The organism is Deinococcus sp. QL22 (assembly GCF_023370075.1).
Lineage (GTDB): Bacteria > Deinococcota > Deinococci > Deinococcales > Deinococcaceae > Deinococcus.
Genome location: NZ_CP097157.1, coordinates 1 through 56,940, shown reverse-complemented (window position 1 = coordinate 56,940; position 56,940 = coordinate 1). Strand labels below are relative to the sequence as shown.

The window sequence follows — 56,940 nt, the reverse complement described above, 5'->3', positions numbered from 1 at the left end:
GGCAACGAGCACGAGATTGATCAGGCGGCCACTCAGGCCATGCGAGATGCTTTAAATACGCTTGATATCGAGGGGACGGTTGTCATAGGTGAAGGAGAGATGGATGAGGCACCTATGTTGTACATAGGGGAAAAGATGGGGAGCGGTGCACGGCACGTCATCATTGATATTGCCGTTGATCCTGTTGAAGGCACGACCGTTGCAGCCAAAGGGTTGCCCAATGGCATTGCAGTAATCGCTATTGCGGAGAGTGGCGGCCTTCTTCATGCGCCTGATATCTATATGGATAAACTTGTCGTCCCCCCTCCTGCTGCAGGCCGCGTTCATCTCGACTGGCCGATCGAAAAAAACCTCGTGGCGCTCGCTGCAAGCCTTGAACGAAGCATCGAAGACCTGACAATTGTGATTCTTGACCGGGAGCGCCACAAAGCGTTAATCGAAGCCGTTCGTGATGCTGGCGCAAGGGTCAAGCTCATTGCGCAAGGCGACGTAATCGCCTCTCTTGCAGCGGCGATGCGGGGTACAGGTGTTCACGCAGTCATGGGTTGGGGCGGCGCGCCGGAAGGTGTGATCACCGCCGCCGCCCTCAAATGCCTCGGCGGCGAAATCCAGGGCCGTTTTATGCCTGAATCGGATGAGCAGCGCCAACGGCTCAGAGGCATGGGATTAGATGAAACGCAGGTTTACAGCACTGCTGACCTGGCGCCTGGTCAGCAGTTGGTGTTTTCTGCAACTGGTTTGACAGATGGGGAATTATTGCAGGGTGTGCGCCGTTTTGGTGGAGGGGCACGAACACATTCGGTTGTGATGGGCTATGCGAGCCGGGTTGTCCGCTTCATTGACTCCGTGCACTTGGAAGAGGACGGCGCACGTGTGACTGTGCGAGCTTGATTTAAATCTCAATGCAGCTCGTCGTAGCCATGCTCGCTCAGCACCGAAGACCAGTGGTGATGATTTTCGCTCTGAACATAACTGCATGCGACAGGTTCTGGCAGGTTAACCGGTATGGTGGTAGCCAGTGACTGACCGTCAGCCCTACCGCCACCGCTTCCCGATCAGCATCATCCAGCACGCGATTTGGCTGTACCATCGCTTTCGGCTCAGTTACCGAGATGTGCAGGAACTGCTTCAGGGGCGTGGTATTGAGGTCAGCCACGACACGCTTCGCGAGTGGAACATCAACTTCTCGCCGCTCATCGCTGAAGAGCTGCGTCACCGGGAACAGGGGCGGGGTTCCCGGTGGCACATGGACGAAGTCTGTACCACCGTTGCCGGTGTCCGCCACTGGCTGTGGAGAGCCGTGGATGAGCACGGGGTCGTGCTCGACGTCTTGCTGCAACGCCACCGAGATACCGAAGCGGCAAGAACGTTCTTGGCTCGCCTGCTCGGCGAATTCCACGTCCCAGAGACGATCTGCACCGACAAGCTGGCCAGTTACGGGGCCGCCATCCGAGAACTTCCGGCGCTTCAGGAGGTCGACCATCAGCAGGTGATCAGGGCGGCCCGCTGCAATAATCTCGTCGAGCAGTCGCACCGTCCCACACGACAACAAGAGCGGAGCCAGCTCGGTTTCAGGAAACTCAAGCGAACCCAGGAATTCTTGAATCTCCACGCCCGGATGACCAACCTTCAGCGCCATGCTCGAACGACGGTTCCCGCCCACCTCAGAAGAAGCAACCAATACCGGGCATGTCAGGTGTGGCGCGAGGTCGGCGCAGGGGTGGCCTGAAGTTCAGGGCACCCTGCGCTCCGTCTATCAGCAACACGATTAACCTGACAGAACCCCTCCGGTTGCAGGCCCGCCTTGGCCTGGCATTCGCCCTCAAACACCCCCCGGAGCGCTACACGCTCCAGCCAGCACGGCTGCTCCCCGAACCCACCGCAGGCATCAGCGGCCCAGACCTGCTCCAGGCCTTGGTGATGGGTGAGCCGTTGCCACTGGACACCGTGTTCTGCCTGGGCCAGACCGCTGTACCCGTGACCCTCTCGCCGGATCAATGGCGTCTGTTGCGTTGGGTGAACGGACGGCGCACCCTGGCCCGTGCCATGGAAACCTCCGGGCTGGAACCGGATAACGCCCAGCAGATGGCACGTCAGCTCATGACTTCCGGTCTGGTGCACCCGAGCGCGGTGGTGGGCCTGCGCTTGATCGTGGTGCGGCTTAAGCCTGCCTCTAGTCTGTATCAGCCCCCGTCCAGCATTCGGGCCAATCTCTTTTTGCGGCACTTGGACGGCGTTCGGGACGTGTGGACCATTGCCGAAACGCTCAAATTCCCCACCGAAGAGGCCGCGACTCTTTTGGTAGCCTTGCACCGCGATAACGTGGTGGAAGTGGTGCGTGGGACTCAAGAACTCGCTCGTCTGGACGAGGAATTTTAAGCGGTGGCAACAGAACATCGACGTTTGAATCGCGCAGGTGCTTCGACATCTGGAAGCAGTGGGCGGAGCCGAGCTCTACAGTGCGGCATGATCACCTTGACCTTCCAACGCCGCCAAGGCAACAGCGCGCTGTTCCTGGGACCTCAGGGACAGTATTACCTCGCGGAAGTTCGGGCCTTGGAGCCCGAGAAGGTGGCCGTGTTGATGGGTGCGGATTTTGGAGCTGCGGTGCTGATGCCGCATCCACAAACATGGTGGTTTCAGGTGGATCCCCGGATGATGACGCGGTCTCGGCCGCACGAGACCTTGGCGTTGTATCCGCGCCCAGAAACAGCGATCGCCAATCTATTCTTGCGGTTGGAGCAGCATTCCCAGGTGCAGTACAGCGGTTTACTCAGTGACTTGACGCCCTCCCGGGGGTGAACCTGGGTGTGGGAGCTGCCGTGAAATTGCTGGCGTCGGTGCAGGCATTAGCCGCACGATCGTCGGGTCAAACGGCTGGCAATCGTGCTCAAGTGGTTCAGGAATGACCTGCTGGTTATCCACTCCCTGGCGGGCATCCATCTCATGACTCAACAGACGATCAATGTTCAGCGTGCCCTGTCCTGTTGTTTCCCAGCTGACGCGAGGTCTTCAGTCGAGCTTTCCTGGGTAGACTTTGATGGATGCCCGCCTCACCCCCTGAACACCGCAAACGTATCAGGCGTGGGCTCTGGGAACCCTACCGTACCCAGCTCAGACTTCAGCCAAGTACAGCATGCTTCCATGCCCATCTGTCAACCAGTGAACCCCTCCCAGACCGGTGCCTGTGAGCACTGACATGGTGCCTTTCGACTGGGAACGCATGTTTCTGGGCGATGTGCCCCCACTGTTTCTTCTTGAAATCGTCTTTCGCACCGCCCTGATGTTCGGGTGGCTGATGCTGCTGCTCCGCATCACCGGCAAGCGGGGACTGGCGCAGCTCAGCCCGCTGGAGCTCGCTATCGTGATCGGCCTGGGGTCGGCGGCGGGCGATCCCATGTTTTATCCCGAAGTGCCTTTACTGCACGCCATGTTGGCGTTGGGTATGGTGGTTGGATTGCAGCGACTCCTCACCTGGCTGGTCATTCGCAGTGAACGCGTCGAAACTTTTATTGAAGGTGTGCCCGTCGAACTTGTGCGGGACGGCGTGATGGTGCCCAACGCACTGAGGCAGGCCAATCTCAGCCGGGAAGACCTGTTTGAGCGATTGAGAGGCCAAGGGGTGCGGCAACTGGGTGAAGTCCAGCGGGCCTATTTTGAGCAAGACGGAAGCCTGACGGTGTTCACCCATCAAGGCAGCCCCCCTCCTGGCCTGCCGGTCGTACCGCCGTGGGATGTGCAGTGGCCTCTGATCCTAGATGTCGGAGCGACACACCGTGGTGTGGTGGCCTGCTTAGGATGCGGACAGACGCAGGAGGTGGCTGGTTTGTTGCGGGTTTGCTCAGCCTGCGGGCCTGAGGAAGATCAGGGGGGGAGTCATCAAGAGCGGGTGCAGAGCACAGGCTGGACACTGGCCACGACCGATCCTTTGATACGAGGGGGAGACGACGGTTTAGGTGGGCAGGCCATTGACGGCGGGGAGCGCAAAGCTCAACTTGGGGGGCGGAATTGAGGGACGCAGCCTTGTCGTTGAGACTGGAAGGCAAGTCAGCGGCGGGGTTGTGTTGCCTTCATTCGGGGCCGGGTATGGGGAGGGCAGGGGTGGCCTGAGATTCAGGCGACCCCTGCCGCGACCGATGACCCGGTCTGGAACGCTTACCGATGACCCGGTCTGGAACGCTTGTCTCTGATTCTTTCGTCTGGGCTGGGCGGAAACGCTGGTGCGGGAATGAGGGTGGAGGTTTAGAGGGTCGTGCGTGCAGGCTCAGCAATTCCTACGCGCGTCTCCTCCGTCTGAACCCCTGCTGACTCCGTTCTTGACGTCGTGTGGGGCGGTGAGATTGCAGGGCCAGATTGTTGCAGCGTGCCCTGGAGACCACCTGCTGGTGGTCGACGTGGACCAGGCTCGGGATTTCTCGGATCGCGGCACCGGAGCTCCGCAGTTGATCGGTGCAGATGACCTCTGGAACGTCATATTCACCCAGAAGCTTGGTCAGAAAGGTTTTCGCAGCCTCGGTGTCGCGATGCCGCTGAAGGAGGATGTCGAGGACGAAACCGGACTCGTCTACCGCTCTCCACAACCCGTGTCGAACGCCATCCACAGTCGTACAAACCTCGTCGAGATGCCACCGTGAACCCCAGCGGGGTTCACGGTGCCGTAAGGAGTCAGCGAAGAGAGCACCGAATTTAAGGCACCATTCGCGCAGGGTCTCATGGCTGACCTCAATACCGCGTTGATGGAGGAGTTCTTGGACATCACGCTAGCGGAGAGGAAAGCGGTGGTATAGCCAAACGGCGTGCTGGATGATGGTTAGTGGGAAACGGTGACGGTAGGGTTTCGGGTCGGTCACGGCGGGTCAGCCGACTCCAATCCGATTAAGGCAACACAACCCTTGCGAGGGGGGTTAGAACTCTTCCGCAGCAGCCAGAAGCTCTGCCAACCGGCTGGACTCTGCTAGGACAAAAACCGGAACAGTCGCCAAAGGCGCAGGCACTAAAAGGGCGCGTCCTCCCTCAAGCCGCGCTCCACTCATGTGCCTCGCTCGTGATCCACCCGCGAAGGGAGTGTCCCCCAAGTCTGTTCAACCAGCTTCACCGGCAACCTCTGTGTTTGAGTCGTGTTGAGTGAGGTGACTCCAGTGTTCGCTGCGCTCAACTTTCAGCAGCCCACATGTACATCCAACCGATCACACCAGCGTTTTCAATGTCGAGAGGGGTTCGCTTGCGGTAAGCGTCATAGAACATCGCCTGTCGTTCAGGTGGATGGTTGCGAGATGGACGAAACCGATCATCACACACGAGGGCACTAAAGAGGTGGTCCCAGTACAGCTCGTCCTGAACGGCTTCCTCATCTATTTGGGCGATGACGTAGCGAGATCCCCCATCCAGGGGAGAGTCGATGATTTCGTACCAGTAGTGTTGATTGTGCTGCTGCACGAGGCCTGTCAGCGGACCATCGTAGTAGTCCTGGATCGTCACCAGCGTGAACGCCTTGCCATCAAGTTGTGGGAGGGAAGAGAGATCGCGTGTATGTCGCACATCTTTGAGTCGCATGAGGGTCTCCCAAGCCTAGCCTGATCTGAGATCAGGGGAGGTCAAGCAAGGAGATGGGTCATCCGCCATATCGCTTTGTTTCTCCACTCTCCCTAGCATTGAATTAGGGTGTGCAAATACAGCGACCGACTTCGTCACAAGACTCGCAGAAAGGGCAGAGCATTATCCTGAGCAACGATCATGTGCCAGCCTGTCATACATGCATGACTACCGTCTAGATTGCGAAAATCCGTGTTTAAGTAGTGCTAGGCGAACGCTTGCGCCAGCGGCTCAGGGGGCGGCGGACTGAGCAACGTGCAGGCCGTCAGTGAGAAAGCAACGAACGGCGCGACCAGCCGCCGCGCCCTCACGTTTCTACCGCCCACGTTTCCAGACCCGACACGCCGCCGCGATCTTCGCCCAAGATAAAAATGCGCCACACGGCGGGGTTGTCCCGCTCCTGCACGCGGTAGACCTGCATGGCAGAATAAGAGCGGCGGAAAGTATCCCGCAGCAAGCGGAAACGGCGGGCACTTTGGGCGCTGGCGGGGTCGAGTGGATCGGTGGGCGTGGTCAGGCGCTCAAAGAAGGCCTCAAACTCGCGGACTTCAACGGCGGCGGCATCGAGCATGACGAACTGCACCACCGACTCTGCAGGAGGCAAGCGTTGGGCGGGAGACCAAACCGGCGAGAACGGCGCGTCAGTTTCGCTGAGGTAGAGCAGGCCAGTCGAAATGCGGGCCAGAGCTTTGACAGTCATGGGCACGGGGCAGTCTCGCAGGGCTTGGGCGGCCAGATGGGTCAGCGCGGACACTTTGGGGCGGGGCGGGGTCGCGCAGGCGCTCAGGGCCAGCGTAAGGGCCAGCAGGAGCTTAAGCATGGCCCCGCCGTTATCGGTCACGTTGACGCCCGAGCAGCGCCGTGTTGCCCGAAGTACCCTGACGTATGGTTCTCTTCCTGATCGTTTCCCTGCTTGCTGCAAGGCCAGATGTCCAGGTAGCGGTGCCCTTCCCTCCAGGGAAGCAGGTCACCGTGAGATCGGCGCCGAACACTGACAGTTATGCTTGGGAACATACGCAGACGCTCTATTCACCTGATCGGCAGGCCGCCGCCGTGCAGTTCTGCTGGGAAGCGCTCCGGTTCACTGGGTGTGAAGTCAAACTTGCTCGACCTGGACGTGCGGTGCAGACACTCCCCAACAGTTTCGTCAAGCAGTTGTTGTGGACGCGTGACAGTAAGTACCTCTTGGGGGCTGGCTATAACACGCTTCGAATCTGGAACCGAAATGGAGGAGGGCGGTCAGTGGTGATCACTCCATCTTCACGGCACGGAAATCCACCCTTGGCTCTGGCTCTGCTGCCTGACGGCATATGCGTGCGTGCTGTAGAAGGCTCTTGGCGATTGGCTTTGCCCAGTCTCCAACGTTTGCCTGGCAACTGCACCGTGGATTGAACACGGTATCGGTTCGGTTTACTTGTCGCCGTTCACTTATCTCTCCGTGCGCGGCGTTAGTCATCCTAACGGCGGGCAGCACTTCCGCAGTCCGGCGGGTCTGGCTTTGAGGTTGTTTCAACCTGTAACAACCTCAGACACCAGGACAAAGAGCGCGGCTTATGCCTTCGCCGGGGCCACGCTCTGAGGGTGTCAGGGGCAACGCCACGTTGCGGCTCCGGGTCGCCCATTTGGTGCGGAAGAGCCTATCGTTCAGCCGCAAGCAAGAGCATCTCGAACTCCTGATCTGGATGTTCATTCACCGCGACAACGCGTCATGACGTTGACGCCACGACCCGCTGGAGCGTGACAGTATGACTGCGTGATACGGCTTCAGCCTCGGGATTACCCTGCCTTGACGTTCTCTCCTGATGAACCAGTCGTGGTGATGTGCTTGAACCAGGAGATCCGAACCTTCGTCGTGGGCTTGACTGGTGCATATGTTGACCCAGATCTGGTGCTGGAAGGCGTACGCCTTGAGCTCTCGGAGTGGACAGCTCTTTGCATTCAGGAGCATATGGAGGGTGGGACATTGGCTGCAGTCGAACATCTTCCTGCTGAGTTAGCGGATATCTACGAGTTCGAAATGTTGAACGAGTCTGTCCGGCTAGCCGGCTCTCTGAGGCGAGCTCATGGCTGGTATGAGCTCACGTTTTTAAACCCGAAGATGACTGTGGAATACGTAGGTGAACGCAGGGTCGTTCTGCCCTTAAAAGCATGATGCTGTCAGACCTGTCCCGTTGATAATTGTTCTTACCAATCCTCAGTGCTGTTGGCACCGCAAGCAGGAGGGTAACCACCCATTCAAGAAGTCAGGTCACCCGACCAAGCCTGTTGACAGGCCATGAGGCGGGCTGACGGCTGCTTTTACAGGTGCTTCAACGAGCGTTCGAGCACCTTAAGGCATCAATCCATCTCCCATAACAGCTCTTGACCGTCGGTTCGTGAGTTGAAGCGCCAGAAGGCGCCCTCAGTCAACTGCCTTTTAAGGAGAGGCCTAGTACATCGCAGGGGGCACTTTCAAGGTTTTGATCGATGCCCAGATAAACCTCCGTGGTTTGAATACTGGCATGGCCGAGGGAGAGCTGAATCTGGTCGATCGGCGCGCCGCCCTTATGGGCGAGCTTAGCGAACGTGCGGCGTAAATCGTGCGGCGCGAGGGCGACGCCTTCGGGGGTCAGATCTGAGCGGCCTACTTGGGTGCCGTACTTGCGCACGATCAGGGCCACCGCTTCGTGGGAGAGGCAAGCGCGGGCGAGGACTTTCGATCCCCGTGGCGCGGTCGGGCGGAAGATATGCCCGCTGTTCAATTCCGCTTTCGTTGTCCACGCATCCATGGCCGCCTTACACCAAGCTGGCATGGGCACCGTCCGGGTTCGTCCGTGCTTGCCGGTGAGGTCGAGCACCACCCAGCGCCCTTCCCGCTGCTGAACATGCTGGAAGGTCAGGTTCACGAGTTCCGAACGCCGTAGACCACAGCCCAGCAGCACGGCCAGCAGAGCCCGATCCCGCAGACCGCGCAGGGTGGAGACATCCGGGGCGAGCAGCAACTCTTGCGCTTGAACCCGGCTCAGCCACGCTCCGGTGCGTTGCCCTTGTTTTTTGATGCCTTTGACCCGCGCGATGCTTTCCGCCTCGAAGATTCCCAATTGGCCGTTGTCAGCGGCTTCACGCACCAGTTTGCGGATAGCAGAGAGCCGCTGGTTCACACTCGCAGAGGAACGGCCGTCTCCAACCAGAACGGCGACGTAGCGTTGCACCACTGCTTTACTCAGGGGGGGTCTCCCCTGTTCATTCCACCAGCCCAGAAAATCGGTGAGAGCTGTTCGGTAAGCGGCTTTGGTCAGAGGTGAGGTGACGGAGTCCAAGACCAATTGGATCGGGTCGAGGGGGGGAACAGTGGATTGGGGAACCAGGGTCAAGACGTTTCTCCTTATCTGGGTGTAACAGACATTATCGGTAGTATAAAACACACGGCAAAGAGAAGGGAGGTGGCAGAAATGCTAAACTTGCCCTATGACCGCCAAAGAGGCATTTACTCTGGAAGTGAAGGAAAATGGCCGGGTGTTCCTCCCCGTAGCCTTCCGGCAAAGCATGGGCATCCATTCGGGTGACCGTTTGATTGTAAGAGTCGCTGAGAAGGGCAAGGCAGAACTGGTTACCGCCGGACATGCTATTGCCAGCACGCGGGGCATGTTCGCGCATCTAGCAATGAATGGAGAGTCGCTCGCAGACGAGTTGATTGAAGAGCGGCGTCAGGAAGCGGCTCAGGAATGAGCATGGTTCTGGACGCCTCTGCCGTCTTAGCTTGGTTGCAGGGTGAACCCGGGGCCGAGCGGGTGGATGAGGCCTTGCAGCAAGGGGCCACCATCCATACCGTGAACTGGGCGGAAGTGTTGACCAAGTTGGCGAGCAAAGGGGCAGCGGCCACTGATGTCACTCGGCAACTCACGGAGCGGGGCATTTTAGGCCAGCTGTTGCTCGTGGATGCAGGACAGCTTGAAGACGCAGTGACGGTCGCAGATTTGTATGGCGTGACGCGCAGCGCGGGGTTATCTCTGGGTGACCGCTATTGTCTTGCCCTTGGGCAACGTCTGAATCAACCGATCCTTACTGCAGACCGCGCTTGGCATACTCTGGCCCTCAACGTGTCCGTCGAATTGATTCGGTAGCTATAGATAACGGCTGACATCAGAGCAGCACGGTGTCCCAGACGTGGCGCACAGGAACGTACCTTCCTCGAAGTGCTAGGTGCTCAGGGAGGCGGGCAAATGTCAGGTCACTCACGGACGCGGCGGGAGGTCATAGACCGTGACGCTCACACCCTGGCCTGTCAGTTCTTTCTGCACGATGCCCTCAATGACGGTCCAGTCCCCGCCGGCGAGGCCGGCGCCGATGCGGGGCATGTGCACGCTCGCCTGATGTTCCTGGGTGAACGCCCGCACCCGGCCGAGGCCCTCGCGGATCGCGTCGTACCGCACCGGCGGCACGCGGGTGGCGCGGGCCTGACGAGCGATGTCGTGCTGCCCAATCAGGTTCGCCACCCAGAAGGTCGGCTCAACGTCCACGAACTGCACGCGGCCCAGCTCGAACGGCTCCAGTTTGTCATCCTGTCCCTTTGCCCAGGCAATGCCCGCCGCTTTGGAAGCGTCTTTGACGACGTGTAGTATCAGCTGACTCCAATCGACTCACGATTTACCCCTCATCTGGGGCAGCACGTGGTCGTGGGCCTGTACCGCTAGGCCTCCGTTCTGAAGGCTGAAGGTCGTGTGAACAATCGGTGAGAGGAAAAATGCGATTTTTTTGAGGGGTGGAACACTACCGTAGGCCGTATGTACCACACACGCCGCACCACCTTCCCCAGGAACCAGACGGTGGAGGTCCCCCACTACCAGATGAGGGCGTTCGATGGCCGGAGCTTGGTGTTGGTCCAGGAGCCTCGGTGCCTGAAGGTGGATGTTACGGCTCTGGACGCCCGTGCCATTGCCTGTGTGACGGACGTATTGCATGAGGGTGGGGAGATTCGAGGTCTGATCGCTGTGGACGCCATGCTCTTCGCCACCGTGTTTCAACTGGCCATGAACGATGAAAACTCGCCCGGACTGGGTGCCCTGCTGGAAGAGGCGTGGTATCTCCTGGCCCCGATTGAATGGCAACGGCACGTCCCTGTGCGTGCTGGGGAGTCTGTGCTCGTGGGCTTGTACCGCTGACCTTGCCCCTTGAAGACGTGGAGTCCTGTCGGCAAGCACTGTGGGAAAGAGTGAGGTTTGCTTCAGGAGGGGAACACTAGGGTAAATCGCATGTACCGCACCTGCCGCGCGACCTTTCCCATTGGGCAGACGGTTGAGTTGCCCTGCTACCGGATTGAAGCGTTCAATGGCTTGGGTTTGGAGTTGATCCAGGAGCCTTGGGGCATGGTAGTGAACGTTGCTGCCATGAACGCCCACGCTATCGCCTGTGCCCGGGAGATGCGGCCAGAGGGATGGGAACTGCGGGGCCTCATCGCCGTGGACGCCGTCATCTTTGAACAAGCTCTCCAGCACGCGATGACCGCTACGACCTCGCGCCGCTTTGGTGTCGTGCTGGGGGACGACTGGTATCTGCTGACCGCGGTTGAAGAGCACAGTCCTCCCCGGGCGGGACAAGTCGTGCTTGTGGGCCTGTACCGCTGACTCTGTCCCCTGAAGACGGAGCGTCCTGTGGGCAAGCAAAGGGGGGAAGGGCGGGGTTTGCTTAAAAAGGAGGACACTAGGGTAGGCCGCATGTACCGCACCCGCCGCACCTCCTTCCCTCAGGGAATGAAAATTGGGGTGCCTTGTTATCAAATCAATGCCCTCACGGGTCAGAATGTGGACTTGAGGCCCGAAGATCGGTCCATCACCGTGGATTGTGCTGAGTTCGATGCGCCCTCTATGGCGAACGTCAGGCGTGTTCGGCCTGGGGGCACGGAGATTCGTGGCTTGATCACTGTGGATTCGCTTCAGTTTGTGGATGCGTTCAGGCAGGTCGTCGTGAACGGCACGGCCCACACGTTCGGCACGGTGTTGCGAGACGCGTGGTACCAGTGGGTTCCGGTGGAATTGATCTTCGACCCACGTGCGGGGGAGTACTTGGTCATTGGCCTGTATCGTTAGCCCGCTCATGCCCCACACCCCGGCATGCTGAGGAAGTATCGCCCAGCATCTTGCCGCAGTAGCCCTGCAGCGGTGTTTAGTCCGTCCTTGTGCAGAGCCAGCTTGCAGATGCACTTATTCATCTTGCGGCTCTTGGCGTGGCGGTCGATGATGTTGTCCGCCTCAATGGCCGTGACGCTGCGGGTGTGTGGGAGCGGACGGGTGGGGCTCATGTCTGCCGCCCGCCATGTTGGTACTCGCGCTGCACATTGACCGGCAAGGTGCTCTCGACTTCAGCCGTCAGGCCTGTCTTCTGAGCCGCAGGGGCAGGCTGGACATGGAGCCAGCTCAGCACCTAGTCCCCCGAGATGGCGATACCTTGGGGTCATGTACGTGACTGACCGCACGACGTTCTCTCCGGATGTGACCCTCAGCGTGCCCTCTTATAGAATTGAGGCGTTTGACGGGAAACTGCTGCACCTCTCGCCGGAGCCGGAGTCCATTCCGGTAGATTTGAGTGGACTGGACGCCCATGCGGTGGCGCAGGCCACCGCAATTCAACCGGAAGGCTGGGAACTGCGTGGGCTGATCGCGCTGGACTCGGGCCTCTTCACGACGGTCATGAAACAGGCCAGAACGGAGGGCAACGTGCAGCGGTTGGGCACCGTGCTGGAGGACGCCTGGTATTGGCTGTCTCCGATCGACGTGAGATTCGTGGCGCAGCGCAATCAATCTGTGGTTGTCGGCCTGTTCCGTTAGCCATCCAACTTGCCGCGAGTGACAGCTCATTTGCAGTTGAGCGGGTACGGTGCTCATGCCCGCATCGCCGCAGGGATCGCCAGGCAATCAGGCGGTTTCGCATGCCGCGCATGGCTCCTGCTGTCGGCCTGTGCCAATTCCCGAATGAACATCTGCTCGCCCAGTGTGGTGGTTCGATGTTCCAGCCGGAAGGGTAACTGTGCATGACCACCCGGCAGGTTCACGACCAGCACGAGCCGACAATCAAACCCGCGCAGCACTTCGGCTCCGCCGTACACCCGTTCGAACTTACGGGCCTCCTGTTGGGTAAATAGTTCTACGCCCCTGCCTGGCTCCAGCACCAAGTACTGCACCACATCGAAATTGTTCGCTCTTTCTCGAACTATCCCCTAGCGCAGCAACAGCTCTTCCTCTGAGTGATAGGGATACCACCGGCCCCGCAACCCCGGATAATCAGCTGGCCCGGCCCTAAGTTGCGCAGGCTCACGGCCGTGCAGGGCCCATCGAGTTGCCCAGTGGCCACCAACACCGCTTGCTCACTGAACGTCACCACAAAGTGCTCAGTCTCTCGCTGCATCCCTCAACGTACCGCGCTCGCCGACGGCCCTGGGGCGCACATTCGCATCACGAAGCTACTCCACAACCCTCCCCCGGCTTAGGTGTCAAAAGAGAAGCCAGAAACCATGTGATCGCTGTTGCTCATACTTGACTGACGCGCCCTAGCTAACTGGGTGATGGTGTGGGGTAATGTGTGCTGGGTTTAGACATCTGGTCAGTTAGGGGAATAACTCAGTGTGAGGACGCAACGGCAGATGAGTAGTTATCCTCTGATCGTCCCCCTGTCATAGGGTCAGAGCTCGGCAGGGACTCTAGAGTCCACTGCTCTTCCAGACGACTTCTAGTGCCCAATCCAGTTCAGCATTGAGCTGCCGCTCAGGCTCAAGCGTTCAAATCGGTCCCAGTGATACACACTGACATGCACTCCTGAAGCGGAAGCCGGGGCAAAGGCCCAGCGTGGGGAGAGGGCGCGAGAGGGCAATAAAGGAAAGGTGGCAGAGGAAAACCGAGAACAAAAACTTTATTCCAAAGTAATCTGGGCTGACATAGACATTGTGGTTAGATAAGTGAGCTATGCCCCTGACATTCAATGATGCTGTCAACAGTAAACCTGAAGGTACTGGACAACGCTCCGCCTGGCGCGCGCTCCAAGCTTGGCAGTATCTCATTGGCCGCGCGCACAACCGACAAATGGTGCGCTACGGGGAACTCAGTGGGCTGATGGATTATGCGAACAATCAAGCCCTGACATCCGTCTTGAACAACATCATGCAGTACTGTCGCCAGCACGCCCTCCCTCCTCTAACGATCTTGGTCGTCAATCAAGAAGGTGTGCCGGGAGCAGGATTCACGACGGTTAATTCCAAGACTCCTTACCGAGAACAGGAAGAGGTGTTCGCCTACCCTTGGTTCAAGTTGGTTCCACCGACTCCAGAGGACTTCCAGGCCGCCATAGCATGGTCAAAACAGCAAGCTGCATCAGAACCCTCTGACCGCTGACTTGGCCCTGTATCGGAGCTACGGGCCGCTTTCTCTTCCGTGCCGTGCAGGTCGCAGTAAAACCCATTTCAGGCGCCCGCTCAGGCAACTGTGGTGCATGTCCTGTGCATGGACTGTATACCGAGCTAAAGTAAAGAAATCAAAGGCGGCCTTCGGGTCGCCTTTTCTGACTCATCGTCGACAGCGGTCTGCGCTGGGGCTAGAACCCATGAAACCACAATGGATTCCTGAGGGCAATCAGCCCTTCTCCACTCAGGCCATGCTCCTCGGAGGTGACATCGATCCTATGACGCTTGAGTCGTACATGACGGAATTGGAAGAGTGGTTCAGGGCTCAGGGGGTTACCCTGGGCGAGCTGAGGCAGCCGATTGCGCCAGAGCGGCTGTCCTGAGAGCCACATTTCCCCAGCGGCTGCCCGAGGAGTTTCTGGCACTGTATGTGCAACATGACGGTTTCCCACACTGGCCGATCTTGGAAGACACCTGGCATCTGCTGGACAGTGAGACGATCTTGACACTGTACTGGGAAAATCAGGGCTTTTTCGACGACGTCACCGCGGCTGAACCTTGGTGTGCAGAGTGGCTGCCCCTGCTCTGCAATGGTACAGGAGATTATTTGCTGCTCGATCTGAGCACGCTTGAAATCGGCACCTACTTTCATGAGGGCGGAGACTACCAGGTCCCATATCCACGGCTGACCGCTTATTTCGAGCATGTGGTGGACGGATTCCGGGCAGGACGCTATCAGTGGTCAGAAGAGGATGGGCTGGCTTTTGTGTAAGGGCCAGAACCATCTTGTCCAACCAACGGACCGTCCACAGATTGCCTTTGGAGGGGGTGTCCGGGGTAGGGACACGTTCTCCGCATAAACTTAGAATCCTAGATAACTAGAATTCCATTTACCGGGTTTGGGCCATAGTGCACAGAGCGTCCGCTTCGTCGCTGGGAGCATACTCTTGTACTAGAGATATAGTTTTATATACAAATATATTTCTGGTGTCCCCACCGGGAAAGCTCCTCTGGGTCGACGCTACACAGCATTAGCCCTTAAGTTGCTGCAGATCCTGCGGTAGTTGAGGGTTCCGGGCAGCCGTGTCCGCCACCTGCTGAAGCGGATCAGCGAACAACCGCCGCAAGAGTTCTTCTGGAGTTTTTGGATGAGCTGCAACTGCCACCCGAACTCGGGGACTGGTTGGAGAATCCAACATGACGTGGAGCTCCGACTGTGTGAGGAAAGGGGAGTTCAACAGCATCTGCAGGAGTGGCAGCTCTTTTCGATCCATGCTGTAGAACATGAAGCGGGCCGCGTACACCTTGACTAAGCGCCTTATGACGGTTGCGTTCACTTGAGGATGTCTCAGCAACGCCTGATCGTGTGGAGAGGCCACCAGCCGTTCTAGGAAAGATGCTGGGGTTTCTGGGTCAGTCAACAAGTGGGCGATGGGGTCTACCCCTTGGGACACCAGCGAGCGGAACAGTGGAATCAAGTCTACTGCCGGCGTGCGTGCGTTCGTTCTGGGCCATCAACACCAACCGCTCACCCGTGGCGTACAGACTGAGCGCCCCCAGTATTTCTGGGTGCGCGTTGGTCAGCAGCCATGGGCGAACATCCGGCGCCTGGGGATCAGCCATAATGTGGTGAATCAACTTCACAGGTACGTGAAGATTCATGATCACGTCTTGAGCGATCCACCGCTCTTGCGCGAGCTTTTCCAACACATCTGGTGGGGTGGCTGGATTGCGGGCGACGGCCTGACGCACTCCGAATTCCGGATCGCGTGCCAACTCGAGGAGCAGAGCTGAGGATAACCTTCCTTGTTGGGCCACGGCAGTCCGAACAAACTCGCTGGCATCTTGAGCGAGCTGCCTCAACAACGGCAAAGGCAGGGCGGGATTGGAGGCCACCATTTCCCGCGCTCTAACGTTCCCACATTGAACAATCGTCGCCAATTGCTGCTCGCTGAGGTTTTCCTGCCAAGCAACGTAACCGGCCCGCTCCGGATCATGAACCAAGTGATCGAGAATCTCGGGAAGAAGTTGTTGGTCTTGGGCCAAGAGATAATCGTTGTCCCCTCGCCGCCACGAGTTGATGACGTGCCACTGCTGTTCCAGCGTCAACTCCGGTACCGTTTCCCACTCGCTCTCTTCACCGGGTTCAGGCTCACGCTCTGCCAATTGTGCTCGAGCGGCGGCGCGCACTTCCTCATGGGAATCAGCAGCAAGCACAAGTAAGGTAGCCTTGGAGACTTGAGGTTGCCCCGCGATCCGGGCGCGGATCACCGGATCAGGATCGGCCTGCCACCGTTCCAAGAGGGCGCTGGGAAGTTCCGCACTCTCCATCAGCCGGAGTCGAGCGCGCACCAAGGGGATAGCGGCCACCTGATCCAGCACGGCATGCCGCAGCGGTTCCGGGCACGACGGATTGTTCAGCAGCCCCACCTGGATGGGCCACTCGTCGGAGGTCAGTTCACGTAGGGTTGCCGCCGCCGTGCTGGGGTTGCGGGCAACCGCCAGGCGGACTTGGCTATACCTGCTGCCCGAGAGCGTGTGCAGCTCTCTGGGGAGAGTGCGCGGGTGCTGCGCCTGATGCAGTACCCTCAGCAATGGGGCGACTTCATCTAGAGGCAAGTGAGGCTGGGCCGCGGCCCTGACCTCTGGCGCGGTGTCTCCCAGGAGGGGCAGGCGGACGTCAGGAGGGATCAGCGGATGCTGTGCGACGGCCCGGCGCACTTCAGGATCCCACGAGCGTGCCCAAGCCTGAACCACATCTCCCCCGTCTTCGGGCGTCCACTGCTGGATGCGGCGCACCAGCTGGGCGTCCTCGTCGTAGACATAGGCCACTACGCCACTTAGAGAATCACCGAAGAGGTAGTCCAGTCGACCAAAAGGCTCCACCGTGTTGGCCTGAACGTCCCAGCGGTAGGTGCCGTACCCGTCTTGAGCTTGTTCGGCCAATGCTTCTTCGATTTCACGAACCAAGAGGTGCGGCAGGCTGAGCAGGGCACCCGTGGCATCAAGGGCCTGGACGTCGTACTTCATCTCGTCCTCGTGCCAGTGGTAGGCGTACCGCACTTCCGTGACTCCGAGGGCGGCGATCTTGCGCTGGAAGCCAATGGGGGTCACGGCTCGTCCCCGGAGAGCGGCGCGGATCCACGGGTCATCCAGGGACGCAGAGGCAGGTCACCCAACCAGTCCTGCACCGTGGGGATCACGCCGCCCATATCCTCCTTGACGTGTTGCTCTCCAATCAGTCTCACTGGAACCTGCTTGCCGCTGGCCAGGCGCAGGGTGGTGCCGAAGACCTGTTCACACAGGAAAATGCCGAAGCTGGAATGCAGCAGGGCGCGGTGACGCACATCCGGCAGGTGGGCTTTGGTCTGGTCGAACCAGTCGTGGATGGCCTGATACTCCTCGGGCGCGCCGCCAAAGGCTTTGCTGGAACTGACGGCGTGGTGGTACGGATGGGCCATAGCTGGAAGTGTAACGGGGCCGCCCGGCATCAGGCGGTCTCGGTGAGGGCAGTGTTCATCACTGTGTCCACCACTGCTCGCACGCCATTCCGGACTTCCAGAAACTCCGCTTGAACCCCAGCGCGGCGCTGGAAGGTGCGCCATTTGCGGCCATTAGACACCGAGCAGCCCCAACTGTCCCGGGTTCGCAACTCGTCCAGATCGCTCAGGGGCGTCTGACGGCTGGAGAAGGCCAGGACCACCACTTCGGGTAAGACGCTGAAGTCGAGTCGCAGGGAGGTCTGCAGCAAGTGGAGATCGTACAGATCTTTGCCCCGCCACTTTCCGGGGCCGAACTCCACCAGACCGTGCAGCTTCCAGGCCCACAGGGTTTCCGCGGGGCAGGCAAGGACGGGGCCGACTTCGGGCATCAGCAACGTCACTGCAGCCTGCGCCATCGGGTCACCGAAAGAGAAATCGACCTGAAAGTGCTGCTCCTGCCCGTTGTGCTGGCCGACCAAAAAAGCCCGCAGGCCGGGAAAGGACGTCTCGGCCCAGATGGCTTCGGTGCGCGTCAAGGTCAGCCGTGTACCGTAGTCTGAAAGCTGCGCTACTTCAGCAATCACGGCGGCCAACGTGTCCGGCTGATAGGGGCTGGACACCAAATAGTCCACATCGGCGGGCACACGCCCTTGCCCGCACAGGGTGCGGGTGACCAGACTGCCGCGCAGCACCCAGTCCGAGGTCGCCGGGTGTTGTCCTGCCCGCCGCAACCAGCCCCGCAGCAAGGGTTGAAGCTCTGAAGGCCCGCTCACGGCGCTTCCCAGGCCGCGTCGAGGGCGCGGTGGTCGTCGTAGAGGCAGTATTCCATGACGGTGTCTTCCACTGTCCAGCCTGCCTGTTCGAGATAGCGGGTCAGGACGGCGGCTTGTCCCTCTGCTTCCGTCCGCCCCATTCCCCCTACGCGCAAGGTGACGAACCGCTCTTGTTGCCCATCCAAACGCGTTTTCAGTGGATTGCGAGACAGGTGCGCGCCTTGAGCCGCACACAGGAGTTCCAGGATGCCAAGGTTGGCGTCCGCAGCAATCACTAGGCGGGCGTGGAACTCGAAGTAGCGGCCCGCCGGTTCGTGAGCGGCGTCCTCTGCAGAGACCGGCACCCCGGCATTCCACGGGGCCGCCTCGATCTTGATGCGCTGGGTGGGAAAGCCCTGAGTTTCCAGGGCCGCACCCAAGTCTCGGGCGGCTTGCAGTGCAGTCTCCGGGGTCCCCCAAACACGCAGGCAGGTCATCGGCTGCACAGGCACTCCGGGGGCGAGTTCAATCACCAGCGCCTTGACCCCCAGTTCCCGGCAGGCGGCCCGGTATGCCTGAAGTCTGTTTGCGTCCATCGCCGCGGTGGTCACATGTACCTCAAAGGCGTCACCCTCCAGCCGCAGGGAGACGGCACAACGTTGACCGAGGGTGACGAAGCAGGAGACAGACATCTGCCCAGCATAGGGCGCAGCTGGGATGAGTCCAGACGCAAATGGCGTAGGGCGGGTGGCCGCGCCGAGCTGTCATGATCAGCCCCAGCGATGACAGAGCGTCCCCTCGGCATGAAGACCTACGGCCGGATTCCCCACCTGCCGGGCAGCCACCTGACCCCGGCAGACCGCACCATTTCCGAACGGGAAGCGCGTCGGGCCACGAGAGACGCCTTGCCGGGCGATCAGGTCTGGGTGCACGAAAAACTGGACGGCAGCAATCTGGCGGTGGCCCGCATCGGTGACCAAGTGTTGGCGCTCACCCGTGCGGGCTACCGGGCCGAGTCGAGCCGCAGACCTCAGGCCCAGTTGTTCGCCGCCTGGGTGGAACATCACGCTGAGCGCTTTCTGGGTCTCCTTCAGCCCGGCGAACGGGTCATCGGAGAATGGCTGCTGTTCGCCCACGGCACCCAATACCAGCTGGCCCACGAACCCTTTGTGGCTTTCGATTTGATGCAGGGGAAAGACCGAGTGCCGTGGGCGCAACTGACAGGCCGCCTGGGATCTTCACTGGTCACGCCTCAGTTACACGCGGCTCAGGCAGGTGACCCGTCTGCTTTGTTCCAGACGATTGGAACAGGCGGTCATGGAGCCGTGGAAAGACCTGAAGGCTTGGTCTACCGGGTAGAGCGTGGGGGTCAGGTCGATTTCCTGGCCAAGTGGGTGCGTCCGGACTATCAGACAGGCCTGTACTTTGAAGCGGATGAAGCCGTGCTGCCGAATCAACTGCGCTCTGAAGATGCCGAACTGCTGATACGGTTGGGTCACCGCCTGGGTTTGCCGGACTCCCCGTGTTGAGTCACCTTGCCTGCAGTGCTATAACGGCATTCCGGCGTGACGTGGGCCTGTTGGCAGGTGCAATTCCTGCACCTCGCTCGACATGCGGGGCAACAGTTGGCGAATCACGTCCAGCGGGCGAACCTCTCGGGGTTCGCCCCTTGCTGTTCAGGAGCGAGACGACACGGGCGCCTCTGTCCTTCTGTTACACGCCTGAGTGGCCAGCCTGTACTGTGGCCGGGTGCTCATCCTTCCTTCCGCAGTTCAGTTGCGGCACCTGCTGGATCAGGCCATCCCACAGAGGCAGCCCGACGCTCAAGGAGCGGCCCGGCTGCAAGCGTTTCTTGAAACGGTTCCGTCCTCTGGTTGGGTACGCTTGGAGGAGCTGTGGCGGCAAGCGTTTTCTTCTGGCTGGGAAGGCTCTGGCGGTCTCTGGACTTGGACACATGACGTTCGGGGGCGGGGAACGCCGCGCTGGCGTCCTTGGCTGGAACGGCATGCCCCTGAGTTGAACTCCATGCCCGGCGTCCTCACCGCCCTGGCCTTCAGTCCCGATGGCTACCTGCGCGAAGCGGCGGTGCACCTCTTGACGACCAGCGAAAGCCCCTTGTCTACGGCTGCGCTGCTGATCCGGGCCAACGATTGGGTGGCCCCAGTTCAGGCGGCGGCGGCCCATGCTTTGGCGCAGCGGCTGAGCGAGCCGTTCGTCGCTCACTGGGCACAGCACCTCGCCTTGGTTGATCGTCTGGAACACGTGGGGCGTGCGGATCTCCGGCCACTGGTGGCGGGAGCACGTGCCCTGCTGCGGACAGAGGGTGGGGTAAACGCCGTGAAGTCGGTGTTGCCCTCAGCAGACCGGGGGACGCGCCTCGCGGTGCTGCGCGTCGTTGAGGGACTCGCCGAACCGGAGCGCACCGAGTGGCTGGACGTCTTTGGACGAGATTCACACGCGCCTCTGCGTCGCCGATTCGCCCAACTGGCCGCCCTCAGCCGGTTGCCTCCTCTGTTGGCCGACCGTGACGCGGGAATCCGCCACACCGCCCTAATCCGCCTGATTGACGCGACGCCCGCACCTCAAACACCAGATTTTCTCTTCACGGCCCTCTTTGATCCTCGGAGTGGAATTCGTTCCTTGGCGCAGTACACCTTGCGTCAGCGGGGCACCGACGTCCAGGCAGTGTATCTGGCTGAGGATGAACAGCAGCTGACCACCTCTCCCCTGGCAGGCTGGATCGCCGGCCTCTCTGAGTTGGGGGAAGTGGGCGCTGTCAGCCGACTCGAACCTCTTCTGGCTCATCCCCAGGCCCAGGTGCGGCTGGAAACCCTTCGCGCTTTGGGTCGGCTGTCTCCTCAAGATCACGTGGAAGTGTTCGAGTTGTCCCTGTTCCGCACCAGCCCGGAAGCCCGGACAGCAGAGGCAGTGCTGATGGCTGCCAAACTCATCACACGAAATCGTCTGAACTCCCTGTGGAATTGGGCACAGGACGCCCCTTCCCGACAGCGGTTGCTGCGCCTCGCAATGCACTTGCCACGCTTCGATGCTGTAGAGGTTCTGGTGACGTGGCGGCCCAGCCTGGCTGCCGACCAGCGAGTGATGGTAGACGAGCGACTGATGTCCTTGCTCGCGGGGTACAGCACGCGCTTTTCTCTTCGGCCCAGTGGCCTGCAGCACGAACGGCTCCGACACCTCTTAAGCGGAAACGATCTTGACAGCAGCGTAAGAGCAGCATTGCAGGTGGTAGTAGCCTGACGAAGTGGCCAATGAGTTCACAAATGCACAATCTAGATTTGTAGAAGAATATTTCTATAGTTTCTTATATCTACTTCCAACGAAGACTGTTCTGGTCTGGCCGACCATGTGGAGCAAGGTCCCGCACAGCGTGTCCTGCCAGTCTTGTCTCAGACCCTGGAAGTTCCCAGGAGACAGAAGCATCTGAGCACTGTATTGACTGTGCTGGTGAGATTCGGTATGAGGATGATCCAGCTGATCAGCGAGAACCGACCGGTTATCAGATGAACTGCTGAGCGAATCTTCGTGGGAATGATGGCTGATCTCCGCTCGCAGGAGCCGCCTAGGTCAGGCTGCCTGTCGGGGCGGGCTGTACTGACAGCAGGGTGTTTGCTTCTCTCCCACTGTTTGGCGTAGCGCTTCACCTTCCTCGCCCTCGCCTCTTTCCAAAAGCCCGATTGCATATATCTCTAGAATAATATTTGATTATTTCTCTATAGAATTATATCGATACTATTCTACTCGTTCGTTTTTCTAGAATCCTAGAAAACTAGATGTCACTCTCTCCGCCCTCTACTACAGGCGATGAAGACGCCCGCGACCCTCGGCCCCAAATACGGGCTGGAGAAACCCAATACTATGTCTCTAGAAATATAAGTAGATATTTCTCTATAGCTCTATAGCAGTAGAACCCTAATCATCTGCTATCCTAGAAAACTAGTTGCCGCTCTCTCAGCCCTCTACTACAGGCGATGAAGACGCCCGCGATTCTCAGCCTCTAAGGCGGGATGGAGAAACCCAACCATATGTCTCTAGAAATATAATTAACTATCTCTATAGTTCTGTAGCAGAAGCACTCTGATTATTTGCTTTCCTAGAGTTCTAGAAAACTAGGTACTGTGCGCGCTTTGCACTATGCTATTGGCTATGAAGACGATCGCAATCCTAAGCCTCAAAGGAGGCGTGGGGAAAACCACCACCTCGCTGTACTTGGCGACCGTGGCCGCGCAGGCCGGTCAAGCCGTGACCATCGTTGATGCGGACAGTGAACACAGTGCCCACCGGTGGGCAGCTCACGCTCAACTTCCCTTTGAGGTCATTCAAGGTGAGCCTGACCGACTGGCACGGCAGGTGAAAGCCGCTCAGGCAGGCGGCCGGACAGTGATCATCGATACTCCTCCCAACTCCCGTGAGCTTCTGCTGCGGGCAGGTGGTCTGGCAGATATTGCCCTCGTGCCAGTGGCGCCGACAGGTCTGGAGGTCGACCGATTGCGGCCTACACTTGAGTTGCTCGCCGATCTTCAGGCTCAACGCGAAGACCTAGACGTGGCGGTGCTGCTCACCCGCTACAACCCACGGCGCCGGTTGGCCCGTGAAGCTGAAGAAGCGCTCGAAGGCCTACCTGTCCTGAAAGCCCGGATCCGCGAACTCGAAGCATATAAGGCTGCCTTCGGAGGGATCCCCAGCGATCTGGATGAATATGCCGCTGTCTGGAAGGAGCTCCAAGAATGACCAGAACCAAACGTCCGAAACTGGGAGATGTGTTGAGAGGGGGAGACCAGACCTCGCCGACAGCTCCACCAACGGCCCCGGCCCTGCCTCAGGAACAGGAAGCGAACAGCGACCAGGCCGTGGAGAAGCTGGTACAGCTCAACGTCACAGTGTCGCAGCAACTCCGGCGCGAAGTCCGGATCAAGGCTTTGCAGGACGGCGTCGAAGTTGGCACGCTTGTTCGCCGTCTCCTTCAGGAGTGGTTGGATCGCAAGTCATAGAATCCTAGTGGTATAGATTTCTAGGTCGCCGAACTCGTACCACTTGCCGATTTGAATCCGCGTGTTCAGCTAGAGCAGAGTCTGCTTTGGCTGAACGTCCACAGCTCGTTTCCGAGTGGCACCTCCCACGGCATGCCCCTGCTCTACCTGCGGGGTGAAGGTTGCGGCGTCCTTGCCGTCCAACCTGCGCCCACCGCAGAACGTACGCGCTGGCAAAGGGCAACCGCCCGACCGCCGGCTGGTTGCAATGCATTTTACGAAGCTTCGGAACGAAGTGGAGGCCCGGCTGTGACGAAATCGAATCCTGGACTGGCGCGGATGCTGAGCGCGGGCAAACAGACCGTGGATGAAAGCCGCACCCCCGTGCCCGAAGTCGCGCCGCCTGCCAGCCAACCCGAGCAAAAAAAATCCCTCGGCACCCGCATCCGCCCCAGCATGCACCACTTCCTGCGTGGGCTGGCTCTCGAGATGGAAAGCGAGGTCTACCACCGCGTGCACCTCGAAGACATCCTGGACGCCCTGCTGATGGAACTGCAGGCTGACCCCGAATTGCGAGCGAAAGTCACCGAACGCTGCCGGTAGGGGAGAGGATCATGGCAGACGTCTAGCGACGTCTGTTGAGATGACAGGCAACCAAGCAGAGTATTTGATAGGTTATGTGGCTTGATTGGCGTCACGGCAGGTTGAGAGCTGGGGTGGTTTGAAGTTCAGACTGGCTGGGCAGCGACCATCAACCACGGCTGGAAGGTTTGCTTCTGAAGGTTTTTCCTGGTTTGACGGGAATTGAGCTCAAATCTCCTGGAGATAGGACACCAATTGATGCTCAGGAACGATAGGGAGAGGACTTGCCCGCAGATGGCCAACCATCAGTTCTGTATCTACAACAAGGAGTGGAACGAGTCGCCAGCGATCAATCTCGTCGGCGTTCACCGCTTGGAGTACAAATTCCCAGTTCTCTCTAAACCATTCAGCGCGGTGCTGGTGACGGAGGACAAGGGACTTTTTGCGTTCTGTTCCTACTAATACGTTCTGAACTTCCATGTGAAGCTCGGTCGGCGTTTTAGCGCTGCTCAAGTCTTTGCACTCCAAGAGGAGGATGCGGTGGTTAGAGCGATCAATCACGAGGACATCGATGTCGCCCAGATCGTTCCCTGTCGCGGAAGCCAGCTTCCGTCCACCTATTTTGCCGACCTTGGGCTTGACCTCATCATAGCCAGCGCGTTTGAGTAAGTCTGCAATCTGCTGGTTGAATCGTTCCCCACGCCGGTTGGTCTGGATGCCGTATTGACGTTTGAGTTCAGGGCTGGCTGCACGGAAACGCCCGCCAAGCAAGAGGGTCACCAGGTGTCGAGCGGCCTGATGGACACTCCGTGGACCATAGGTGATGCGTGTGCCGTGCCGCAAATACGGTTTTTGCAGAAAGGACAAGCGGCGGTTGAACAGCCAGGGGTAAGTATCAATAGGGTCGTATGGCGCAGGCGGCTTCAAAAAATGGTCACGTTCGTTCAGGGAAAGGTGTTCTAAGACGGCCCGGACACGGTCAGTGGGCCATCCAAGAGTAGTCGCCATATGGGCCAGAAATTCACCAAGTTCAGAGGAGTACACCTGCCCTGCAGCCAAGAGGTAAGCAGCTTCCCTGAAATCCATCAATTCCGGGAGCGTAAATCCAAGTTCGATCTGAACGGCAGCATTGAAGTCAGCGTAAGTTCCAGGTTCAGGAGCAGCGGGGGCGACCTCCCACAACTGTCCTAGGGCTCCTGTGGCACGGGCCAATTCACCCTGATCAAAGGTGGAGCGGTAGCCTTGCATGACTGCTGCCAATTCATCCGTGTTTACTCCAATCCGGCCGGATCCCAGGATGCTGACAGGAAGGTTGACAAGGCCGTATTGAATGTAGTCGCTCTGGTGCGCCATACCGATCAATTCGCTGCCCAACGCCATCAATTCGTCGTAGGCCGAGAGGCTAAAAGGCCGGAGTCCTGCTGGAGGACAGGCTGCCACATATTCAATCAGGAACCGTGAGCACAGACTTGCGGTGGCATATGCACGCATCTGCTCAGACATTTCCTCAGTGACCTGCTGGTTGCTGGCATAGCAGGCACTCTGGGTCGGCAGCGTGACGTTGTAAAAAGTGGCATCTTTGACCAGGGATTCATGGTGTGCGATCAGCTGATGCCTGAGCTCATCACCTCGTAGGGTGGCTACTAAGGCGGCCAACCTGTTGTAAATGTCGCCGACCAGACTGTTCAGGAGCTTGGTGCGGTTCTTATCCAGCACCTCGCCGGGCTGGCGGCCTGCCAGTGGCCCCTGTGCCAGGCGCTCAAGGACAATGTCCTGATCTTCCTTTTGAACAGTTCTGGCCTTGGGCAAGTCCCCCTCGGCGAGTTCAGGGCGATTCTGGGTATTGAGAGCCAGAAAGGATTTTTTCAGACCAAGCGGGGCGATGGTTTCCATGGCCTGAGCAAGTTCATCTGTCGCAACGGTTCGCCCAACCACCAACGAGTGGAGCTTGGTCAGTAACTCCTCAATGAGCACCCTTTCTCCAGCATTGTCTGGAGTGGCCACCAGAAAATGAAAGGCGGGGTGGAGGATCACGTCGATATCCATGCCATTCCCACGGGCCTGAATGGTAAAGGGGGGGCTCTCAGAGCCATTAAGGGGTGCTGCTACAGAGGCCTGTTCCTGCCATCCTTTCAGGGGAGAGAGGCGCAGGGAGATGCGGATCATGGGGACGCGGGCCTGTGCGAGCCAGCGTTTGAGAAGAGGCGCGAACTGCCACATCCAGAATCCAAGCATTTGGGCCAGATAGAAAGACGTGTCTCCCAAGCCGTTTTCATGTACGGACTCAAGGGAGTCCGTGAGTACCCACACAGGCAGGCCTATGCTTTCGATGTAAATCCCGAAGCGTCCCTGAACTGGAGAGAATGGCGCATACATGAGGCAGTCCTCTCGCTGGTGAAAATTGCCCACCTCAACGAGTGAACGCAGGTCGGGAGCGGGCACCAAGTGACGTTGCCACCTCTGCTGAACCTCTTCCCTAAGGGAGCGGGCATAGCCAGGTTGCACGCTAATGCCGTGGTATTGATGATGATCTGACAGGTAAAAGGAATACCGGTGATCTCTGTAGAATGCGTAGATATCAAGCGTGTCCACAAGGGGGAGTCGAGCGGACTGCCGGACTTCGTGAAGCGCTTTCGCGAACTTGTACAGCCGCAGCCGTTTGCCGTTCTCTAGGTCAGCAATGAGGTTCAAATCATCGTTCCCAAGAAGCAGAGTGAAGGCTGTGGGGGCGAAGTCTGACACACTGATCAGGGCGCCGTCACTGAGGGTGTGGTGAACGATGAGTACCAAAATCTCGTTTGGTGCGGCCTTACCCATGTAGAGGTTTTCTATGGCACCCTGGCAAAAAGCGTCTAAGTCAAGGGGCTGTCCTGTGTCGCCCATGAAGGCTGTTGGATCGTAGTCGTGCAGGTCATCCGTAACCAGTACCGCCAGCAGGACTTTATCGGTATCGAAGGTGTACATGCCGCAGCGCACACGACGAAGTTCAGCACGTGAAAGGACTCCGTATGGATTGGCAGACAATGGTAGGGCCGACCGATACCCCAGCAACTGAAGGGAATCCTCGAGGGTGTTCCAAGCTTCTGCTGAGTACGCCTGCATCAATTTTTCAATATGTCCAGCCCGATGAAAGAGGGATATCACTTGATGGCACGCGGCTGGAAGTAGAGCGCTAGGTACAGAAACAATCAGGCGCTGATCAAGCTGAACAAGTGGTGTCATGAGAGACGGTTGGGGAATTGCCCTTTTAGTGCCCTGCGAGGACAGACGATAGCCGATCAGAGGTTCCAGTATCTGCGGTTTCAGACGCTGAGGTGCCAGTAGAGCGGTCAACTCTGTAGGTGTGAAGGAGACGGCAGACTGCAAGCGGCTGAGCATCGCTGGGGACGGGAGAAAAAAACCATCAATCTCAGGTTGCCGCGTCTGAGGGGTCAGCCTGGCACGGCTAGCTACTTCATCTCCCAACATCAAGGCGGAAAGAAATACCTCGAGAGCCAAATCGATTGTTGAACGGGCAGGATCGTTTGCCTTGACTGTGGCATGAAGGCGCGCCAGGATTCTGGCCATAAGGCGTGCTCTGGAAGAACTGCCATCAAATACGCCATTGATAAGAAAGTAATTCCCGCCATGAAAAGCCAGATTCTCGATAAAGGGATAGGCCTGAGGATCTTCCAGCATGGGAATTTCAGTCTCAGTGATCACAGCATTGACAAGATGTTCAAGTTGGGGACGTTTCAAAGTGGTGTTTCCACCAGGTGCGTTCAGCAGGGTCACCTGCACAAGCGCCTCAAGCCTAAGCACCACCGACGCATTTTCAGGAAGGAGTTGCAACCCAGCAAGCACCGGCAAAAGGCCCGCCACCCGAAAAGGCGCAACCGCCGCGCTTAAAGCTGCAACAGTGGATTTATTCAGATCCTCAATCATGCCCTACAGGATGCAGAATTTTATGATCCCAGTGAAACACATAGGCAGCGTATGCATTCTTGAGTTCCCGTAACAGAGTGAGCTGTGACGCTCCTTAGTATCCGACGATCTCCTGCAATGTCGTGTCGGACGGCATCAACAGTTTGATCAGTGGGCTGATATATATGAATTCTCGACTGATACGAGATTAGAGAGTCCCATACCTGTTGGTTTTCCATTAACACCTTGCAGAGCTCGTAGGGCTGCGAAGCAGAGAGGGGCGCTTGTGTTGCAGCGGAGGGACGATACCACCGCGGGGTGCGACCGCTTAATGGCAAGAAATCATTTTAGCTGCCTATGGCATCTTCTCTTTCACATTCCTGCCAGCGACTTGCCTAATATCCCAAAGCAACGTGTCAATTATCCTCAAGGCCCAGGGCTAGGAACTATGACTTCTCTGTACGCCTTATAATAAACTTTCTCTTTATCATTTGTACGCCAGTTACCTTGGAAGGCATCTGTGCTTCGCGAGCGCTCTCCGTAGATGAACCAGATAACGCTCAGGTTCTTCGCTCTTACCAACTCCATCACTGCGTCTGCCCGGGCGTAAGTAAAATTTTGCGAGTTGGTCCAAAAACTTCCCTGCTGCGATTCCAGGTACATCGCCTGAAGGCGACCGTTGACGTCCTCGAAGTCAAAGCTCTTTGGTCTCAACTGCCAGACATGGAAGGCGGTCAGCAGCCGTGCAGGTACGGTGGCGCGCCATGCCGGACTCGCTGTACTCCTGCCCTCCGGCCATCTTCCGCTCAGGACCGGGCTCAGAACTTCCACTCGGCAGCGCCTGATCACCTCCTTGTTCTGAAGGCGGATGACGGGACCAAAGGTGAGATCGCGTTGCTCCATCTCCTTCAGAATGGCCCGCTCCCATGCTCTTTTCTGGCCTTGTTTCGTCTTCCGCTTGGCGGCTGCACGCCCTCCACCATCGATTAGTTCTTTGGCTTCCGCCCAGTTGATTTCCTGACCATTACGCAAAAACCACTCCACCACCTCTTCCACAATCTGTTTCCCCTCATTCACATGGAAGTCGAGTTCAAGCTCAGCAGGAACTCCGGGGGGGAGATCGGTAGCGTAGATACCTTCCAAGCTCGGCGGCTTAGGAAACCAGTCCAGTTTGGCCAGTGGGTCGGCACCCAATCTCTGCAGTTCGTCGACCTGTGAAGGTTCGGCTAGCAGCATCCGGATAAAGGTTTTGATCATACGTCCGGCGTTCTGATTTTCCTCTCGAAGCTCACCATCCAACAACAGCCACGGCCCCACTTCTCCATCAATCTCGTCCCGCTCTAACCAAGGATCAAGGTTTGGGGCGGCCGAGTTCAGCAGCCAGGTCACGGTGTCGCCTTGATCCGGATCAAGCAGGGGCGGGCCCATGAACGTCACAGGGCGCGGCGGCCCTGGGAAACTGGGATCGAGGGTGGCGAATTCCTCTACAGTACCTTCCTCAAGCTGCCCAGCCTCGAACCTCTTACCCGCCAGCTCATAGAACGCGATCCAAGCGTACTTTTTCCCGTAGCGCTCAGTCTTGTTACGGTCTTCCTCGCGGCTGTAATTCCGCCGGGAAATCTCCCGATCTACATTGGAAAACGCCTGAAGGGTGTACCCGAGGCTGTAGATGCGCCACAACACCTGCGACCTAACCAACTGATAACCGCTGTGGTCATCATCATAGGGAGCCCTGCCAGGCACGAGACAGCCGAGGGTATAATTGTGCCAGTCGAACCCGAGCGGCGAGTCCCCCTCTCTGTAGCGCCCCTCGTCTAGATCCTCGCTGATCCCCCACTCAGACTTGAGATCCTGGGGTAATGGGAATTGCGTCCTGCACCACTCCTCTTCAACGAAGACGCCAGGATGCCGCTCCTGCAGAAGAGCCAAGATCCGACGGGCGTAATCCAGGGTCATGACGTGGGTGGTGGCAGCTGCGGCGCTTGGCGCGAAGAACCGGTTGTAGATAACCCGCCCCAGGGTAAGCAGGTGCTCCCGAACGACCGAGTGTTCGGCCGACACGTACCGAAATGGGAGCACAGCTGCTAGAGCTGCAGCTAAAATGCGCTCGATTACGTAAGGGTCGTTAACTTCGACCATTCGGCTGACGAGTCCCACAAAGGGGGCCGGACGTCTCTGACCGTACCAGTGTAAGGCGTGAGTCGCGAGGTCACGCAGTTTCTGTACCGTGGAAGTCAACAACCAACACATCCATTGCGCCTTCAGATCCTCCACCTCGTCGAGCGGCTCATCCTCCCGCCATCGCTGCTCAGTGACGGCAATCCACTCCAACGTCTCTTCTTGCTCCCCCCGAATCCACTCCGACCAGCTCAGGTCACGTTCAGGCAGACACAGGGCATTGAGTACCCTGTGCGTGAAGTGGGAGTTCAGCGGGTGCTCGGTAAGGGTCCGATTCTCCCTTAAAAACTTTAGATGCCCGCGCAGCAGTCCAGGTTCGCTCTTCAGCAGATCAGCTAGGGCAAGAACCGTCTCCTGATCCAGGAGGCCTGCCTCCAGCCCCATAGTGCCAAGGAGCGCCTTCCTGCGAAGCGGCTCGTCCACCAGTTTCCACACTTGGGTTCCCCGAAAACGGCGTGGGAGCAGAGTGATTAGGGCCTTGAACACATCGCTTGCAAGGGGATGCGCTCGATCCTTGGAGAAGAAGAGATCGCCCGTCTCCGGCTGGCGGAACCAGGTCGCGAAAGTCTTCGCGCTCTGTCCCAACATCAACGTTTCTGCAATGATGTATCCCGTCATCAGGTCGTACAGGAAGGTAATCTGCGGTCCGTCATGCTCTCCATGCTCATGTCCTGCACCCGTGAGTAAGACGCCATTGTCCTCAAGAAGTCTCACCATACTGAAATGCCAGCTGGTATGAGGTGGGTCAAGGTGGATCCTTAGGGCCTCTTTCCCTGTGGACCGGCGACCTGAATCCCACAATATCCGCCCAATGGTGCGGAAGGCATTGTGAATGTCCTCGGCATGCAGCCGACGCGTTGAGGACGAGAGTTCGGCAACCCGATGGGCGACCTGATTGAAGTACCGCTCGAACAGGGCGCTGAGGGTACGCGGCATGCTCTCAGCCCTTACCATGTCCCTTCGTTCGGGGTTGGTTACCTCGCAGTACAATCTCAATGTGAGAGGCAGATTGATCAAATCACGGTGGAATGTTGCTTCCCCTGGCTCGATCCGGTAATGCCCAAAGTACAAACGCATAGCACTCTGGAGGTCGTTCTGGAACCCTTTTAGGGTTAGTTTCGGAAGCTGCTCTGGGAGTGCTTCCTTTTCGAACGCCGGACGAACTGTACAAACGACCAGTACACGCGGATAACTCCTGAGCGTCTCCATCAACGAGTCGAGTTCTGCCTGCCAGATACGGGGATCTTCTGCTTCATTCAGGCCGTCGATCACCAATGGGAGGCGACAGCCGGAGCGCAGGGCAGCAGCGTCGAGGGCCGCCACTAAGGCCTCCATGTTCGGACATCGCCTTCCTCCAATGATGACCCTAGAGGCGAGATCATCAAGTGAGTCACGAGCCGCGAGATTATTTCCATGCAGCAGGATGCCGGCCGGGTGTTTCCCCTGTGGGAGACTAAGGGCAATCGCTAGTTCCGTTTTCCCTATCCCCGCTTCCCCTACGATCCCAACCATCCTGACTTTCAGTTGCCGCTCCAGCGCTGCGAAGTGATCCAGGAGTTGATCTGCGTGTGCCAGAGCGTCCGTCACATCCAGACTCAGCGGTGAACGAGCGGCCCGGAGACGGCGAGGAAGAACGCGGGATACTTCACAGAACGGACTGACCTGTATGGCCAACAGGTCGTTCAGTGGATCCAGAGCACCTTCCATCAACAAGGTCATCACCTCTTCTGTAGACGCGGCAACTTGACTGGCCTCGGTGATGAATTGCTCTAACGGTACAGAATAAGTGGGAGGCGCACTTTGGCGATTGGCTTCCAAAAAAGCAATTTCCTTCGCTAGCTGAACGAGAACTTCATGAATTTCACTCCAACTCTCGGAGTTCGCCAGAGCGGCGCGCAATGCCCGTTCGGCGTTCATTATCTGATGAACTTCCGGCTGCCAGCGCTTCTGCACTGGGGCTAGGGCGCGGCCATGCAGCTCGTGAAGTATGCCCGGGGTCAAGATTAATTCGCCGAAGTACGTCTCGCGCAGGATGGCTGCTTGCCCGTTCAGGTACTCGTCGACCTCTGCTATCGTCCACGACAGCAACTTCATGTGAGTCGTGAGGCCGTCAAACCAAGTCCTGTCGCCAGCAGTGAGAGGATGTCTCGTCCATAGCACCCAATGCGTGATCCCGGAGAAGTGCTGTTCCGTTGTCTCGATGGCCTCAACGATCTTCCTTCTCCGAGTGGTTCCAAGCGGTCGCCCTGGCTGTAGGTCATACCACCGGCACTGCCAGCCATACCAGTCACCTGGCTTCCCGAGCGCACCCTCCTTCTCTATCCTGAGGTCAAACTCAACTCCAGGTTGATTGGCTAGTGCCCTGAAGCGTCCAAACCCTTCAAAGTGACGTCGGATGATAGCCCGACACAACATCTCGAAGTTCTGATCCGCTGCACCAGGCAGGCCCTCGAAGGTCGTCCAGTTTAAGCCGGGCATTCGTCAAGTCTCACTCGTGTCCCGGCCCAGACCTGTGCCATGGTGATGGTGCGCCGAATACACTTCTACTTTTGCGCCCTTGTCGACGAGAATCTTCATGAATGCTGAGACGTCAATTTCGTCGGTCGTCAACACGAGGCGGCGGCCCTTAACTTCAGTACTAACGTCGTATCTGAATTGCTCCATTTCACGTGCATTGAGGCTATAGAGATTCAACTCACGCAGGAGTGTACGTAAACCTTCTCCGAATTCCCGGTTATTCTCGCCTACTTCTAGAATTCCTTCGGCTACAGCAATATCGACCTGTTTGGTAATCCGCTGAATGAGCCGCTCCACTTCATCGGCCTCAGCCTCCGTGGCGAAAGTTCCAATCATTACCAGATTCATGGAGTGCTCTGAACCGTACCCCTGCCAGACTTTCATGAGTGTTCCTCTCGAGATTGCACCTGAAGTATGCGGAGTGCTGAGTGAAAAGTGCCTTCTCCTAGCATGACTCCATAACGACTGAAGGACGTCGGCAGCAGCTCGCCAGCAGCATTAATATGTGCGTAAGATTCAAGGGGTTGTTCTTTGGAAAGGGCACGACTTATAGGGAAGGACGCCGCCTTGGTCTCGCTCATAGTGAGGGGAACAGGCCCCCGATACGTCTCTATCCACATCTTCAGCAACAGCAGGGTGTCTACCTCAATACCAGCTCGGCCCATGGAAGATTCCTCTGGAAGAAGGAGCAATTCTCGTGCTCCAAGTGTTTCAGCCAGGGTTGCAACTGCAGACAAATCACCGACTATTCTAGCGTTGACTACCATGTTCAAGCCGAAAGGAGCTAGAGAGCGGGCTGTTTCGAGCCGTTTCAGAAGGTCTGAAAACGGCTTTCTCCTGATTGCCTCGTAGGTCTCCCCAACACCGTCCACACTGACGCGGATGAAGTGAACAGAGCCTTCTAACTGACGTGCCAGTCGTGCATCAAGGTGATGCCCATGCGTCGTGAAGGTAACGGCCAAATCAGTTTGGGTGGCCGTGAAGTTGACGATTTCTGCAAAGGAAGGGTGGAGAGTCGGTTCTCCGCCACCAAAGCCAACTCCGAAACACTCCAATTCGCTGAGTTCAAGTAACCAATTTTTTAAGCGCACGAGTTCCAATTGGTGGCGAGACTTCGGCGCGTAGCAGTAGGGGCAGGAGAGGTCGCACACATTGGTCAGAGCAATGGAAAGTTGTCTGGGCGCGACAGACCACCGTTCTTCTGGAACGATGCACTCATCAATGAGGATGTTCCATCCTGTTACGCGGTCAAAAAAATGAATCCCATCCCGACTGAAGCGTGCTTTCACTCGACTCCCATTGTATTGGAGGTTATACGCGAATGTATACTGACATGCCGGTAGAAAACGTCAACCGTTAAGTGTAAAGGAAATACGCACCTAGACGAGAAGGCGTATTAGAGTTCAACACTTAGAAGGATCCGCACGAGTGGCAACGCCTCTGCTGCAGGACGTTCCAGCGCAGCCCGCACCGTGGAAACCTGTTCTGCGGTCAACTCTTGCAGCGCGGCCAGCGCCGCCGCTGAGGGTGCCCGGCTCAGCCGCAGCCGCAGCAGCACCCCCAACGTCTCACGGGCGTCCTGAGGGCCAGGCAGATCCTCTTCCGCACTCGCAGTCCTCTTCCGCTTCGGAGCGGCTTTGCTGGGCTTGCTGGGAGCTTCCCCAACACCAAAGCCCCACTTGCTGGGATTGCGCACGGCGTCCACCACCGAGGCCGCCAGCGACCGGGGCTTCCATCCCGCCGCCAGCCGTTCGTCCACCTGCCGCAGGGCCGGAGCCACGCGGTCGGGATGATCCGCCGCCAGCGCTTCCGCCACCGGCCGGGTCACGCCCCGGTTCATCAAGGCCTCCACCACTTCCGGCTCCGGCGCGCACTGAAACACATACGACACCTGCCCACTGCGTCCCCGCCCACTGAAGACGGACGCCTTGAGGTAATCCTCGGCCAGGAGGCGCTCATGGGCCAACTCCAAGGTTCGTTTGGCATTGTCCGTGCGCTCGTGCTCCAGTCCGCAGGCCATCAACCAGTCCCGAACCGGGAGGGTCAGTTCAGTGGCCAGGCCGCCGTTGACCTGTACGCGGTGGGCCTGAAGCACCCGGTAGAGGCTGCGAGCCGTAGGTTGACCCAGCCGGGCCAGCAACTCAGCGTCCAGAATCTGAAACAGCCCGGCCCGGATCGACGCCGCAAAGGTGGCCGTGAAGGTGATTTCAATCGGCAGCCGCTCATTGAGTTCCCGGTGATGGAAGGGGCGGTGCTCCCCACTGGCCTGATCAAGCAGCCGCAAATCGGAAATTAGCCCCGTCACGGTGGTTTCCCCCTGATGGCGCCGCTTCTCGGATTGCCACTCGCTGCGCACCAGACTCCACTGCACACCGGAGAGCCGCAGCAGCGCTTCCCGCAGCCGAACATAAGACTGCCCATTGTCGGGCAAGGCACTCAGCGCCAGCAGTTCCGCAGGGAGCACCTCAATGCGGTTGGATTCTGGACACCCCGCCCGGAAAAACAGGCTTTGCAAGGCCAACAACACATCGGCGTCACTGCCATAAGGGCGGCCGTAAAAGGCACTCCCCACCACGCGGTACATCACGTCCCCAATCTCGTAGTCCACCTGCCAAGACGTGTCGCCAGAAGGGGTGGTCTTTTGCACGCTCACCACGCCCGCTCGGGTTAAGTCCAGCTCATTGATTCGAATCGTCATGGGCCTTGAATGATCATATCAGTAAAGACAAAACATATGATTGACAACAATCAAGGAGATGGTATGCAGGCGGTATGCACCGTGCTGGTTGGAGGAGCTTTTTTCCTATACCTCACAACCGTCGCCAGTTCACCTCACAACCGTCGCCAGTTCACCTCACAACCGTCGCCAGTTCACCTCACAACCGTCGCCAGTTCACCTCACAACCGTCAGTTCAGATTGGATCCCGCAGAGGGAGTCAGAGGCCGATTGTGGATAACTCCTGATAGATCTGAGGTGAACTCCCGATGGTTGTGAGGTGTATTCCCGATAGATCTGAGGTGAACTCCCGATGGTTGTGAGGTGAACTCCCGATAGATCTGAGGTGAACTCCTGATGGTTGTGAGGGATTGGCTGAGCGAGGAAAGCGGTATTGCTTGAGCAACCTCACTTCGGAGGCCACGATTCTGCGGGGTCAAACAACGCAGTCAGCAGGTGTTGCAATTTCTGGCGTTCAGGCGACGCTAGCGGTGAGAACAAGGCCTGTTCCAGCTCCGCTACCATTTGCTCCGCTTTTCAAGTCGTTCGTGCTTCAGCCGCATTGACACTCAGCTGGTAGCGGTGTCCGTGTTCCGAATGGGACTGGATCATCTTCAGGATCTCCTGCTCCATCCGTCGCCCTCGTCCTGGCGCGCGTGAAATGCCCTGATGCAAAGGACTGACGGGTCGTCAGGGAAAGACCACCCTGGGCACGTTCTGCCTCCTGAATGCTTCACTTCAGCAGAACGGTTTTGAAGAACAGGCCACAGGCGTCAACCCGACTGACCTGAAGCCGATTGGGGCCTTGGAAGGTCGTTCCCCGCCCGGACGCCCCAGACCAAGCAAGAGGGGCAAGAAGTGTTCCAGACGTTTCCACTGTTCATCCGTGATTTCCTCGTGTCACAGCACGAAAAGATAGCTTACGCTTTCAATCTTCGACCCTTGGCCTACAGACCCTAGTATGGGCACATGCGACTGAAACCCTCAAGTGCGGCGGGTGCACCAGTCTGGGTTTTCCCACCAATACGGCTGATTGTGGTGGCATTGGGCACCCTAGGGGTGCTCTGTGGTTGTTTCTGGAGTGCAGCAGGGCAGGGAGGGCCTTTCGACCCGAAGGACGAGTTGGCCACCAGGCGGGCAAATTCCAAGGGTCTGATCAAGCCTGGTGGCCAACTCTTGGGAGTAGACGGCGTGCAGGTGGTGGCTCCCCCTCACTGGCGTGTGGGAAACGTGCGGGGGGTGAACGTCACTATCTCGCGCCTATCCCCACCTGCTCTACCCGTCGCGCTGGAGCCGGGGATCCGGTTAGCCCTTCCGGTGTATGCGGTGCGAATGGATGAGAATGTCTTCACAGCGGATGGCGGGCGCTTTCTGGTACGGCTTCCTATAGGCAAAGCAAACCCTAAATGGCTTGCCCCCCTACGACTCACGGCCGTTATTGTGGACGCCACGCATCCAACCACCCCCCGCCCAGAATGGGTGACTGACACCGGCGCTCGGATTAACGGTGCCTACTTAGAGTTTGAGCTGACAGGCTTTGTGGGACGTGAAGATGTACTGCTTACCGCTGAACATTTGGGGGACTGAAGAGGAGAACATACCTAGCAGTTCGGCGTCTATAGGATCCTGCTCCTGCGAACTGCCTTGGCCCACTGTTCAGCATTGATCGTCATTGAGGCACGCATGGACATCTACCATGAATCCAGGCGCCTGCTGTCAAAGCGTGTTCTACGAGTTCACTGGCCTTGTCGAACCACTGAGCCTCGATGAAGCAAGGATATCTGGATGTTACCGCTCGCAAATAGGGGCTACCCAGCGCCACCCTGATTGCCCACGGGATCAAGCGGTTGGTCAAAACGCGTACTGGATGGCTTGACCGCGTTCTGTGGATTCAGTTTCAACAAATAGCTGAGCAAGCTGGGCGGCGTATTCATGCCACCGCCCAGCTTGCTCAGCACTGTTTCCATTGCACTAGTCATGCCTGACCACTCGTCTCTTAGAAAATACGGGACAAGGAACCCTCTGCAGCCAGAGTTTGGGCGCGTCTTCAAACCCTACGCTGTTGGCCAGTGGAGCGCGAAAAAGCGTCTGGATCAAAAAAAATTTAATCCAGATCTGCGAGGCATCCAACACATGCACAACCAATTGCAAATCATCGCGGCACGGCTTCAGCATCGGCTGGAGGCCCAGGGCTTGGCGGGCCGCACGGTCGTGCTCAAGGTGAAGTTCGCTAGCTTCGATTCCGTTTCACGGCAAATTTCATTGTCACCCCCAGTGTCTCTCGAAAGCGTATCTGTACCGAATCGCGACGCATCTCCTCACGCCGGAGCTGTTGCAAGGGCGAGCAGTGCGGTTGCTGGGCATCACGGTAGGCCACTTGCAAGATCCGGCAGGTCGCGACGTCTTACCCACTTTGTTTGACGTCATCTAGAAAAATGCGCCCTTCTGAGTGAGGTTTGCGTTGATATGGATTGTGGATGTCGTCTTGATCCTTTTTTGGAGCTGCGCCATGCTGGAGAGGATGACCGCCGTGTCCCCGCCCCCCGACTTCCAGCTGCGCAACCAGCAGGCCTTCGAGACCTGTGTGGCGACGACGTTGCAGGTGCTGGCAGCGGTGGAATTTGCTCCAGCTCTCCACCATACCCAGCCGACCCGCGAGACCCTATTGGCGTTTAGCACCGAACTTGACCGGCATGCGGCAGATGTGGCGGCGCTGGCGGGGGAACGACACCTTGACTTGCTGGCGCTGGGGCAAGGATGGTATGAGCGCTTGGCGGCGGAACGGGATGAACCGCTGCAAGCGGCCTATCACGCGTTGCACTCTGCGGCGTACCTGGGCCTGGCCGGTGGGTCAACGACCGCGCTGCTGCTCTCGGCGGTGGGCTATGCGCTGCGGGTGCTGGCGCAGCGGGAAGGGCGACTCTGCCACTGACGTTGCTGGGAGACTACGGTTTCAAGCACTGAGCGTGCTGGAGGGGAAGCGCTTCCCCAGAGCAGTTGTGATCCAGCCTTCGACCAACCCATGTCCAGAACGCTGAAACGGTAGTCAAAGCACGCAGTGAACGCTGATCTCCCAAATGCATCGTTTCCTGATTTGGGCTTAGATTCCCATTGATTAGATTGACTGTACGTCAGGCCACTAGATGTGCAGCCTAGGCACATGCCAACGACAAAGGATCCTCCAGATTCGCTCACTATCAGGTCAAACATGATGCTGAGTGTCCTCTGGGCAACACGTTCTCTATCGATCCCTCTTGTCGTGCCAACTCAACAATGGAAGGGGTGGGTTGGGCAGGATGCAGCAACTGCCGTAACCGAGGCGGCAACGATGCAGTTCCCAGTCTTGTGCCAAGCTCCCGGTACCAACGTCACGTGACGCGCCGCGCCCGCTCACTCCAGGCCCGGTTTGGATTGGAAACAGAAAACGTTACGGGCAACGCTGTGAAGCGGCGGCGGTTGGAGCTTTTTCCACAGATGACGGGCGAGATGTTCTGCAATCATCTCGCCCAAACCACTGGATTTTATATGAATATAGCAACCCTTTCAAAAATAGAACGTGGCAAACGCTGCGTCATGGACTACGAGCTTCATTTTTTGGCCCGTTGTTTAGGCGTAACGATGGATGAATTAATTGATTCGGAATTTAGAAATCAGACTGGCAGTCTCACGCAGGGCACGCCCAATTCGTGAATCAAACGTGTCTCTGACGTAATTTTTAATAATAGAATATTCTGTATCGCAGAGGAGGGCGGCTGCCATTCCAATTTTGCCTTGTTGGACATAGTGTGTCGCTACCACATGGCGCATTGCATGAGCCCTAAAGCTCGGAAGGCCAGGAATGGAAGAGCCGTAGATTGATCTGTGAGATATGAATTTTTTAGTCCAATGATCACAGAGGTTAGACATTTTTTGTACAGTCAATGAATTGCCATTTTTATCGCAGAAGATAAGATCAGTAGAATTAATTAGTGGGCGAAGTTCAGTGAAAAAAACTTCCATAAAATTAATGTGCTCTGTGAACTCTACATAATCACCTATGTAACATGCAATCTCCGTTTGATTTCTAAGATTATAATTGGAATTAGAATTTTTAAGTTCAGAGACTTTGACGTGTATACTTAAATTTCCAGTAGAGCTTCTGCGTATGCCGGTAGTTCCTGAAGGTGCCATAAACCGCATATTGATCCAGTTGCCAGCCCTAAGCGGAAAACACGACAACATGAATAGAAAAACGTGTCTTTGAGCATCTAGTACGAACTTTTTATCTCTCTGGCCCTGATCGTATCGAGATTTTATTTCGTGGAGAGAAAAATCAAGGGCAGAAAAGATGAATTTCAGCGGGGCTTCTTTATCGAGGAGAGCAGAAATATGCTCTTGAGAGTCTCGACTTGGCCTCTTTAAACGCGCAACGTGCTTGGAAAATTTCATCAGCAGCGCCTTAGATTTTGCACAAAATTCTACCCAACCACCTATTCTGTCGATTTCTTCTTGTATAGGAATCGGTAATCTGGATTTGTAACTCTCATTTCTAGCAACCCACCCATCTTCTGCATGAAGGAGTGCTATTGCGAAATTAACTTTGGTAAGAGAACCATCGTCAAAATTTCCCTTTACATCTTTCCAAAGGGTGATGGCAGCTATAACATGGTCTGCTAAAGCGAATAATCCCAGATGTAACTCGTGATTCCATTCAGGCTCACCTTTTTTTATTTTGTGAATATTTTTGAAATAGCTATAATAAGAGATGAGCTCAGTTTTATGATTTTCCGCACTACTTTTGTTCACATCCCAGTTTTTTATCTTGCCATACGATATGAACGAAAGTTTAAATTCTGTGAATTCTTGATACTCCCGTAGATTCTCGGGCGACATAACGTGAGTGGAGAAACCAATAGATTTCTTATAAGCATTAATTTTAAAATAATATCCGGTGTAATGCTTACGTTCGATGCAGTCTCTTAAGATATTTTCAAATACTAATTGTCGTTCTGAGTCTTTATATCTTGCTGCTTCTCTAGAGTAGAGAGTTTCGGCCTCCTCCCTGATGCGTCTTTTCTCTACTTGACTTATGTTGTCTGGGATTTTCCACCAGTGGTCAGGAATTATAGAATTTCCTGATTTGCTCGCTGCTCTAAGAGTTTTAAGTGAATTTATTGGTAAGTAAAGACTTGTTTCCAGCTCCAAATCATCATAATTTGACTCTGCAATAAACTTACTGAGAAGAGCTGGAGTGCGCAATTCTTCCGGCAAAGCTGAGTTCAGCTTGCCTTTGGCGATGCCTTGTGAGATCACCTCAATTAAAGAAATGTATGTTGGGGCAGTATTGAGGAACATGTGTACAAAGAGCTTATAAAAATAAACGACGATGCTGCGAGTGGAGCCTTGAGTTGAATTGAATAATTCACGTAATTTAATTGAACTCACTACGGAGTTCACAGGAACATTTCGCTCATGTAATAAATTCTTAAAAGTCGACCTATACGAAACAATAGAACCTGCTTCTGTATCACGTACAAAGTTTTTTGAACCCAGAAGATCTTCGTATGTTGTCTGCCTCATATTCGCCTCCAAGTCTCTAGATGGACGGACTAGCTCTCCTGCTACGTGCGTCTCACGTAGCAGGAGAGGGGTACCAATTTTTTAAGAACCCGATACTAACAAGGTTAAAAAAAATTTTCAAGCTAAAAGCTTGAATAAGCGCTCTAGAGGGCGTTTTTCTAAATAAGCTTGAACAGATACTACACACGGTAATCTGTAGCTATAACATTTAACTCGATAATTTTATTTTTGTCAAGTTACAGCTAAAAAATGCCCTCCTACAAGGGAAAAATCTCTATTTTAACTTTTTAAAATGGCCCATAAGCCTGCTGTCCCCAGCTTCATACCCACACCTTACCATACAAGTCTATACCCACACTTTACCACATTAAAATCTAGGTTTATTGCCTTTAATTCTATACCCACAGGATACCACACGAAAAATAAGTCCGCCGCTCTCTGAAACTTACTTTGTATCAATCTAGCTTACTTATGAACGAATGCGATTTGAAAGGATCATTTGAGATCATTGTAGATTTAGTACGTTATCCATACCGGTGGAGTTGCTCCCAGCTCAAGACGGCACGCCAGGCTACGTCCAGCACAAGACCTGACGTGATACCACAACTCGGATTTGCACCTGAATTAATAAATAAGAAGTGCGAGATTTAGGGTTATGGCACTCATACCCATCAATAAAATTATAGAATCGTTGTTTTGATTTTATCAAGATTGTAAAGCGATACTTAGCTGTTGATTTCATCCTCCGAGCAGGCTTCAATATAGTCAAGTAGACTGCTTATCAACTTGACACTCTGTTCCTCAGTCTATTGACTTGTAAAGAAAGTTTTAGGCGGCACAATGACTTGGATGCACTTTAATGACCGTCTGTTCCGCTCGTCAACTCTTGAGCGGCAGACCCTATGTACCCTGCTTGAAGCAGGTGGGCTTACGCACAGCTTTCCCAGTCTCACCTCAACGCTGCCTCGCGTTCGCCAGGTCATGGGGTGCCGTCTTCCGCCTATGTCTGGTCTCACGGCGATCATGTCCAGTCACTGCTGTACTGCCTGGGCTGCTCACCAAACGACCGGGTCAAAACGCACTGGGGGACAACGGGCAGGCTGCCTGAACCCAGGTGCAAACCACCGAACAGGTTGCGCTGAGCGCGGCCCTGACGACTTTCGGAGACGTGGGCTTGCCCTGAACAACTCACCCCAGTGCAGAGTGGCATCACTTTCTGTCCCTTCCAATGAAATCAGCGCACCGCGGAGGGAAACGGGTGTACAGGTCAGCACCAGCGTCGATGAACTGTTCTGGCCGGAGCGCGTGCTGTCCGTGCACCTGCTTGCAGCCGTTGCCGCCTGTCCAGTCAGGTCTGGCATCGAGGTACTGGCGTCGTCGGACACGTCTCAGCTGCCGCTTCCTGCCTGTTGTGGCAACGTTGGTCGACCCGTCACTGGTCAGATCTTCAAGAATTCCTGATGCGGTCGTCAACCCACCGCACCGAGGAGCCTGTCCCTTCAACTGCCCACCCTCACTGCCTTTACGGGTAGTGTCCTGCCCTCAATCCGCACTCAGTAAGCGGCTGACATCCACCTCTAGGGCGTCCGCGAGCTTTTGCATGTGATCCACAGTGACATTGGCGCCCTCACGCTCAATCTCACCGATGTACGTTCGGTGAATCCCCGCGCGGTCGCCCAATTCTTCCTGTGAGAGCCCAAGCACCTTGCGTTGTCGCCGGACGTTGGCGGCCAGACGCAAGCGGGCGGGACTGGCAGACATCCCCACAGCCTGCCCACCCCAGCCCAAACTCTCTACAGTCTAAACCTAGCAATTTGCCCGCATGCTCCCTACACTGACTGCATGATGAGGGCAGAGCAGCGGGAGTACTGGAGTGCGGCCAGAGCGGTGAGGGAGCCTGACGGAGAACTTGAAGACCTCTCACAGGTGGCCCTTTCGCCGTCGGTGGCCCGCAGCCTGCAACTGCAACTGGACTCGCCTGCCCGGTTGCGCGGCGGCCTGCTTTTTGGCGAGCAACGGGGGGACACCTTGCACGTCATGCTGGCCTCCACCCTGGGCCGCTCTGCTTGGTACAGCCCTTCCAGAAACGCGGTGCTGGACGTTGATTCCCGGTTCATCCTAGGTCGGAGCGAGGCGCTCCGGGAGATCTCGGGCGGCACCACCGACTGGAGAGGCAACTGGCTGATGTATGACGACAGCCAGCTTCACGCACAACGCAAAGACCACCGCTGGTTCAGATCGGGTCAACGCCTGGGCCTGTTCGATGCCCGCCACGTGCTTCTGGTCGTGGGTTGGGAAGGAAGCTGCTTGACCTGCCGGGCGTACCGCCGGGATGTAGACGGACAGGCCGAGGAACTGGCCCTGAACTACGAGGGGGTGGAGCTGGTCGAGGAACTCAAGCTCAGCGGTTCCGCCAGCCGCCTCAGAGACGCCTGACGAAGACTGGAACTCTGGTTCGTCCGCCCATGTCCAAGAGGGGTGAACCTCCGGGCTGATCCGGCACACCATCCTGATGCTCCGGCGCAGTGCTACCTTGCACGCTCACGAAGCTGCCCCGGATGAACTAGGGAGGTCGCTCACCTTTTAGGAGGTTCGGGCAGCGACCGTGCCAAGATTGGTGACGGTACTGTGAATCTATTCGCTGTGTGACAAATCCATTCAGACCGGCTTGTACTTCTATGGCTCCAGAACATTCAAGCATGCGACTCATCCAGCGTCGAGAAAGGCGGCAGATTCCCAAGCGTCATTCCAGCGGGCCACATCCATCTGGTAGGGCAGCGCGATGATGCGGATGTCCATGACGGTCTTCTGAGTTGAGCCAGTGAAATGAGCTGACGGCCATGAAGCGTGCGTTCGTCAACGGACCGCTCGTCTAGATACGGCATGGGTACTGTTTGCCAGCCAGATAGACGCCAGGATGACTACGCCGCCCAGCACGGAGAGGGGTTGCAGGTGCTCTCCCAAAAAGCCCACCCCGTAGAGAAGTGCAGCCACCGGCAGCAAGTAATGCACCAGTGAAGCCTGCGCCGCTGACGTTGTGCTGAGCAGCCGAAAGAAGAGAATCACCGGGAGCGCTGTTGAGACCACGGCCATGCCGAGGAGCGCCCACCACACGCTGGCCGGTTGCTGCCAAGCGCTCAGCGGCTCGAGCAGGGCGGCGGCCACGGCGGCGAATATCATGGCCGCCAGTTGCTGCCCCAGTGCGGTCTGGGTTGGTTCGGTCGGCCGCAGCCGAGACACGACCAGCGCCGCTCCAGCGTAGGACATCGCCGCGCCCAACACCGCAAATGAGCCAATGATGGTGGCACTTCCGCCCAGCGCCGCCACGATCCCTAGAGCCTGACGCGGCACAATTCGGTCTGCCGATAGCCCCAACTGACCGCCGACAGCGACAAACAGCGGCGTGGTCGCCTGAAGCAGCGCCGCTGGAGCGCTGTCGATTCGGCTCAGCGCGTAGGCCAGCAGCACGTTGGGGATAAAACCATTGAGGAGGCCGAGCAGCACTGCGGCGCGGTATTCGATTAGCGGTTGCGCTGAATCAAGATCCTCACGACGACATCAGAACAGGCCACTCAAGCGCCGCCCACCGCATCACTCGATCAGGCGTGTCCCACCCCCAAGTGTGATCGCTTGCGTCACGCACGATATCCTCTGCCTCTTCATACCGTCCCGCGATGAACATCACCGACCCGTCTGGCCGTTGAACTTGACCGATCACCCAGGTTCCTGATGGTGGACGGGTCCATTCCTCAAAGTCATACCAATCCAAGGTCTGTGAACCTCGCCATGCCAGAATCCTGTCATACACGACGGCTTTTTGCGTACGGTACACATCCATTCCTGAGGCTGCGTAAGTGGCTTTGATCTCATTGACCTGACGACGAAAATCTTCGTGATCCAGTAAGCGCCGCTTGAGTTGTGCGAAAAAGTCGTGCGTTGAACCGATGGCCACAAGTTGCAAGCTGATCTCAGTCCCGTCTTGAGACGGTGCGTTGAAGATGGCGTGTATCGCAGGTATCCAATGTTCCTCATGGATAGGCTGAAAGACAGAGCCTAAGGTGCTGATGGCGGAATCGAAAGATGTTTGCGGAACACGTACGGCAATATCGAGGTCGCCTTTGGTCGTCAGGCCGGGAACAGCGGTGGCACCGACATGTTCAATGTGTGCTTCGGGAAGGACTTGATGAACCTGCTGGGCGACCTCGGCTGTCAAGCCGTCATAATAAGTGGTGAGTTCAGGTGTGACCTGACGTTGTGGGATGACTTCAGCCATACCAATGAGTCTATGAGTCGTCATCATCGTGCAACTTAAGGCAAGTTTTAAGGGGTAGCGGAGTTGGGTTCAATCCCCTCTAGCGACACTGGACGGCGGGAAAGGAAGGCCCGCGCGCTTCCGTCTGGCCCGGCCCGGTGTGGCGCTGACCATCACCGAGATGACCACCGATCCGATGCTCGCCGCCCTGCACCGGCGTGAGATCGATCTCGGCCTGGGCCGCGAGGTCGCCGCGGAGGGTACCTTCCGCACCCGTCTGCTGTTTCGGGAACGGCTGCTGGTGGTTGCGGCGGCGGAGCACCTGTTGTCGGGCCGGGTCGTTGAGGTAGCCGACCTTGCCTCTCAGCCCTTCGTTTTACCGCCGCCAAGCGCTGGTGAGGACTTTCGCACCTATCTGACCGAGTTGTGTGTCGCCTCGGGATTTGTGCCGCAGGTCGCTCAGGAGGCGACAGAGTGGTCCACGGTGCTGGCCTTCGTCGGCGCAGGCTTTGGTCTCAGTATCGTGCCGCAATCGGCACTCTCTTTGTCGAAGGCCCAGTACACAGTTCTTGAGACGCCGGGGCTGGAATGGTGGACTTCGGTGTTCGCTTGCTGGCGGGCCGACCACACCTCCGCCGTTCGCGACGCGCTGATAAATACGCTCACCGTTCAGTAGACCTGCTCGATCTCCTTCGACTTGGCACGTTATGTCTCGTCGGGAGCCTCGGTTCCAGCATGGACAGCCTCCGTCTCTGGATCCAATAAATCGACCACCCTCACCCCAACGGCCTGGGCCAATGCGTCAAGCATGTCCAAGCCACTATTGCGCTGACCCCGCTCGATCTGTGAGATGTACGACCAATCAATCTTGCTGTCATGCGCGATATCGAAGATCGATAGCCCTTTGGCCTTGCGGGTGGCCCGCAAGTTCGCCCCAAACACGGCTCTGAGCGGACTGGCGGGCTGATTTGTTTTGGGCATCCCGTTAGGGTCGTGACCTTTGGTAATCTTGTACAGTGAATCTAATCTATGGTAATCTTATACCAAATTGGTTTTTTAGCGTCTGACAGGCCGATTTGCTGAAATAAAGAAGGTTCACTTCACTGGGCCGTGGCTGAACCAACTTGGTTCAGCCTGCCCTTTCGCTGCTTCACTTCATTTGCCCTTGTTGATGGCCGAGGTTCTCTGTGCTGCGATTCTTGCCTGCTCTGTTTCTGCTCTCCACGGCTGCTGCTGCCGACATCGACTGCAAGACCCTCATCCTCGACAACAATGGGTACCTGGGCTACCAGACGGTCGAAGTCTTTCCCAATCCTGTGCAAAAAACAGCTATCCGCCTCAATCGCCAGACGCAGCCCCTGCGCCGGGAGGTCTGCGGCTTCACCGTCACCGCCGACCAGGCTGGGTACAGCTTCAAGGCCAAGAACATCAAGGCGCTGGTGCAGCAGTTGGGGACAGGTTCCAGTTGGCCATTTCGCGTGGTCGGCATGCAACTGGTCGGTGGCCGCTTGGACTACCCTGACGCCGCCCGGCTCGATCTCTCTTTACCCGAGGGGCTGATGCATACCGACGTGCGTTTCACCGGGTATTTCAATAGTCTGTATCTGCCCAAAGACGCGCTGATGGCGGTTCGGGTCAATGGCGGCCCGCTCAAACCTCTGCTCTATAACGGAACGTTCCGCTCCATTTCCTTTGGTCCCAAAATCAACACCTTAGAACTGTTCATCCAGTCGAGCAAGCCTGTGCTCTGGGAAAAGATGCTGCTGGACGTCGGCAACAGTCGCATGAGCTTCATCAAAAAGGCAGCGATGCCCAGCAAATGAAGCGGCCTGACCTGCGTCAATCCTGTGGTAAGGCCTGGATCAGCCTCCCGGTGACACAACACACTTGTCTGGGGCGGCTGCGCCTCAAAGGGGAAAGAGATGGCTTCTAAAGACCTCCCAGAGCAGCACATGCTGGAGGCCGAACTGGGCGGCCCGATGCAGTTTCACGGGCTGATTGCCCCGCCTCTGCCTGCGGCGCCCGTCCGGCCCCGCTTGGCCTACCGGCGGCACTGGAAAGGGGGAGAGCAAGAAGTCCATATCCACAATCCGTCAGAAGGAGTGCCCCATGGTTCGGACGCGTTGGTGCTTCAGGCACTGTTGATGGCTCCCCCGGCGCTCACCCATCCCTATTGGGTCGTGCTCGTGCGGGTGGAGGAGCTGGACGAGTTGATCTGGAAAACTGAGCGCACCAATACGCTGACGTTAGACGACATAGTACAAGCGGTCACGCGCCTTCAAACGACCCGATTCACCCTTGATGCGCCTGGGGGGAGCCCAGGGCGCCAGACCTTCCATTTGATTGATCGGCTCCAGATTCATAGCCAGAGTCAGAAGCCGGGGGGTGAAAAATTCGTGCGGCTCTTTCAGGTCGAATTTAGTCCGACCACGCTGACTCTCGAGGGGCTGGATGCCTCAGGGATTCGGGCCTAGCTGGGCCAGGGAAGGGCTCGACTGCGACAATCCGCGCCTGGGCGGGTGCAGCCCTACACCTTATGCCCCAAGGCAAGTCCCTACATTTCAACACATCTATCCCCTCGACCTGACCACATCTGTCTCACTCCATGCCAGCAGATTTCCTGCTTGATCTTCGAGGTTTTCGATAGTGCGATTCTTGCCTTACGTCTTCCCGCTTCCCGCCGACTCAGCGACATACATCTGATGTTCGACATTTACGAGGACTTGGGATCCCAGACTGTTGAAGTCTCTTCCCGTCTAATACAGCAAACTGCCGTCCCCATGAATGGCCACATTCAACCCCTTCGCCCGGAAGTCTGCGTATTGAGGACTGGAGCGGCCCCAGTGGGGGAAAGCCAGGTCGTCCATCCGTCCTCTGCCCAATGGGGCAAGTAGATGGCGACTCAACCTATACCAGATCAGCTCACTCTCGAAACACAGTTGGGCGGCCCAATGCAGTTCCACGGGCTCATTGCTCCCTCCCTGCCCCCCGATCCCATTCGCTCCCATCTAGGGTATGTCCGGCACTGGCAGGGTGAGGAGCAGCTGGTCAACATCTACAACGCGCCCTTCGTGGTGCCGTCCGGCGTCGATGCTGTAGTTCTGGCGGCCTTGCTGCGTGCGCCTCCGCTCCAGAACAAGCTCCGCGACTGGAAGGTGGTAGTCACCGGTGAACAACTCGACGCCCTGATTCGGGAAGTCGATCCTCTGGTCAATCTGACCGCCACCGAGGTCATGGACGCATTGCAGCGGCTACGAATGGCGGGAGTGAGCATTGACGCCCCTCACGCCAGACGCCGGTTTTCCGGCTTTCAGTTTTTATCTGAGCTGCGTGTGTCGAGCCGTGAGCGGGTCACCGATGGGTTCGTGGTCTTCAACGAGGCATCCGTGCAACTCAGCGAAACGGTTCTGAGCCTGCACTTGTTCGGGATGCTGAACCCCCCGGAGGCTGAAGGAGCGTAGCAGGCTGACTCTCCTTGCGGTTCTGGCGATGGGTATAGGCTTCGCCCCCTCTTCTCTCCCACAGGGAGGCTCTATATGCTGGTATGGACGCTGAAACAGCCCGATGTTCTGGTCAAGCCATCATGACCGGCCCAGATTCGCACACCCTGCTGACAGAGACGCGGCATCCAGAGACGGGCCAACTCGACGCTCACCGGGTGGCCCAGACATTAGGACTGACCTGGGAAGAACTGGGACAGGTTTTGAATGGTAATTCGCCTACGCTTCCCACGGTTCCTCCCAGCGACGATCTGCACCCGCTAGACGCACTGGCCCACCACTTACGCGATGTCTTTGGTTCGCTGGACACAGCCCGGATCTGGCTACGTGTCTCCAATCCGGTGCTGGATGACGAAGCGCCCGTTGCGTTTCTAACGCGCGGCGACCTCATGTCCATCCACAAGCTGCTGAGACTGGCCGAAAGTGGCACACCGACTTGAGTTCTTCGTGTAGGGAGGGCGCGCTCTTAAGGCTGTGCCGTGACCGTGAACTTCGCCAACGTGGCGATGCCGGGATTGAGCAATTTGATAATGGCGGTCGTCGAGCCTTCCAGACCCCCGACCCCCTGCCGATTGGCCTGCACCGTCGCAAACGCCGCACTCTCCGAGGCATAGGCACTGATGCCCTCCAGATTCAGCGGCCTTGGACTCGCGTAAGCCAGCACCGTATGCACCCCTGCAGGTGCCGTCGCTTTCAACAGGATGTTCGCTTCCGGTGCAGGAAACACGACCGTCTGGCCAGCCTTGAGGGTGCCGGCTCCACCCGGCAGACGATTCGGGAGGAGCTGATCGACCTGACCATCCGGACTTTCCACCAACAGCAGCACGTACCAGAGACCGGGCTCGTGTTGCAGGGTGAGGTTGAGCTTCAGTTCTCGGCCCACAGTGATGGGGTTGGGCATTACTTGCAGACTCAGTGCCGGTGCAGCGGGCGCTGGCGACGTCGCGCAGGCGGTCAAGGTCAGCAGAACACTGCTCAGCATCAAGGCTTTCATCGCCTCACTGTACGGCGCAGCCAGAGGCGATCAGGGCAAATCTGCCGAAGGCGTGTCTCGCGCCTAGCAAGTGAAAGCACCACAACGGTCACGTCTTTTCAAGCACCTCAAGCTCCGCGCGCATTGCTTCTGTCTCTGGATCCAATCGATCAACGACCCTCACTCCCACGGCCTATTGATCCCTGTACAGCTGAACAACGCCGAGTTACATTTGAGACATGTCGCTGATTTGGCAGCCATCCCAGTAGACACGGGCACAGTTAGAGGAGCGTCGCCTGTTCGCCAAGCCTCTGTTGGAGGCTGGGGAACTCAACGCCACCCAGATCGCAGAGATGAGTGGGGTCAGTCCCAGCACGGTGCGGGCTTGGAGACGACGCCTGCGCCAGCAGGGGTCGCTGGAGGCGACTCGTGCACCCGGCCCACCACGGCGGCTCACGGATGGGCAGATCGCCACGATCATGGACTTGCTCCAGGCCGGGCCGGATCCAGCTCGGTTCCCAGATCAGCGGTGGACGTGTCCCCGAGTGCGTGAAGTGATCGGGCTCCGTTTTGATGTTTGGTACGACGTCGATCATGTCAGCCGCTTGTTACATCTGTGGGGAGAATCCCCACAGAAACCGGATAGACGGGCGATGGAACGTTCGGAAGAGGCCGTGGAGACTTGGGTGAACGTGCGCGTCCCCGAGTTGGAAAAAAAAGGTAACTACTCAGCACAAGATTCGGCCTCGTGCTGAGTAACCGCGGATAGGAGTTGATCCGAGCGACAAAAAATGCGAAAGGGACGGTGCTTATCTGTACTTCGGGAAAACGAAAACTTAGGGCGTGACAAGAAGACCAGCATCGTTGATGCTGGTCTTCATTATGCGTCGCCCCTTGCCACGCTGGACTCGCCATTTTCCAAGCTGGTTCGAACCCTTTCAGAGTCAGTTGCCGCACAAAGCGCAACGCCGTCTCGCGCCACTTTATGTTCAAGGCTTGTGCAGCATGGCTCGTCGAAAAAGCATGACGCCGATGGCCCAGTGGATTGCTCCTGGGAGCGAGGATCAGTTTCAACACTTCATCACGGACAGCCCTTGGAGCACCGCCACTCTTGAACCCTTGTTTCTTCAGCGCGCCAACGCACTTCTCGGTGGGCAGGATGCCGTCTTGATCATCGACGATACCTGCTTGACTAAATTTGGGACGAAGTCGGTTGGGGTGACGAAGCAATACTCAGGACAAGTAGGGGGATTAACTCAGTGCCAGTGTTTAGTTTCGCTCACGCTTGCCCAGCACATTTTTCCTGTTCCAGTCAGTCTGCGCCTCTTTCTCCCCCGAGACTGGACGGGTGATCTGCAGCGGATGAAAGCTGCTGGTGTTCCTGAGGAACACCAGCAAACGCAGAGCAAGTGGGCCGTTGCCTTGGAGGAACTTGATCGTCTTCGGCCACAGTTGAATTTCGGTCTGGTGCTTGCAGATGCGGGTTACGGGGCCACTGCCGCTTTCAGGCAAGCCCTCAGCGAACGTCAACTTCAATGGTCTGTCGGCATTCACTCGACGCAGAAGGTGTATCCCGCCGATGTTCAACTCCTGCCCAGCGTTAAACCGGTTCATGGACGGCGTTCCAAGTACCCGACACCGTCTCAACCACGTCAGACTGTCCGAGAGACATTGGCAAACGCGGTTTGGCATCAGGTGGTGTGGCGGCAAGGAACGAAAGCTCCGCTCTCTGGACGATTCGCTGCTCAATACGTGTGCCTTGCGGATGGCACAGAATATCGGCAAGGGCAACACCTCCCAGGTCAAGCCGCCTGGATCATCGGAGAAGAAAGGCGTGGTGGTGAGCGAAAGTACTCCGCCTGCAACCTTCCTCCCGAGACATCGTTTGAGCACCTCGTTGAGGTGACCAAGCGGCGTTGGGCTTGCGAATTGACCCATCGGGAATTGAAACAGGAGGTGGGTCTAGATCATTTCGAGGGGCGTTCATGGCGTGGTCTACATCATCATGCACAGCTGTGCATGATGGCTCTGCTCTTTCTCCAGTGGTTGCGACTCAGCCAACCGGATGACCTGAGAGGCGACTCTGTGCCTGCAATTCGAGAGGAACTGGCAGGAGCAGTCCTGCCAGTTCGCTGCATGACCTGCTGTTCCTGTACTGGTCTTTTCAGCGGCCCCTGAGTTTTCCCGAAGTACAGTTATGGGCCGTCCCGATTTCACTGTACTGCCGCTCACCACCGCTGTCACCCTCCTGAGCCGCTGGATCGCTCCACACGTCCCGGCAAAATTACTCCACACACACGAGAAAATCTCCGATGCTGAACTACTGGCAATTGCCCTCCTCCAGAAGCTGCACAAGGTGCCGTACTTCAACCGTTGGTGGCGATTTCTCAAGCTCAATCACTTCCCGCACTTCCCTTCTGAGACCCAGGCCCGAATCCGGCTGTCCCGGTTGACCCTAGTCGTTGAACAACTCGCCACCGAAGTCCAGGAACTGGACTTCGTCGCTGTCGATTCCGAGCCGCTTCCAGTTTCGACGTTCAAGCGCGCGCCACGCTGCAAGTTCCGAGGGGCACGCCACGGGTTCAGTACGGCTGGGCCGGTCTATGGCTTCAAACTCCACGCCTGGAGCGCGCTGAACGGCAAGATCGTGCGGTATGAGATTCGTCCTGCAAATGAGCACGATTTCAGCGTGCTCTGCGAGATGAACAGAGATTGGCCCGCTTTTGGCGGGCCAAAACAGATCGGGGATAAGGGGTATCAGTCGGGAACGTGCCTGACGCCGCCAAAGGTCAATGCGAAACGAATGGATCCGCGCTGGAAACCGGAATATGGGGCGGCCAGGAAGTGCATAGAGTCGGCGTTCTCCGTCCTCGCTGGGGCCGGACTGCGCTGGGGTCAGGTGAAGACGTATGTAAGCCTACGGTTGAAAGTGGCTCTGAACGTCCTCGCGCACAATCTGAAATTCACTGATATCGGCGGCTGATCGCGCCGCTGTCAACCCCTATTCGCGGTGAGTAGTTACGAAATTCTTTTGTGTAATGAAAAAATCGCAATTCTGTCTATTTCACCAGAACTGATAACGATGCCAGCCCTACTAGGGAAGGTTAATTCATATGCTACCCCAGTATCATCATCAGTTAAAATATTCTTCTCATGATAAATACCTTGTTGACCCAGACATTCGCTGAAATGACCTTCACTACCATTCTCTAATCCTTGTAGATCTATCATATCGGAATCCTCATACCCAAAAGGTCTAATGTATAATCCATACAACCCCGTGCCGTCAAAGTAAGCTACAAGGCTTTTGTCATAAGCTTCAATCGTGCCGTTACTTTCTTTATAAATTTCACGAAAGTTTCCGAATTCTTCCTGGAAACCTATTAAACTCATATCTCTATGTAAAGTGTGACTGCCTTTAAGCAAATCAGTCAGAAGAATCCTCGCCATACTTAACTCCTTCAATAACCACTCAACATAAGATCTAGGCAACTACTCAATACGAGAAGTCAGGCATAAGGGTGTCGCCACGAAAGACACTTACAAGACCAGGGTAAATATTTACACCCTGCTTGTGAAGTGTAGAAGTATAGCTACGAATGCGGCAGAAATTCACACCACACTCCACTGATCGAAAGCCTCCAGAAACTTTGCGCTTGACGCAGGCCATGCGGATGTCTCGTTCTGCTTGATTGTTATCAAATGGAACCTGTGCGTCGTGAAGGAAGCGCAGAATCGCTTCGCGGTAACGCTGGCACCGCAAGGCCAGATTCCGCCCCTTAGTTTGCTTCACCCGACCGCGGTTTCCGGCTACAGATTCCACCGCTGGATTGGTGTCCAACCCAGCCTGGACGAAGGTGTCGAACCGTTCCAGGAAGTCAGCTTTTCCTTCCGGTGTCAGTGTGCCCATTTTGTTCTCGTGATAGACGAGTTGCATGGCACGGCGAAGTTCCCCGGCCCAGAGCTGTCCGTGCCCCTCAGCTAAATGCCGCCATTCCCGGAGGAGATGGGCGTTGCACAGTGCATGCTGTGCCGGCAGTTGGAAATAGGTGATCCAGGCATCGTGTATGACGGTGCCCTTAAATCGAGGAAGGACATCCATGTCCTTCAGAGCGGCGTATCCTCGCTGCTCGTGGTGCCCATAGAGTGTGAGCTGCTCGCAGCTCACGACATGCATCCAGGCCAGCTTCCCATTCACCTTGCTCCCGGTCTCATCGGCATGGAGGACCGGCTGCTCGAGGAGTGCGGCTTTGAGCTCAGTCTCAAACGTGGTCAGACGTCCAGCAGTCACTTGGAGACTGAGAGAGATGGTGCCGTCACTGAGCTTCGCCCCACAGACGGCTTCCAGAATGTTCGAGGTGCGTTTCAACGGAACGAAGTGCACGGCGTTCAGAAGGACAGCCAGACCGTGGATTCGGGGACCGTACTGCACGTGACCAGGAACCTGGGCTGGAAAGGTGGCCTGCTCGCGGCAGTGACAGGTCGGGCAGATCTTGACTTGGGCGCGATACTCCACCACATGCAGACGGATCTCAGGCAGGTCCAGAACCTGCCGCGCGAGTTCATCACGGACCGTCACCGTGTCCCAGGCATGACCACAACCACAGTGTCCGGTAACAGGAAGTGTTACGACCTCATCAGGATGTTCGACCATCTTCAGCGTCTTGCCCGGGTGACCGGGTTGAGCGCCAGAAGTCCGGCCGGACTTCTGGCGCTCACTCTTCGGGGTCCAAGACTTGTCTTGGCTCGGAGGTTGATGGGAGGTCGTGCTGTTCAGGGCAAGACGTGCCTTGACTTCTTGAAGATCAGCGAGCACTTTGGCGAGCTGAGCTTCCAATTTTTTGCAGTTCGGGCAGGCATCCTCGGAGATGCCCCTACTCTAACTGCTCAGCCAAGTCCAAGCCCCCGCTGAGCAGTCACCGAACTCAGTCGTTGGTAAAACTCTTCGTGCAGCGGGCCCGTCCGGAGCTATTGGGAGTCCGTTGATTTGCCGCCCCGCCGTCTCTGTCAGCCGTATTTCTGGGATTGGAGAGCGTCGGTTCAATACAATGAACACCAGCAGAACACCATATTCATTACCCTGCTTGCCCGAGTTGTCGGACTTGCCCCTGCTGCGGAGAGAAAGCGCAGGCGTGGTGGCCACCGGCTTCCTTTCGCTGCTGTCCGCCTAAGCAGACTTCCCTAAGTTCTTGACAGCCCTCCAAGGCCGAGCACCATGAGGGCCACCCCCGGCCAGATCCCCCCAAGTGGCGCAGTGGTTGAGCCATGAAGAAAATAGTCGAGCGCGGCCCAGACCAATAACCCTAGCCCCACCAGCAGCATCAGCACAGGCCAACCCAAGTTCTTCACCCGTTCTCCTCCAGGTTTGTTCGTCCGGTCTTCTCTCGCATGAGAGACGTGCTGATGCTTGCTCCGTCTCCGCAGCCACGCAGCCCCTCAGTCGCTGTCCTTTCAGAGCCGCGGCGCCCCCTCCGGTGAATCTTTGAGGAGCGAGCAACGCGGTCAGCATCCCCCTCAGTTCCTCTGTACGGGAGGACACCAAATGTCTGTGTTCAGGCCAGCGCTTCAGACACTCCTTCAGTCGCTGAGAATGCCGTCAAGAATCATGAGGGCACCGTCTGGGATGGGCACGGGTGGAAAATCAAACCTGGCAAATTTACCACCAATAACACAATCGTGCCGATCTGGGGGCGTCGGCTCGGCACAGGTGAATGGATACGATTGGCCTGCTAAATTCTGATAGGACCCACTGGTCACTTTAGATCCAATAAAAGTGTGCTGAGCAACAAAAGCTTTGCCTAGAGGAGACTGTGCGAATTGCGCACCAGTCATGTTGAGCGTCTCGAGGTGAGCTCGCATCAGGTCGTCTCGCGTGATCAGGTAGATGCGTGGTGACCCCGTGTTCCTCACCGACTGAAAAATCTTGCAGGCCTCCCGAAGGCAACCATTGAGTTCTGACTGGGCGGTTCGTGGAACTAAAGAGTAGCGTTCACAGGCGGTGAAGACCAACAGGCCCGCCGCAATCACGGTGGTCTGAAGGAATTTGCGAGTTAGAGCGGAGCGGTGGTGTATCAGAGGTGTCATGAAGGGTTCCGCCTGAGGTGCTCGAGGGTCAAGAATGCCTAGACCGGGTGGAATGGGAACGTTGCTGCCCAGACCGTTCGGATCGTCCAGTGCCCCCCACCTTGTTCAGTCGCCGAGAATGCCGTCGAGAATCATGAGGGTACCGTCGGTCACCTCCATCATGGGCAATTCGAACGCGGCACGTTTTCCACCGATGACACACCTGTACCGATCCGTGGACGTCGAATCCGCACAGGTGAACGTATACGATTGGCCTGCTAAATTCTGATACGTGCCACTGGTCACTTTAGACCCAATAAAAGTGTGTTGAGCAACAAAAGCTTGGCCTGCGGCGGACGCAACGAACTGTTCACGAGTCATGTTGAGCGTTGCGAGGTGGGCTCGCATCAGGTCGTCGCTGGTGGTGAGGTAGATGCGTGGTGCCCCGACGTTCCCCACCAGCTGAAATACTTTGCACGCTTCCCGAATGCACTTGTTGAGCTGTGACTGAGCAGTCGGTGGAGCGAAGGCATTACAGGCTGTGAGGATCAGCAGTCCCGCCGCGATCACGGTGGTCTGAAGGAACTTGCGAGGTGGAGCGGAGCGGTGGTGTGTCAGAGGTGTCATGAAGGGTTCCGCCTGAGGTGGTCGAGGGTCAAGAATGCGTAGACCATGGCTGATGTGGGTTGGAATGGGAATGTTGCTGCCCAGACCGTTCGGATCGCCCCCCCAGCTGTGGTTGGATGCTGAGGCGGAGCGGAGCTGTGCGTAGAGAAAGAGTAGGGCATCAGGTTGCATGGAGTCACCACATATGGGGATTGATCGGGAATGGATCAGTCTCTGACAACCTGCTCATTGCTGGCGGGAGTGCTGTGGGCTATTGACGCCTCTGCTAACGCTTTGGCCAACAGGACACAGGCGTCGACCCGACTGACCTGAGTCAGGTTGGATTCAGAACAGTCGTTGCCTGCCCAAAGGACTCGATCTCCCCGCATCCCGGACGTGCCTCGACCCGGAATCCAGGTGGTGCGGCGGACCAGGGTGGTCGTCCGGTAGACCTGTGCCTCTCCCAAAGCCTCTTCGTCGTTGTCGGAGACAAAGAGAGAGTCGTCCTTCGCCGCGCCAACGAGTTATGCGCTCGTGCGCCAAATCAGGCCGACCTTGCCTGGGGGCTGGTTGCTCTAAAGCCGAATCCCTCACGTCCCACTTGACGGTCAACACAATTGCTAATCACAAACGGTAGTTCTTAGCAGGACTTTGTCACTCCAAGAAAAGGAACTGAGATTGCTCATCAGACCTTTCGGAGGGCTGTAGAACGTATTCGGCAGCAAGGCATGGAATGTTAGCTGTTAGCGGCTGGGTACCTAGGGACTCAATCTACGAGAACTTCGGGCATGTCCGATAGCATGACGCCCTCGTGAGCGAGCAGCTGAGCGACGGCTTCTCGAGTGTCCCAGAGGTCATGCCCACCCAAAGGAATGATGGGTTGTGGTGGCCTTGATGGATTGAGGAGGC

General features: G+C 57.2%; 58 protein-coding genes and 1 pseudogene (1 of these 59 only partly in view). 31 read left to right on the top strand and 28 right to left on the bottom strand.

Features of this window, described 5'->3' with window-relative positions; all coding sequences use genetic code 11:
* From glpX to M1R55_RS30405, 5 genes are all read left to right on the top strand, one after another.
* A protein-coding gene (glpX, locus tag M1R55_RS30425; RefSeq protein ID WP_249396849.1) for a class II fructose-bisphosphatase crosses the window boundary here: on the top strand, positions 1-891 show its 3' portion. Its footprint begins 84 nt before the window's first position; only the last 891 of its 975 coding nucleotides appear in the window; the start codon falls outside the window, past its left edge; its stop codon occupies positions 889-891.
* Between the two features lie 127 nt (positions 892-1,018).
* Positions 1,019-1,729 (top strand): IS6 family transposase, encoded by a 711-nt coding sequence (locus tag M1R55_RS30420; protein WP_249396819.1) that lies wholly within the window; start codon positions 1,019-1,021, stop codon positions 1,727-1,729.
* Positions 1,690-2,379 carry a hypothetical protein gene (locus M1R55_RS30415; protein WP_249396854.1) on the top strand — a complete coding sequence of 230 codons (690 nt, stop codon included), beginning with the start codon at positions 1,690-1,692 and terminating at the stop codon, positions 2,377-2,379. Before M1R55_RS30420 ends, M1R55_RS30415 begins: the two co-directional genes overlap by 40 nt.
* An 87-nt stretch (positions 2,380-2,466) precedes the next feature.
* Positions 2,467-2,802, top strand: a complete 336-nt coding sequence (locus tag M1R55_RS30410; protein ID WP_249396818.1) for a hypothetical protein — start codon at positions 2,467-2,469, stop codon at positions 2,800-2,802.
* Positions 2,803-3,187: 385 nt separating this feature from the next.
* Positions 3,188-4,012: a DUF421 domain-containing protein gene (locus M1R55_RS30405; RefSeq protein ID WP_249396817.1), complete on the top strand. Its 825-nt coding sequence runs from the start codon at positions 3,188-3,190 to the stop codon at positions 4,010-4,012.
* Between the two features lie 165 nt (positions 4,013-4,177).
* Here M1R55_RS30405 and M1R55_RS30400 read toward each other — a convergent pair.
* The 3 genes and pseudogenes from M1R55_RS30400 to M1R55_RS30390 all read right to left on the bottom strand — a co-directional run.
* Positions 4,178-4,850: pseudogene (locus tag M1R55_RS30400) on the bottom strand (IS6 family transposase); the annotation flags it as partial.
* Between the two features lie 301 nt (positions 4,851-5,151).
* Positions 5,152-5,553 carry a hypothetical protein gene (locus M1R55_RS30395; protein WP_249396816.1) on the bottom strand — a complete coding sequence of 134 codons (402 nt, stop codon included), beginning with the start codon at positions 5,551-5,553 and terminating at the stop codon, positions 5,152-5,154.
* A gap of 346 nt (positions 5,554-5,899) precedes the next feature.
* Complete coding sequence (locus tag M1R55_RS30390; protein ID WP_249396815.1) at positions 5,900-6,433, bottom strand: nuclease A inhibitor family protein; 534 nt, start codon at positions 6,431-6,433, stop codon at positions 5,900-5,902.
* 945 nt (positions 6,434-7,378) lie between these two features.
* Between M1R55_RS30390 and M1R55_RS30385 the strand changes: the two genes are divergently transcribed.
* The gene (locus M1R55_RS30385; protein WP_249396814.1) at positions 7,379-7,744 is read left to right on the top strand and encodes a hypothetical protein; all 366 of its coding nucleotides are present in this window, start codon (positions 7,379-7,381) and stop codon (positions 7,742-7,744) included.
* 253 nt (positions 7,745-7,997) lie between these two features.
* On the opposite strand, the gene M1R55_RS30380 is transcribed toward M1R55_RS30385, so the two are convergent.
* Entirely contained in the window at positions 7,998-8,945 is a 948-nt protein-coding gene (locus tag M1R55_RS30380; RefSeq protein ID WP_249396813.1) for a tyrosine-type recombinase/integrase, read from the bottom strand.
* 94 nt (positions 8,946-9,039) lie between these two features.
* Between M1R55_RS30380 and M1R55_RS30375 the strand changes: the two genes are divergently transcribed.
* Together M1R55_RS30375 and M1R55_RS30370 are read left to right on the top strand one after the other, a co-directional pair.
* On the top strand, positions 9,040-9,300 hold the full coding sequence (locus M1R55_RS30375) for an AbrB/MazE/SpoVT family DNA-binding domain-containing protein (protein ID WP_249396812.1): 261 nt from the start codon (positions 9,040-9,042) through the stop codon (positions 9,298-9,300).
* Entirely contained in the window at positions 9,297-9,695 is a 399-nt protein-coding gene (locus M1R55_RS30370; RefSeq protein WP_249396811.1) for a PIN domain-containing protein, read from the top strand. Before M1R55_RS30375 ends, M1R55_RS30370 begins: the two co-directional genes overlap by 4 nt.
* Before the next feature lie 111 nt (positions 9,696-9,806).
* Here the strand turns inward: M1R55_RS30370 and M1R55_RS30365 are convergent, their stop codons facing one another.
* Positions 9,807-10,100: a hypothetical protein gene (locus M1R55_RS30365; RefSeq protein ID WP_249396810.1), complete on the bottom strand. Its 294-nt coding sequence runs from the start codon at positions 10,098-10,100 to the stop codon at positions 9,807-9,809.
* Between the two features lie 255 nt (positions 10,101-10,355).
* Between M1R55_RS30365 and M1R55_RS30360 the strand changes: the two genes are divergently transcribed.
* The 3 genes from M1R55_RS30360 (at position 10,356) to M1R55_RS30350 (ending at position 11,657) form a co-directional block, all read left to right on the top strand.
* Positions 10,356-10,733 carry a hypothetical protein gene (locus M1R55_RS30360; RefSeq protein WP_249396809.1) on the top strand — a complete coding sequence of 126 codons (378 nt, stop codon included), beginning with the start codon at positions 10,356-10,358 and terminating at the stop codon, positions 10,731-10,733.
* A gap of 90 nt (positions 10,734-10,823) precedes the next feature.
* On the top strand, positions 10,824-11,195 hold the full coding sequence (locus M1R55_RS30355; RefSeq protein ID WP_249396808.1) for a hypothetical protein: 372 nt from the start codon (positions 10,824-10,826) through the stop codon (positions 11,193-11,195).
* A 90-nt stretch (positions 11,196-11,285) separates the two neighbouring features.
* Positions 11,286-11,657 (top strand): hypothetical protein, encoded by a 372-nt coding sequence (locus tag M1R55_RS30350; protein ID WP_249396807.1) that lies wholly within the window; start codon positions 11,286-11,288, stop codon positions 11,655-11,657.
* Positions 11,658-11,662: 5 nt separating this feature from the next.
* Here M1R55_RS30350 and M1R55_RS30345 read toward each other — a convergent pair whose 3' ends face one another.
* Complete coding sequence (locus M1R55_RS30345; protein WP_249396806.1) at positions 11,663-11,869, bottom strand: hypothetical protein; 207 nt, start codon at positions 11,867-11,869, stop codon at positions 11,663-11,665.
* Positions 11,870-12,023: 154 nt separating this feature from the next.
* Here M1R55_RS30345 and M1R55_RS30340 point away from each other — a divergent pair, with 154 nt between their 5' ends.
* Positions 12,024-12,395, top strand: a complete 372-nt coding sequence (locus tag M1R55_RS30340; RefSeq protein ID WP_249396805.1) for a hypothetical protein — start codon at positions 12,024-12,026, stop codon at positions 12,393-12,395.
* A 53-nt stretch (positions 12,396-12,448) separates the two neighbouring features.
* On the opposite strand, the gene M1R55_RS30335 is transcribed toward M1R55_RS30340, so the two are convergent.
* Entirely contained in the window at positions 12,449-12,751 is a 303-nt protein-coding gene (locus M1R55_RS30335; protein ID WP_249396804.1) for a hypothetical protein, read from the bottom strand.
* Positions 12,752-13,526: 775 nt separating this feature from the next.
* Here M1R55_RS30335 and M1R55_RS30330 point away from each other — a divergent pair.
* Both M1R55_RS30330 and M1R55_RS30325 read left to right on the top strand, forming a co-directional pair.
* A complete protein-coding gene (locus M1R55_RS30330; RefSeq protein WP_249396803.1) occupies positions 13,527-13,952 on the top strand; it encodes a hypothetical protein in 426 nt (141 codons plus the stop codon).
* A 321-nt stretch (positions 13,953-14,273) separates the two neighbouring features.
* On the top strand, positions 14,274-14,732 hold the full coding sequence (locus M1R55_RS30325) for an SMI1/KNR4 family protein (RefSeq protein WP_371827349.1): 459 nt from the start codon (positions 14,274-14,276) through the stop codon (positions 14,730-14,732).
* A 259-nt stretch (positions 14,733-14,991) separates the two neighbouring features.
* Here M1R55_RS30325 and M1R55_RS32565 read toward each other — a convergent pair whose 3' ends face one another.
* The 5 genes from M1R55_RS32565 to M1R55_RS30305 form a co-directional block, all read right to left on the bottom strand.
* Entirely contained in the window at positions 14,992-15,159 is a 168-nt protein-coding gene (locus M1R55_RS32565; RefSeq protein ID WP_371827353.1) for a hypothetical protein, read from the bottom strand.
* A 214-nt stretch (positions 15,160-15,373) separates the two neighbouring features.
* Positions 15,374-17,074, bottom strand: a complete 1,701-nt coding sequence (locus tag M1R55_RS30320; RefSeq protein WP_249396801.1) for a hypothetical protein — start codon at positions 17,072-17,074, stop codon at positions 15,374-15,376.
* Positions 17,071-17,421: a hypothetical protein gene (locus M1R55_RS30315; RefSeq protein WP_249396800.1), complete on the bottom strand. Its 351-nt coding sequence runs from the start codon at positions 17,419-17,421 to the stop codon at positions 17,071-17,073. Before M1R55_RS30315 ends, M1R55_RS30320 begins: the two co-directional genes overlap by 4 nt.
* Before the next feature lie 29 nt (positions 17,422-17,450).
* Positions 17,451-18,215: a nucleotidyl transferase AbiEii/AbiGii toxin family protein gene (locus M1R55_RS30310; RefSeq protein ID WP_249396799.1), complete on the bottom strand. Its 765-nt coding sequence runs from the start codon at positions 18,213-18,215 to the stop codon at positions 17,451-17,453.
* The gene (locus tag M1R55_RS30305) at positions 18,212-18,886 is read right to left on the bottom strand and encodes a hypothetical protein (RefSeq protein WP_249396798.1); all 675 of its coding nucleotides are present in this window, start codon (positions 18,884-18,886) and stop codon (positions 18,212-18,214) included. Before M1R55_RS30305 ends, M1R55_RS30310 begins: the two co-directional genes overlap by 4 nt.
* Positions 18,887-18,976: 90 nt before the next feature.
* Here M1R55_RS30305 and M1R55_RS30300 point away from each other — a divergent pair, with 90 nt between their 5' ends.
* The 5 genes from M1R55_RS30300 to M1R55_RS30280 all read left to right on the top strand — a co-directional run bounded on the left by M1R55_RS30300 (position 18,977) and on the right by M1R55_RS30280 (position 23,785).
* Positions 18,977-19,723: an RNA ligase family protein gene (locus tag M1R55_RS30300; RefSeq protein ID WP_249396797.1), complete on the top strand. Its 747-nt coding sequence runs from the start codon at positions 18,977-18,979 to the stop codon at positions 19,721-19,723.
* A 220-nt stretch (positions 19,724-19,943) separates the two neighbouring features.
* Positions 19,944-21,452, top strand: a complete 1,509-nt coding sequence (locus M1R55_RS30295) for a HEAT repeat domain-containing protein (RefSeq protein WP_249396796.1) — start codon at positions 19,944-19,946, stop codon at positions 21,450-21,452.
* Positions 21,453-22,358: 906 nt separating this feature from the next.
* Positions 22,359-22,943 carry a ParA family protein gene (locus M1R55_RS30290; RefSeq protein ID WP_249396795.1) on the top strand — a complete coding sequence of 195 codons (585 nt, stop codon included), beginning with the start codon at positions 22,359-22,361 and terminating at the stop codon, positions 22,941-22,943.
* The gene (locus M1R55_RS30285) at positions 22,940-23,203 is read left to right on the top strand and encodes a hypothetical protein (protein WP_249396794.1); all 264 of its coding nucleotides are present in this window, start codon (positions 22,940-22,942) and stop codon (positions 23,201-23,203) included. Before M1R55_RS30290 ends, M1R55_RS30285 begins: the two co-directional genes overlap by 4 nt.
* Positions 23,204-23,491: 288 nt before the next feature.
* The gene (locus tag M1R55_RS30280; protein ID WP_249396793.1) at positions 23,492-23,785 is read left to right on the top strand and encodes a hypothetical protein; all 294 of its coding nucleotides are present in this window, start codon (positions 23,492-23,494) and stop codon (positions 23,783-23,785) included.
* A gap of 207 nt (positions 23,786-23,992) precedes the next feature.
* Here the strand turns inward: M1R55_RS30280 and M1R55_RS30275 are convergent, their stop codons facing one another.
* The 6 genes from M1R55_RS30275 to M1R55_RS30250 form a co-directional block, all read right to left on the bottom strand.
* Positions 23,993-27,688 (bottom strand): hypothetical protein, encoded by a 3,696-nt coding sequence (locus M1R55_RS30275; RefSeq protein ID WP_249396792.1) that lies wholly within the window; start codon positions 27,686-27,688, stop codon positions 23,993-23,995.
* Between the two features lie 405 nt (positions 27,689-28,093).
* Positions 28,094-31,939, bottom strand: a complete 3,846-nt coding sequence (locus tag M1R55_RS30270; protein ID WP_249396791.1) for a hypothetical protein — start codon at positions 31,937-31,939, stop codon at positions 28,094-28,096.
* Between the two features lie 387 nt (positions 31,940-32,326).
* Positions 32,327-32,746, bottom strand: coding sequence for a DUF6375 family protein (locus tag M1R55_RS30265; RefSeq protein ID WP_249396790.1), 420 nt, complete (start codon positions 32,744-32,746; stop codon positions 32,327-32,329).
* Positions 32,743-33,651: a radical SAM protein gene (locus tag M1R55_RS30260; protein WP_249396789.1), complete on the bottom strand. Its 909-nt coding sequence runs from the start codon at positions 33,649-33,651 to the stop codon at positions 32,743-32,745. Before M1R55_RS30260 ends, M1R55_RS30265 begins: the two co-directional genes overlap by 4 nt.
* Positions 33,652-33,758: 107 nt before the next feature.
* On the bottom strand, positions 33,759-35,060 hold the full coding sequence (locus tag M1R55_RS30255) for a replication initiator protein A (protein ID WP_249396788.1): 1,302 nt from the start codon (positions 35,058-35,060) through the stop codon (positions 33,759-33,761).
* Positions 35,061-36,886: 1,826 nt separating this feature from the next.
* On the bottom strand, positions 36,887-37,057 hold the full coding sequence (locus M1R55_RS30250) for a hypothetical protein (RefSeq protein WP_249396787.1): 171 nt from the start codon (positions 37,055-37,057) through the stop codon (positions 36,887-36,889).
* Between M1R55_RS30250 and M1R55_RS32560 the strand changes: the two genes are divergently transcribed.
* The 3 genes from M1R55_RS32560 to M1R55_RS30240 all read left to right on the top strand — a co-directional run bounded on the left by M1R55_RS32560 (position 37,011) and on the right by M1R55_RS30240 (position 38,768).
* Positions 37,011-37,499, top strand: coding sequence for a hypothetical protein (locus M1R55_RS32560; protein WP_371827348.1), 489 nt, complete (start codon positions 37,011-37,013; stop codon positions 37,497-37,499). The two genes, M1R55_RS30250 and M1R55_RS32560, sit on opposite strands and share 47 nt — an antisense overlap.
* A 100-nt stretch (positions 37,500-37,599) precedes the next feature.
* Positions 37,600-38,010: a hypothetical protein gene (locus tag M1R55_RS30245; protein ID WP_249396786.1), complete on the top strand. Its 411-nt coding sequence runs from the start codon at positions 37,600-37,602 to the stop codon at positions 38,008-38,010.
* A gap of 440 nt (positions 38,011-38,450) precedes the next feature.
* Complete coding sequence (locus M1R55_RS30240) at positions 38,451-38,768, top strand: helix-turn-helix domain-containing protein (protein ID WP_249396785.1); 318 nt, start codon at positions 38,451-38,453, stop codon at positions 38,766-38,768.
* Here M1R55_RS30240 and M1R55_RS30235 read toward each other — a convergent pair.
* The gene (locus tag M1R55_RS30235) at positions 38,706-40,637 is read right to left on the bottom strand and encodes a hypothetical protein (protein WP_249396784.1); all 1,932 of its coding nucleotides are present in this window, start codon (positions 40,635-40,637) and stop codon (positions 38,706-38,708) included. The two genes, M1R55_RS30240 and M1R55_RS30235, sit on opposite strands and share 63 nt — an antisense overlap.
* Before the next feature lie 1,542 nt (positions 40,638-42,179).
* On the bottom strand, positions 42,180-42,398 hold the full coding sequence (locus M1R55_RS30230; protein WP_249396783.1) for a helix-turn-helix domain-containing protein: 219 nt from the start codon (positions 42,396-42,398) through the stop codon (positions 42,180-42,182).
* Positions 42,399-42,479: 81 nt separating this feature from the next.
* On the opposite strand from M1R55_RS30230, the gene M1R55_RS30225 reads away from it, so the two are divergent.
* The gene (locus M1R55_RS30225) at positions 42,480-43,073 is read left to right on the top strand and encodes a hypothetical protein (RefSeq protein WP_249396782.1); all 594 of its coding nucleotides are present in this window, start codon (positions 42,480-42,482) and stop codon (positions 43,071-43,073) included.
* 420 nt (positions 43,074-43,493) lie between these two features.
* Here M1R55_RS30225 and M1R55_RS30220 read toward each other — a convergent pair whose 3' ends face one another.
* Complete coding sequence (locus M1R55_RS30220) at positions 43,494-44,159, bottom strand: DMT family transporter (RefSeq protein ID WP_256566091.1); 666 nt, start codon at positions 44,157-44,159, stop codon at positions 43,494-43,496.
* A 25-nt stretch (positions 44,160-44,184) separates the two neighbouring features.
* Positions 44,185-44,910, bottom strand: a complete 726-nt coding sequence (locus M1R55_RS30215) for a GrpB family protein (RefSeq protein WP_249396780.1) — start codon at positions 44,908-44,910, stop codon at positions 44,185-44,187.
* 88 nt (positions 44,911-44,998) lie between these two features.
* On the opposite strand from M1R55_RS30215, the gene M1R55_RS30210 reads away from it, so the two are divergent.
* Complete coding sequence (locus M1R55_RS30210) at positions 44,999-45,565, top strand: LysR family substrate-binding domain-containing protein (RefSeq protein WP_371827352.1); 567 nt, start codon at positions 44,999-45,001, stop codon at positions 45,563-45,565.
* 29 nt (positions 45,566-45,594) lie between these two features.
* Here the strand turns inward: M1R55_RS30210 and M1R55_RS30205 are convergent, their stop codons facing one another.
* Positions 45,595-45,870: a helix-turn-helix domain-containing protein gene (locus M1R55_RS30205; RefSeq protein WP_249396778.1), complete on the bottom strand. Its 276-nt coding sequence runs from the start codon at positions 45,868-45,870 to the stop codon at positions 45,595-45,597.
* Positions 45,871-46,076: 206 nt separating this feature from the next.
* Between M1R55_RS30205 and M1R55_RS30200 the strand changes: the two genes are divergently transcribed.
* From M1R55_RS30200 to M1R55_RS30185, 4 genes are all read left to right on the top strand, one after another.
* Complete coding sequence (locus M1R55_RS30200; RefSeq protein ID WP_249396777.1) at positions 46,077-46,712, top strand: hypothetical protein; 636 nt, start codon at positions 46,077-46,079, stop codon at positions 46,710-46,712.
* Positions 46,713-46,811: 99 nt separating this feature from the next.
* Positions 46,812-47,363 carry a hypothetical protein gene (locus tag M1R55_RS30195; RefSeq protein WP_249396776.1) on the top strand — a complete coding sequence of 184 codons (552 nt, stop codon included), beginning with the start codon at positions 46,812-46,814 and terminating at the stop codon, positions 47,361-47,363.
* Between the two features lie 420 nt (positions 47,364-47,783).
* A complete protein-coding gene (locus tag M1R55_RS30190; protein WP_249396775.1) occupies positions 47,784-48,350 on the top strand; it encodes a hypothetical protein in 567 nt (188 codons plus the stop codon).
* A 122-nt stretch (positions 48,351-48,472) separates the two neighbouring features.
* A complete protein-coding gene (locus tag M1R55_RS30185) occupies positions 48,473-48,829 on the top strand; it encodes an MbcA/ParS/Xre antitoxin family protein (protein ID WP_249396774.1) in 357 nt (118 codons plus the stop codon).
* Between the two features lie 26 nt (positions 48,830-48,855).
* Here M1R55_RS30185 and M1R55_RS30180 read toward each other — a convergent pair whose 3' ends face one another.
* On the bottom strand, positions 48,856-49,383 hold the full coding sequence (locus M1R55_RS30180) for a DUF4384 domain-containing protein (RefSeq protein ID WP_249396773.1): 528 nt from the start codon (positions 49,381-49,383) through the stop codon (positions 48,856-48,858).
* Between the two features lie 293 nt (positions 49,384-49,676).
* Here M1R55_RS30180 and M1R55_RS32555 point away from each other — a divergent pair, with 293 nt between their 5' ends.
* The 3 genes from M1R55_RS32555 (at position 49,677) to M1R55_RS30170 (ending at position 52,345) form a co-directional block, all read left to right on the top strand.
* Positions 49,677-50,117, top strand: coding sequence for a winged helix-turn-helix domain-containing protein (locus M1R55_RS32555; protein ID WP_371827347.1), 441 nt, complete (start codon positions 49,677-49,679; stop codon positions 50,115-50,117).
* A gap of 112 nt (positions 50,118-50,229) precedes the next feature.
* Entirely contained in the window at positions 50,230-51,540 is a 1,311-nt protein-coding gene (locus tag M1R55_RS30175) for an IS701 family transposase (RefSeq protein WP_249396772.1), read from the top strand.
* A 19-nt stretch (positions 51,541-51,559) separates the two neighbouring features.
* Complete coding sequence (locus M1R55_RS30170; protein WP_249396771.1) at positions 51,560-52,345, top strand: IS982 family transposase; 786 nt, start codon at positions 51,560-51,562, stop codon at positions 52,343-52,345.
* Between the two features lie 35 nt (positions 52,346-52,380).
* On the opposite strand, the gene M1R55_RS30165 is transcribed toward M1R55_RS30170, so the two are convergent.
* From M1R55_RS30165 to M1R55_RS30150, 4 genes are all read right to left on the bottom strand, one after another.
* Positions 52,381-52,812, bottom strand: a complete 432-nt coding sequence (locus M1R55_RS30165; protein ID WP_249396770.1) for a hypothetical protein — start codon at positions 52,810-52,812, stop codon at positions 52,381-52,383.
* A 46-nt stretch (positions 52,813-52,858) separates the two neighbouring features.
* Positions 52,859-54,232 carry an IS66 family transposase gene (locus M1R55_RS30160; protein WP_249396848.1) on the bottom strand — a complete coding sequence of 458 codons (1,374 nt, stop codon included), beginning with the start codon at positions 54,230-54,232 and terminating at the stop codon, positions 52,859-52,861.
* A 707-nt stretch (positions 54,233-54,939) separates the two neighbouring features.
* The gene (locus M1R55_RS30155) at positions 54,940-55,446 is read right to left on the bottom strand and encodes a hypothetical protein (protein ID WP_249396769.1); all 507 of its coding nucleotides are present in this window, start codon (positions 55,444-55,446) and stop codon (positions 54,940-54,942) included.
* 105 nt (positions 55,447-55,551) lie between these two features.
* Positions 55,552-56,223 (bottom strand): hypothetical protein, encoded by a 672-nt coding sequence (locus tag M1R55_RS30150; RefSeq protein ID WP_249396768.1) that lies wholly within the window; start codon positions 56,221-56,223, stop codon positions 55,552-55,554.
* Positions 56,224-56,940 lie beyond the last annotated feature (717 nt).

Coding starts and splice junctions, on each gene's coding strand:
- M1R55_RS30415 (WP_249396854.1), top strand. CDS start 1,690: ATGTCAGGTGTGGCGCGAGGTCGGCGCAGGGGTGGCCTGAAGTTCAGG.
- M1R55_RS30410 (WP_249396818.1), top strand. CDS start 2,467: ATGATCACCTTGACCTTCCAACGCCGCCAAGGCAACAGCGCGCTGTTC.
- M1R55_RS30395 (WP_249396816.1), bottom strand. CDS start 5,553: ATGCGACTCAAAGATGTGCGACATACACGCGATCTCTCTTCCCTCCCA.
- M1R55_RS30375 (WP_249396812.1), top strand. CDS start 9,040: ATGACCGCCAAAGAGGCATTTACTCTGGAAGTGAAGGAAAATGGCCGG.
- M1R55_RS30370 (WP_249396811.1), top strand. CDS start 9,297: ATGAGCATGGTTCTGGACGCCTCTGCCGTCTTAGCTTGGTTGCAGGGT.
- M1R55_RS30360 (WP_249396809.1), top strand. CDS start 10,356: ATGTACCACACACGCCGCACCACCTTCCCCAGGAACCAGACGGTGGAG.
- M1R55_RS30355 (WP_249396808.1), top strand. CDS start 10,824: ATGTACCGCACCTGCCGCGCGACCTTTCCCATTGGGCAGACGGTTGAG.
- M1R55_RS30350 (WP_249396807.1), top strand. CDS start 11,286: ATGTACCGCACCCGCCGCACCTCCTTCCCTCAGGGAATGAAAATTGGG.
- M1R55_RS30345 (WP_249396806.1), bottom strand. CDS start 11,869: ATGAGCCCCACCCGTCCGCTCCCACACACCCGCAGCGTCACGGCCATT.
- M1R55_RS30340 (WP_249396805.1), top strand. CDS start 12,024: ATGTACGTGACTGACCGCACGACGTTCTCTCCGGATGTGACCCTCAGC.
- M1R55_RS30330 (WP_249396803.1), top strand. CDS start 13,527: ATGCCCCTGACATTCAATGATGCTGTCAACAGTAAACCTGAAGGTACT.
- M1R55_RS32565 (WP_371827353.1), bottom strand. CDS start 15,159: ATGTTGGATTCTCCAACCAGTCCCCGAGTTCGGGTGGCAGTTGCAGCT.
- M1R55_RS30315 (WP_249396800.1), bottom strand. CDS start 17,421: ATGGCCCATCCGTACCACCACGCCGTCAGTTCCAGCAAAGCCTTTGGC.
- M1R55_RS30305 (WP_249396798.1), bottom strand. CDS start 18,886: ATGTCTGTCTCCTGCTTCGTCACCCTCGGTCAACGTTGTGCCGTCTCC.
- M1R55_RS30300 (WP_249396797.1), top strand. CDS start 18,977: ATGACAGAGCGTCCCCTCGGCATGAAGACCTACGGCCGGATTCCCCAC.
- M1R55_RS30290 (WP_249396795.1), top strand. CDS start 22,359: ATGAAGACGATCGCAATCCTAAGCCTCAAAGGAGGCGTGGGGAAAACC.
- M1R55_RS30285 (WP_249396794.1), top strand. CDS start 22,940: ATGACCAGAACCAAACGTCCGAAACTGGGAGATGTGTTGAGAGGGGGA.
- M1R55_RS30275 (WP_249396792.1), bottom strand. CDS start 27,688: ATGATTGAGGATCTGAATAAATCCACTGTTGCAGCTTTAAGCGCGGCG.
- M1R55_RS30270 (WP_249396791.1), bottom strand. CDS start 31,939: ATGAAGTTGCTGTCGTGGACGATAGCAGAGGTCGACGAGTACCTGAAC.
- M1R55_RS30265 (WP_249396790.1), bottom strand. CDS start 32,746: ATGAAAGTCTGGCAGGGGTACGGTTCAGAGCACTCCATGAATCTGGTA.
- M1R55_RS30255 (WP_249396788.1), bottom strand. CDS start 35,060: ATGACGATTCGAATCAATGAGCTGGACTTAACCCGAGCGGGCGTGGTG.
- M1R55_RS32560 (WP_371827348.1), top strand. CDS start 37,011: ATGCCACCGCCCAGCTTGCTCAGCACTGTTTCCATTGCACTAGTCATG.
- M1R55_RS30250 (WP_249396787.1), bottom strand. CDS start 37,057: ATGACTAGTGCAATGGAAACAGTGCTGAGCAAGCTGGGCGGTGGCATG.
- M1R55_RS30245 (WP_249396786.1), top strand. CDS start 37,600: ATGACCGCCGTGTCCCCGCCCCCCGACTTCCAGCTGCGCAACCAGCAG.
- M1R55_RS30235 (WP_249396784.1), bottom strand. CDS start 40,637: ATGAGGCAGACAACATACGAAGATCTTCTGGGTTCAAAAAACTTTGTA.
- M1R55_RS30230 (WP_249396783.1), bottom strand. CDS start 42,398: ATGTCTGCCAGTCCCGCCCGCTTGCGTCTGGCCGCCAACGTCCGGCGA.
- M1R55_RS30225 (WP_249396782.1), top strand. CDS start 42,480: ATGATGAGGGCAGAGCAGCGGGAGTACTGGAGTGCGGCCAGAGCGGTG.
- M1R55_RS30215 (WP_249396780.1), bottom strand. CDS start 44,910: ATGGCTGAAGTCATCCCACAACGTCAGGTCACACCTGAACTCACCACT.
- M1R55_RS30205 (WP_249396778.1), bottom strand. CDS start 45,870: ATGCCCAAAACAAATCAGCCCGCCAGTCCGCTCAGAGCCGTGTTTGGG.
- M1R55_RS30195 (WP_249396776.1), top strand. CDS start 46,812: ATGGCTTCTAAAGACCTCCCAGAGCAGCACATGCTGGAGGCCGAACTG.
- M1R55_RS30190 (WP_249396775.1), top strand. CDS start 47,784: ATGGCGACTCAACCTATACCAGATCAGCTCACTCTCGAAACACAGTTG.
- M1R55_RS30185 (WP_249396774.1), top strand. CDS start 48,473: ATGACCGGCCCAGATTCGCACACCCTGCTGACAGAGACGCGGCATCCA.
- M1R55_RS30180 (WP_249396773.1), bottom strand. CDS start 49,383: ATGAAAGCCTTGATGCTGAGCAGTGTTCTGCTGACCTTGACCGCCTGC.
- M1R55_RS30175 (WP_249396772.1), top strand. CDS start 50,230: ATGCTGGTCTTCATTATGCGTCGCCCCTTGCCACGCTGGACTCGCCAT.
- M1R55_RS30170 (WP_249396771.1), top strand. CDS start 51,560: ATGGGCCGTCCCGATTTCACTGTACTGCCGCTCACCACCGCTGTCACC.
- M1R55_RS30165 (WP_249396770.1), bottom strand. CDS start 52,812: ATGGCGAGGATTCTTCTGACTGATTTGCTTAAAGGCAGTCACACTTTA.
- M1R55_RS30155 (WP_249396769.1), bottom strand. CDS start 55,446: ATGACACCTCTGATACACCACCGCTCCGCTCTAACTCGCAAATTCCTT.
- M1R55_RS30150 (WP_249396768.1), bottom strand. CDS start 56,223: ATGCAACCTGATGCCCTACTCTTTCTCTACGCACAGCTCCGCTCCGCC.